This is a genomic window from Amycolatopsis coloradensis, assembly GCF_037997115.1.
In the GTDB taxonomy this organism is placed as follows: domain Bacteria; phylum Actinomycetota; class Actinomycetes; order Mycobacteriales; family Pseudonocardiaceae; genus Amycolatopsis; species Amycolatopsis coloradensis_A.
On record NZ_CP150484.1, the window covers coordinates 4,323,846 to 4,367,366 of the forward strand.

At 67.9% G+C, this 43,521-nt stretch carries 46 protein-coding genes and 1 pseudogene (1 of these 47 cut by a window edge); 19 read left to right on the top strand and 28 right to left on the bottom strand.

Going from position 1 to position 43,521, the window contains the following annotated elements:
* A protein-coding gene (locus tag LCL61_RS20300) for a TerC family protein (protein ID WP_340688300.1) crosses the window boundary here: on the top strand, nt 1-488 show its 3' portion. 487 nt of this gene lie to the left of the window's left edge; only the last 488 of its 975 coding nucleotides appear in the window; its start codon lies beyond the left edge, outside the window; the stop codon is at nt 486-488.
* Nucleotides 489-518: 30 nt separating this feature from the next.
* Nucleotides 519-2,480 (top strand): S9 family peptidase, encoded by a 1,962-nt coding sequence (locus LCL61_RS20305; RefSeq protein WP_340688301.1) that lies wholly within the window; start codon nt 519-521, stop codon nt 2,478-2,480.
* Nucleotides 2,481-2,613: 133 nt separating this feature from the next.
* Here LCL61_RS20305 and LCL61_RS20310 read toward each other — a convergent pair whose 3' ends face one another.
* The 3 genes from LCL61_RS20310 to LCL61_RS20320 form a co-directional block, all read right to left on the bottom strand.
* Complete coding sequence (locus LCL61_RS20310; protein WP_007028108.1) at nt 2,614-3,270, bottom strand: RES family NAD+ phosphorylase; 657 nt, start codon at nt 3,268-3,270, stop codon at nt 2,614-2,616.
* 97 nt (nt 3,271-3,367) lie between these two features.
* Nucleotides 3,368-3,949: a DNA-binding protein gene (locus LCL61_RS20315; protein ID WP_340688302.1), complete on the bottom strand. Its 582-nt coding sequence runs from the start codon at nt 3,947-3,949 to the stop codon at nt 3,368-3,370.
* 335 nt (nt 3,950-4,284) lie between these two features.
* A complete protein-coding gene (locus tag LCL61_RS20320) occupies nt 4,285-5,265 on the bottom strand; it encodes a LacI family DNA-binding transcriptional regulator (RefSeq protein WP_340688303.1) in 981 nt (326 codons plus the stop codon).
* A gap of 114 nt (nt 5,266-5,379) precedes the next feature.
* On the opposite strand from LCL61_RS20320, the gene LCL61_RS20325 reads away from it, so the two are divergent.
* Nucleotides 5,380-6,903 carry an FGGY-family carbohydrate kinase gene (locus tag LCL61_RS20325; RefSeq protein ID WP_340688304.1) on the top strand — a complete coding sequence of 508 codons (1,524 nt, stop codon included), beginning with the start codon at nt 5,380-5,382 and terminating at the stop codon, nt 6,901-6,903.
* On the opposite strand, the gene LCL61_RS20330 is transcribed toward LCL61_RS20325, so the two are convergent.
* On the bottom strand, nt 6,834-7,520 hold the full coding sequence (locus tag LCL61_RS20330; protein WP_340688305.1) for a helix-turn-helix domain-containing protein: 687 nt from the start codon (nt 7,518-7,520) through the stop codon (nt 6,834-6,836). The two genes, LCL61_RS20325 and LCL61_RS20330, sit on opposite strands and share 70 nt — an antisense overlap.
* Before the next feature lie 30 nt (nt 7,521-7,550).
* Here LCL61_RS20330 and LCL61_RS20335 point away from each other — a divergent pair, with 30 nt between their 5' ends.
* From LCL61_RS20335 to LCL61_RS20345, 3 genes are all read left to right on the top strand, one after another.
* Nucleotides 7,551-7,955 (top strand): NUDIX domain-containing protein, encoded by a 405-nt coding sequence (locus tag LCL61_RS20335; RefSeq protein ID WP_340688306.1) that lies wholly within the window; start codon nt 7,551-7,553, stop codon nt 7,953-7,955.
* Nucleotides 7,956-8,156: 201 nt separating this feature from the next.
* The gene (locus tag LCL61_RS20340) at nt 8,157-8,642 is read left to right on the top strand and encodes an MmpS family transport accessory protein (protein WP_340688307.1); all 486 of its coding nucleotides are present in this window, start codon (nt 8,157-8,159) and stop codon (nt 8,640-8,642) included.
* A gap of 21 nt (nt 8,643-8,663) precedes the next feature.
* On the top strand, nt 8,664-9,431 hold the full coding sequence (locus LCL61_RS20345; protein ID WP_340688308.1) for an ABC transporter permease: 768 nt from the start codon (nt 8,664-8,666) through the stop codon (nt 9,429-9,431).
* Here LCL61_RS20345 and LCL61_RS20350 read toward each other — a convergent pair.
* The 9 genes from LCL61_RS20350 to LCL61_RS20390 form a co-directional block, all read right to left on the bottom strand.
* Complete coding sequence (locus LCL61_RS20350; protein ID WP_340688309.1) at nt 9,394-10,080, bottom strand: histidine phosphatase family protein; 687 nt, start codon at nt 10,078-10,080, stop codon at nt 9,394-9,396. The two genes, LCL61_RS20345 and LCL61_RS20350, sit on opposite strands and share 38 nt — an antisense overlap.
* An 18-nt stretch (nt 10,081-10,098) precedes the next feature.
* Entirely contained in the window at nt 10,099-11,967 is a 1,869-nt protein-coding gene (locus tag LCL61_RS20355; protein WP_340688634.1) for a Na+/H+ antiporter, read from the bottom strand.
* A gap of 40 nt (nt 11,968-12,007) precedes the next feature.
* The gene (locus tag LCL61_RS20360; protein WP_340688310.1) at nt 12,008-12,403 is read right to left on the bottom strand and encodes a VOC family protein; all 396 of its coding nucleotides are present in this window, start codon (nt 12,401-12,403) and stop codon (nt 12,008-12,010) included.
* Between the two features lie 5 nt (nt 12,404-12,408).
* Nucleotides 12,409-12,813, bottom strand: coding sequence for a helix-turn-helix transcriptional regulator (locus LCL61_RS20365; protein ID WP_198941864.1), 405 nt, complete (start codon nt 12,811-12,813; stop codon nt 12,409-12,411).
* Nucleotides 12,814-12,927: 114 nt separating this feature from the next.
* Nucleotides 12,928-16,020, bottom strand: coding sequence for a glycosyl hydrolase 2 galactose-binding domain-containing protein (locus LCL61_RS20370; protein WP_340688311.1), 3,093 nt, complete (start codon nt 16,018-16,020; stop codon nt 12,928-12,930).
* A 123-nt stretch (nt 16,021-16,143) separates the two neighbouring features.
* Nucleotides 16,144-16,530: a YchJ family protein gene (locus LCL61_RS20375; protein WP_340688312.1), complete on the bottom strand. Its 387-nt coding sequence runs from the start codon at nt 16,528-16,530 to the stop codon at nt 16,144-16,146.
* Between the two features lie 13 nt (nt 16,531-16,543).
* Entirely contained in the window at nt 16,544-16,921 is a 378-nt protein-coding gene (locus tag LCL61_RS20380; RefSeq protein ID WP_340688313.1) for a DUF1801 domain-containing protein, read from the bottom strand.
* Nucleotides 16,922-16,991: 70 nt separating this feature from the next.
* On the bottom strand, nt 16,992-17,195 hold the full coding sequence (locus LCL61_RS20385) for a DNA-binding protein (RefSeq protein ID WP_340688314.1): 204 nt from the start codon (nt 17,193-17,195) through the stop codon (nt 16,992-16,994).
* Nucleotides 17,196-17,253: 58 nt separating this feature from the next.
* Nucleotides 17,254-17,490, bottom strand: a complete 237-nt coding sequence (locus LCL61_RS20390) for a hypothetical protein (RefSeq protein ID WP_340688315.1) — start codon at nt 17,488-17,490, stop codon at nt 17,254-17,256.
* A 142-nt stretch (nt 17,491-17,632) separates the two neighbouring features.
* Between LCL61_RS20390 and LCL61_RS20395 the strand changes: the two genes are divergently transcribed.
* Both LCL61_RS20395 and LCL61_RS20400 read left to right on the top strand, forming a co-directional pair.
* Complete coding sequence (locus LCL61_RS20395; protein ID WP_340688316.1) at nt 17,633-17,830, top strand: hypothetical protein; 198 nt, start codon at nt 17,633-17,635, stop codon at nt 17,828-17,830.
* Nucleotides 17,831-17,911: 81 nt separating this feature from the next.
* Nucleotides 17,912-18,709 (top strand): DUF1684 domain-containing protein, encoded by a 798-nt coding sequence (locus LCL61_RS20400; RefSeq protein ID WP_340688317.1) that lies wholly within the window; start codon nt 17,912-17,914, stop codon nt 18,707-18,709.
* On the opposite strand, the gene LCL61_RS20405 is transcribed toward LCL61_RS20400, so the two are convergent.
* The 7 genes from LCL61_RS20405 to LCL61_RS20435 form a co-directional block, all read right to left on the bottom strand.
* Nucleotides 18,691-19,686 carry a BtrH N-terminal domain-containing protein gene (locus LCL61_RS20405; protein WP_340688318.1) on the bottom strand — a complete coding sequence of 332 codons (996 nt, stop codon included), beginning with the start codon at nt 19,684-19,686 and terminating at the stop codon, nt 18,691-18,693. The two genes, LCL61_RS20400 and LCL61_RS20405, sit on opposite strands and share 19 nt — an antisense overlap.
* Complete coding sequence (locus tag LCL61_RS20410) at nt 19,683-20,486, bottom strand: MerR family transcriptional regulator (RefSeq protein ID WP_340688319.1); 804 nt, start codon at nt 20,484-20,486, stop codon at nt 19,683-19,685. Before LCL61_RS20410 ends, LCL61_RS20405 begins: the two co-directional genes overlap by 4 nt.
* A 45-nt stretch (nt 20,487-20,531) precedes the next feature.
* Nucleotides 20,532-23,438 (bottom strand): discoidin domain-containing protein, encoded by a 2,907-nt coding sequence (locus LCL61_RS20415; RefSeq protein WP_340688320.1) that lies wholly within the window; start codon nt 23,436-23,438, stop codon nt 20,532-20,534.
* Nucleotides 23,439-23,597: 159 nt separating this feature from the next.
* Nucleotides 23,598-24,284 carry a hypothetical protein gene (locus LCL61_RS20420; protein WP_007028085.1) on the bottom strand — a complete coding sequence of 229 codons (687 nt, stop codon included), beginning with the start codon at nt 24,282-24,284 and terminating at the stop codon, nt 23,598-23,600.
* A gap of 36 nt (nt 24,285-24,320) precedes the next feature.
* Complete coding sequence (locus LCL61_RS20425; protein WP_340688321.1) at nt 24,321-25,040, bottom strand: HEAT repeat domain-containing protein; 720 nt, start codon at nt 25,038-25,040, stop codon at nt 24,321-24,323.
* A gap of 189 nt (nt 25,041-25,229) precedes the next feature.
* Nucleotides 25,230-25,715 carry an AMIN-like domain-containing (lipo)protein gene (locus tag LCL61_RS20430; protein ID WP_340688322.1) on the bottom strand — a complete coding sequence of 162 codons (486 nt, stop codon included), beginning with the start codon at nt 25,713-25,715 and terminating at the stop codon, nt 25,230-25,232.
* A gap of 77 nt (nt 25,716-25,792) precedes the next feature.
* Entirely contained in the window at nt 25,793-26,857 is a 1,065-nt protein-coding gene (locus tag LCL61_RS20435) for a DUF6734 family protein (RefSeq protein ID WP_340688323.1), read from the bottom strand.
* A 229-nt stretch (nt 26,858-27,086) separates the two neighbouring features.
* Here LCL61_RS20435 and LCL61_RS20440 point away from each other — a divergent pair, with 229 nt between their 5' ends.
* Entirely contained in the window at nt 27,087-27,575 is a 489-nt protein-coding gene (locus LCL61_RS20440) for a hypothetical protein (RefSeq protein ID WP_340688324.1), read from the top strand.
* Nucleotides 27,576-27,593: 18 nt separating this feature from the next.
* Nucleotides 27,594-27,923 (top strand): hypothetical protein, encoded by a 330-nt coding sequence (locus LCL61_RS20445; protein WP_340688325.1) that lies wholly within the window; start codon nt 27,594-27,596, stop codon nt 27,921-27,923.
* Between the two features lie 16 nt (nt 27,924-27,939).
* Here LCL61_RS20445 and LCL61_RS20450 read toward each other — a convergent pair whose 3' ends face one another.
* Nucleotides 27,940-29,016: a beta family protein gene (locus LCL61_RS20450; RefSeq protein ID WP_340688326.1), complete on the bottom strand. Its 1,077-nt coding sequence runs from the start codon at nt 29,014-29,016 to the stop codon at nt 27,940-27,942.
* A 177-nt stretch (nt 29,017-29,193) separates the two neighbouring features.
* On the opposite strand from LCL61_RS20450, the gene LCL61_RS20455 reads away from it, so the two are divergent.
* Nucleotides 29,194-29,442, top strand: coding sequence for a type II toxin-antitoxin system prevent-host-death family antitoxin (locus tag LCL61_RS20455; protein WP_340688327.1), 249 nt, complete (start codon nt 29,194-29,196; stop codon nt 29,440-29,442).
* Between the two features lie 143 nt (nt 29,443-29,585).
* On the opposite strand, the gene LCL61_RS20460 is transcribed toward LCL61_RS20455, so the two are convergent.
* The gene (locus tag LCL61_RS20460) at nt 29,586-30,011 is read right to left on the bottom strand and encodes a hypothetical protein (RefSeq protein ID WP_340688328.1); all 426 of its coding nucleotides are present in this window, start codon (nt 30,009-30,011) and stop codon (nt 29,586-29,588) included.
* Between the two features lie 250 nt (nt 30,012-30,261).
* Here LCL61_RS20460 and LCL61_RS20465 point away from each other — a divergent pair, with 250 nt between their 5' ends.
* Complete coding sequence (locus tag LCL61_RS20465) at nt 30,262-31,482, top strand: hypothetical protein (protein WP_340688329.1); 1,221 nt, start codon at nt 30,262-30,264, stop codon at nt 31,480-31,482.
* Between the two features lie 19 nt (nt 31,483-31,501).
* On the opposite strand, the pseudogene LCL61_RS20470 reads toward LCL61_RS20465, so the two are convergent.
* The 3 genes and pseudogenes from LCL61_RS20470 to LCL61_RS20480 form a co-directional block, all read right to left on the bottom strand.
* Nucleotides 31,502-31,732 (bottom strand): annotated as a pseudogene (locus tag LCL61_RS20470) (hypothetical protein); the annotation flags it as partial.
* A gap of 294 nt (nt 31,733-32,026) precedes the next feature.
* Entirely contained in the window at nt 32,027-32,167 is a 141-nt protein-coding gene (locus LCL61_RS20475) for a hypothetical protein (RefSeq protein ID WP_340688330.1), read from the bottom strand.
* Nucleotides 32,168-32,280: 113 nt separating this feature from the next.
* Nucleotides 32,281-32,958, bottom strand: a complete 678-nt coding sequence (locus LCL61_RS20480; protein WP_340688331.1) for an MBL fold metallo-hydrolase — start codon at nt 32,956-32,958, stop codon at nt 32,281-32,283.
* Between the two features lie 107 nt (nt 32,959-33,065).
* On the opposite strand from LCL61_RS20480, the gene LCL61_RS20485 reads away from it, so the two are divergent.
* Together LCL61_RS20485 and uvrA are read left to right on the top strand one after the other, a co-directional pair.
* Complete coding sequence (locus LCL61_RS20485; RefSeq protein ID WP_340688332.1) at nt 33,066-34,289, top strand: acyltransferase; 1,224 nt, start codon at nt 33,066-33,068, stop codon at nt 34,287-34,289.
* A 77-nt stretch (nt 34,290-34,366) separates the two neighbouring features.
* Nucleotides 34,367-37,222, top strand: a complete 2,856-nt coding sequence (gene uvrA / locus LCL61_RS20490; protein WP_340688333.1) for an excinuclease ABC subunit UvrA — start codon at nt 34,367-34,369, stop codon at nt 37,220-37,222.
* A 25-nt stretch (nt 37,223-37,247) separates the two neighbouring features.
* Here uvrA and LCL61_RS20495 read toward each other — a convergent pair whose 3' ends face one another.
* On the bottom strand, nt 37,248-37,874 hold the full coding sequence (locus tag LCL61_RS20495; protein ID WP_340688334.1) for a fibronectin type III domain-containing protein: 627 nt from the start codon (nt 37,872-37,874) through the stop codon (nt 37,248-37,250).
* Between the two features lie 275 nt (nt 37,875-38,149).
* Here LCL61_RS20495 and LCL61_RS20500 point away from each other — a divergent pair, with 275 nt between their 5' ends.
* Genes LCL61_RS20500 through LCL61_RS20515 form a run of 4 tightly spaced genes read left to right on the top strand, consistent with a single transcriptional unit; the run spans nt 38,150 to nt 40,592 of the window.
* On the top strand, nt 38,150-38,701 hold the full coding sequence (locus LCL61_RS20500) for a sigma-70 family RNA polymerase sigma factor (RefSeq protein WP_340688635.1): 552 nt from the start codon (nt 38,150-38,152) through the stop codon (nt 38,699-38,701).
* The gene (locus LCL61_RS20505; RefSeq protein WP_340688335.1) at nt 38,698-39,408 is read left to right on the top strand and encodes a zf-HC2 domain-containing protein; all 711 of its coding nucleotides are present in this window, start codon (nt 38,698-38,700) and stop codon (nt 39,406-39,408) included. Before LCL61_RS20500 ends, LCL61_RS20505 begins: the two co-directional genes overlap by 4 nt.
* On the top strand, nt 39,405-39,878 hold the full coding sequence (locus LCL61_RS20510; RefSeq protein WP_340688336.1) for an SRPBCC family protein: 474 nt from the start codon (nt 39,405-39,407) through the stop codon (nt 39,876-39,878). The genes LCL61_RS20505 and LCL61_RS20510 overlap by 4 nt, the downstream gene beginning before the upstream one ends.
* 9 nt (nt 39,879-39,887) lie before the next feature.
* Nucleotides 39,888-40,592, top strand: a complete 705-nt coding sequence (locus tag LCL61_RS20515) for a carbon-nitrogen hydrolase family protein (protein ID WP_340688337.1) — start codon at nt 39,888-39,890, stop codon at nt 40,590-40,592.
* Here the strand turns inward: LCL61_RS20515 and LCL61_RS20520 are convergent.
* Complete coding sequence (locus LCL61_RS20520) at nt 40,571-41,980, bottom strand: MFS transporter (RefSeq protein WP_340688338.1); 1,410 nt, start codon at nt 41,978-41,980, stop codon at nt 40,571-40,573. The genes LCL61_RS20515 and LCL61_RS20520 overlap by 22 nt on opposite strands.
* A 104-nt stretch (nt 41,981-42,084) precedes the next feature.
* On the opposite strand from LCL61_RS20520, the gene LCL61_RS20525 reads away from it, so the two are divergent.
* The gene (locus LCL61_RS20525; protein ID WP_125682348.1) at nt 42,085-42,486 is read left to right on the top strand and encodes a winged helix-turn-helix transcriptional regulator; all 402 of its coding nucleotides are present in this window, start codon (nt 42,085-42,087) and stop codon (nt 42,484-42,486) included.
* Here the strand turns inward: LCL61_RS20525 and LCL61_RS20530 are convergent.
* Complete coding sequence (locus LCL61_RS20530; RefSeq protein ID WP_340688339.1) at nt 42,476-43,378, bottom strand: DUF6000 family protein; 903 nt, start codon at nt 43,376-43,378, stop codon at nt 42,476-42,478. The genes LCL61_RS20525 and LCL61_RS20530 overlap by 11 nt on opposite strands.
* Nucleotides 43,379-43,521 lie beyond the last annotated feature (143 nt).

Genomic DNA, 43,521 nt, shown 5'->3' on the forward strand with positions numbered 1-43,521 from the left:
CCCGCTGGGTGCGCAAGCTCTTCCCGGTCACCGAAGAGTGGCACGGCCACAAGTCCTTCGTGAAGAAGGACGGCAAGCGCTGGATCACCCCGATGTTCCTGGTGATCGTCGCGATCGGCAGCGCGGACCTGCTGTTCGCGGTCGACTCGATCCCCGCGATCTTCGGTATCACGCAGGAGGCCTTCCTGGTCTTCACCGCCAACGCGTTCGCGCTGATGGGCCTGCGCCAGCTGTACTTCCTGCTCGGTGGCCTGGTCACCAAGCTGGTGTACCTGTCCTACGGTCTCGCGGTGATCCTCGCCTTCATCGGCGCCAAGCTGTTCCTGCACGCGCTGCACGAGTACCACGTCGTCCCGGACTGGCTGGACATCAACAACTGGGTCTCCCTGGGTGTCATCGTCGTGGTCCTGACCGTGACGACGGTGGCCAGCCTCGCGAAGGCGAAAAAGCTGGAAGCCGCTGAGCAGGAGTCTTCAATCAGTAGTTAGAGCTGCTAAGGATCGGGTACCGTCGGGGCCGTGCGTCCCGTTGACATCGAAGCCCTGACGGTCCCCGGCATCCTCGCGCTGCACGGCGACCTGCTGCTCACCGCGGTGAGCAGGCCTGATCTGAAGACGAACAGCTACCGTGGAGCCCTGCGCAGAGTCGATCCGGGTGGCGGGGGAGAACGGGCCTGGACCCACGGGACCAAGGACTCCGCCCCCGCCATCTCGCCGGACGGCCGATGGGTCGCGTTCCTCCGGGCGGGAGAGGGCTCCGGGCGCGCGGCCAAGCCGCAGGTGCACGTGATGCCCGCGGCCGGTGGCGACGCGAAGCGGATCACCGGCCTGCCCCTCGGCGCGGGTGCCCCGGTCTGGGCACCCGATTCCCGCCGGATCGCCTTCGTCGCCCGTGTGCCCGAGCCGGGCCGCTACGGCACCGAGAACGCGGACGGCGAAACGCCGGAGCCGGGCGAAGAAGCGCCGCGGCACATCACGAACCTCTTCTACCGCGTCGACGACGTGGGTTTCCTCAACGACCGTCCACAGCGTCTGTTCATCGTGGACGCCGTCGCCGCGTTGGACGAGGAGCCGCCTGCCGGGCTCACGCCGCTGACCGACGACCGGGCCGACGTCGACCATCCCTCGTGGACGGTCGACGGCGAGCAGGTCCTGTTCACCGGCCCGCGTGACTGGGCCGCCGAGGACACCGTCCGTACGGATGTCTACGCCGTGCCCGCGGGCGGTGGCGAACCCCGGCTTCTGGTCCGGACCATGGGCACAGCGGACCGGCCGGTCGTCGCCCCGGACGGTTCGATCCTGTTCTACGGCAACGAATTCCCCGGTCTGGAGGACGTCGCCCGCAACACCGGGCTCTGGCGGGCGCCGTGGCCCTCCGGTGACGAGCCCTCGTCCCCGCGCCGGCTGACCGACGTCGAAACGGTGGATTGCGACAACGCCGCGGGGCCTCCGGTCGTCGTCGGCGACGAGGTCCTCGTCGTGGTCAGCACCCGAGGTGCCGCCGAGCTACGTGCCGTTCCGCTCGACGCCGAACTGGCCGAGCTGAAGTCTCTGCGCCACCTGGCGGGTGAGCGCACCGCGGTGAAGTCGTTCGCCGTCGACGGCGAACGGATCGTCGCGGTGATCGGGACGCCCGAGAGTTCCGGCGACGTCGTTCTGCTTTCGGACGGTGAACCGCGCGTGCTCACCGACTACTCGAAGGCGTTGCGGGACAACGGGATCCGGCCGCTGGAGGAACTGAACGCGACCGCCCCGGACGGCTACCCGGTCCACGGCTGGGTCGTCCGGCCCGAAGGAGACGGGCCGCATCCCGTGGTCCTGATGGTCCACGGTGGACCGTTCGCGGCGTACGAATGGAAGTTCTTCGACGAGGCGCAGGTGCTCGCCGCCGCGGGCTACGCCGTCGTTCTCGGCAACCCGCGCGGTTCCGCCGGCTACGGCGAAAGCCATGGCCGGAGCATCGTCCACGGCCTCGGCACCGTGGACGCGGACGATCTGCTGGCGCTGCTGGACGAAGCGCTCAAGCTGCCCGATCTGGACGGTGACCGGGTCGGCGTGATGGGCGGTTCGTACGGCGGTTTCATGACCAGCTGGCTCGCCGCGCACCACGGCGGCCGGTTCCGCGCCGCGTGGAGCGAGCGCGCGGTCAACGCCTGGGACTCGTTCGTCGGCAGTTCCGACATCGGCTGGTTCTTCGCCGGGGGCTACGCCGGCGACGACATCGAAGAGCAGCGCAAGCGGAGCCCGCTGACTTACGCGGGGAAGATCGACATCCCGTTCATGGTCGTGCACTCCGAGCAGGACTGGCGTTGCCCGCTGGAGCAGGCGCAGCGGATGTACGTGGCACTGCGGCAGAACGGCGTCGCGGCCGAATTCCTGCTGTTCCCCGGCGAGGGACACGAACTCACGCGTTCCGGGCTGCCGCGGCATCGGGTGCAGCGGTTCGACGCCGTGCTGGAGTGGTGGGGCCGTCACCTCTGATCTTCGGTCTCTGGACTGCAATGAAGGGGCCTTTCATAGCAAATTTTGCTATGAAAGGCCCCTTCATNNNTCTTCCGATCTGGGCCTTTCATAGCAAATTTTGCTATGAAAGGCCCCTTCATTGCACGAGAGGTCAGCTGAGAAGCGTGTAGTTCAGCTCTTCGCACACCCGGCCGAGCGGGACGTCGAGCCCCGGATGGTCCAGCGGGAGCAGGACGTCCGGCGCGACCGGCAGCGAGTTCCCGGCGGGCGGGTCCCACAGCGCGAGCGCGGGGCCGCCGGAGTCCATGGACGACCGGTACCAGACGCCGTCTAGGTCACCGAAGGCGGCGCGGATGGCGCGCGCCCAAGCCTGGGTGATCTTCTTCGGGCCGCTGGAGATCTCCTGCGAGGCGCCGACCCTGGTCGGCCACAGGCCGGCGAGGTCCAGCAGCCGTAACGTGCGGGTCGGCCGGACGACGACCAGGCGCGGGCCGCGGGACTTGCGGTCGACCGTCGACGTGGTCTGGAAGACCTCCGCGATGCTGGTGCGCACGGTGAGACCGAAGTACAGGACGCCGTTCCCGGGGTCGGTGACCGGGCGACCGCCGCGACCGGGGGTCTGCGGGTCGAACCGGCCGTGCGGGAGCGGGCCGCTGTAGCGGAACGAGTTCCACTGCTGGGGGTGGTTGCCGTGCGCGGTGAAGATCCTGACCAGCCTGGTGCCGGGGTGCACCGTCACCACGTCGTTGGTGCGGTGCAGCTCCTTGACCAGGACAGAGCGTGCGGGCGGCAGGGGGAGCCGGGCCATACCTCGGGAGTCGTCCGTCCTTGTCGGGTGATCTTGCTCGGTGGGGTCAGCCTACGGCCTACCCCCGACTGAAATTTTCCGTCGTCGGGCAAGGATCTCAGAACGGCGAGCCGAGGGTGGCCACCAGTCTTGCGACGTGCTCGGGATCGCCGCCGGAGAGGAGCCATTGGCGCGGGGTGGCGGGGTGCTCGTTGATCACCAGATCGGCCTGCGGGGTGCTCATGAACGCGGCGACGACGAGCGCGGGCTGGTCCTCGGGGACGGCGCGCAGCACGACCTCCAGGCCGGGCAGCACCCCGGAACCGGCGAACTGCCAGGCGGGCAGTCGCCAGCCCTGGTCCTTCCAGCCGGTGAGCCTGCCCTCTTTCAGGCGGTGCCGGATCCGGCTGTCGTCCACGCCCAGTGCCTTCGCCGCTTCCAGCACGCTCAGCGCGGAATCGGCGAGTACGGCGTGCGCGGCGACCGTGCGGGCGCGGAAGTCCGGCTCGTCCTCGCCCCGGGGGGAGAGGTCGAGGCCGACGTCGGTGAGCGCGGCCCGCTGGTCCGCCGAGAAATAATGCGACGGATCGGGGTTCGGTGGAGTCAGTCTCCGCGCCGCGTCCTCGACGAGGTTCAGGAACTCGTTGGCGTCGACCTTCAGGCCCGCCTTGGCGAGAACGTTCTCGAGCGCTATGGACATAGCGCCTAGGGTAACGCGTCTGTGCGGGTTCGTGCGGTCTCATCTCGGTTTCGTGGGGGAATTCACCAGAGATGCACACAGAGTGCACGGAATCAAACACGCGCAGTAGGCAATGTCGCCATAGTCTGCCCGGATCGGGCGAGCTTGTCCAGGAGTTCGGCTTGACAGGTGGTAAACGGGAACTTACCTTCCGAAAGGTAAACGATTTCTTCCCACCGCTTCGGAGAACCCGGCTGGTGTGGAGCCGGCTTGGGGGAACAAGGGGGTGGGGCGTTCCTGGGCGGCCGGTGCGAACCGGTCGCCCAGGCACGTCGTGCACCTGGGATCTCCGGGTGTCAGTCGCGCCGTGAACTCCGGCGCACGATCAGTTTCGCCTGCAGCGTGGTCGTGGTGGCCTTGCGCGTGCTGTCGCCGATCCGGGCGAGCAGCAGCTCGGCGGCGACTCTGCCCACCTCGTTCGCGGGCTGGGCGACCACCGTCAGCGGCGGGTCGATCAGCGTCGTCCACGGCGCGTCGTCGAATGACACGATCCCCACGTCCTGTCCCGATCGCAGACCGCGTGCGGCCAGTGCTTCCAGGACGCCGATCGTCATCGTGCTGTTGCCGACCAGCAGCGCGTCCGGCGGCTCGGGCTCGTCGAGCAGGCTGAGCGCGGCGAGCCTGCCGCCCTCGGCGCGGAACTCGGCCCGCCGGGCGAGCGCGTTCTCCTCTCCGACGGCATCGGTGTAACCGGCCAGCCGGTCTTCGGCCGTGCGCACCCCAGGCGGCCCGCTGACGCAGGCGACCCGCCGGTATCCACCGTCGAGCAGGTGCCGGGTGGCGTCGCGGGCGGCGAGCCGGGTGTCGACCAGCACCTGGTCGCCGGTGTTCTTCAGCAGTGGCCGGTCGACGGCGACCACGGGAGTGCCGCGTTCGGTCAGCCGGTCGACGTTGGTGGCCCGGCCGGTGGGGGAGAGCACCACGCCGGCGACCCGCTCCTGGAGGGCGACGTCTATATAGCGCCGCTCCTTCTCCTCGTTGTCGTCGGCGTTGCACAGCACCACCGAATAGCCCGCCGTCTGCGCGATGTCCTCCACGCCGCGGGCGATCGCGGTGAAGAACGGGTTCTCCACGTCGGAGATGATGAGCGCGAGTACCGCGGTCTCCTGACGGCGCAGATTCCTCGCGAGCCCGTTCGGGTGATATCCCAATTCGGCCGCGGCGGCCTGCACCCGTGCCGCGAGCACCGGGTCCACAGTGGACTTCCCGTTGAGCGTTCTCGACACGGTCGCCGTCGAAACCCCGGCCTTCGCCGCCACGTCATTGATGGTGGCCACCGTGACCTCCCCTTCCGCAGGTGTGTTGACACCCTCGCACGGGAAGAATAGCTTGACCGACAATCGTTACCATCCGCTGATCGCGCTACTCGCGCGGAGGAGTTCGGAGGCGTCGTGCGGGAACCGGGCCTGGTGCTCGGCATCGACATCGGCACCTCGAGTTCCAAAGCCGTCCTCGTCGATTCCCGGGGCACCGTGGTGGCCCGGGCGGCTCGGCCGCACGAAACATCCCGCCCGCATCCCGGCTGGTTCGAGCACGACGCGGAAGCCGTGTGGTGGCAGGACTTCGTGGCGCTGGCGAGGGAACTTTCGGCGGGCGCCGGGGATCATCCCATCATCGGAGTGTCGGTCAGCGGGATCGGGCCGGTGTTGTTGCCGGCCGACGCTTCCGGGAAGCCCTTGCGCTCGGCGATCCTTTACGGTGTCGACACCCGCGCCTATGACGAAATCCGGGAATTGAACCGCGAATTCGGCGAAGAATCCATTGTGGAACGCGGCGGGAGCGCACTCGGCTCACAGGCCGTCGGGCCGAAATGGCGCTGGCTGGCCAAAAACGAGCCGGACGTATTCGAGCGGGCGAAGCTCTTCTTGATGGCGAGTTCGTTCCTCGTGCTGCGCTTGACCGGTGAATACGTCCTCGACCATCATTCGGCGAGCCAATGCGATCCGATGTACGACCTGCGCGAGGCTCGTTGGGCGGCGGACCGGGCCGCCGCGATCGCCCCCGGCGTCGAGCTGCCGAGGCTCGCGTGGCCGACCGAGGTCGCCGGTTCGGTCACCGCCGAGGCGGCCGCGGAAACCGGCCTGCCGCAGGGGATCCCGGTCACAGCGGGGACGGTGGACGCCTGGGCCGAGGCGACCAGCGTCGGGGTCACCGCGCCCGGGGACACCATGCTCATGTACGGCACCACGATGTTCCTGATCCAGATGCTCGCCGATCCCCGCCCGGGGCAGGGGCTGTGGACGACGCGTGGTGCCTTCCCCGGCAGCTACTCGCTCGCCGCGGGGATGGCCACCTCCGGCGCGATCACCGATTGGCTGCGGGATCTCGTCGGCGGCGAGTTCGGGGAACTGGCCGCGGCGGCGGCCGGGGTCCCCGCCGGCAGCCGCGGTCTGCTGATGCTGCCGTACTTCGCGGGAGAACGGACACCTGTGCCGGACCCGGACGCGAGGGGGGTCATCGCCGGGCTCACCACGTCCCACGATCGTGCCGATCTGTACCGCGCGGCCCTGGAAGCCGCCGCGTACGGTGTTCGGCACAACCTCGAAGCCATGCGAGAGGCCGGTGGTGGCACCGGCCGGTTCGTCGCCGTCGGTGGCGGGACACAGGGCGGGGTGTGGACGCGGATCGTCAGCGACGTCGCGCGGATCGACCAGGAGATCCCCGCGGAAACCATCGGCGCCGCGTTCGGAGACGCCGTTCTCGCCTCGGTCGCGCTGGGCCGGGAACCGGATATCGAAGCCTGGAACCCCGTCGCCGAGATCGTCCGCCCCGGCGCGGACGCCGAGGTCTACGACGAGTTCTACCCGCGTTACCGTGACCTGTATCGATCCACTGTGGACATTGCTCACTTCCTTGCGCGGAAGAACTCACTCGCTTTCAGCCCGGAGAGCTCCCGGCAGTCCCGGCTCAGGTGAGCCTGATCGGCGTACCCTGCCGAAAACGCCAGCGAGGCGAGATCCGGCGCCGTTCCCGCGAGGCCGATGGCGCGCTGGAACCGGGTGACCCGCAGGTACGTGGCGGGGCCGTAGCCGACCGCGAGGGTGAACCGCCTCCGCAACTGCCGCTCGCCGGTGGTGAACCTCTCCAGCGCGGCCGAGACCCGGGGGACGCCGCCGTCCAGCCTGGCGATCAACGCCGAAATCTCCCGGTCGGCTCGTCCGGTTCCGCGCCGCACGGCGACGGCGGTCAGCGAAGCGGCACCGGAGAGCACTCGCTCGGCCAGCAGCTCGCCTTCCCTGCCCCACAGGTCGCGTAGGGAGACACGCTGGTCGCGTAGTTCGTCGGCGCCCAAGCCCAAAACGTCACCCGCTCTGCCGGGGGCGAACCGCACGCCCCGCGCCGGGCCGCTGGTCTCCCAGGTCCAGGCCGCGGTGTCCGGCCCGGCGACGAAGACCTCGCCGCCGCTCTCCACCAGATCCACGCAGCCGTCGGGCACGATCCGCTTCGGTGCCGTGCCCGTGTCCTCCCATAGGCAGCGCACCATGCCTGTCAGCTCGCCGGGCACCGTCGTCTCCCGATACACGGTTGCCATGATGCCCTTGGCCTACGACAGAATCAGGCCGTGTCCGAAGCAGAGATCGATTCACTGGCCTGGATCCACGTCCGCGACCGCCGTCTGCTGTCGGTGCGGACCGAGGGTAAGGCCAAGTTCTACCTTCCCGGGGGCAAACGTGAGCCGGGCGAGGGCGACGTCGCCGGACTGTGCCGGGAGATCAAGGAGGAGCTCGGCATCGAGCTCGCCCCGCAGAGCTTTCGCTTCTTCGCGGTGTTGAACGAGCAGGCCGACGGTTTCGCGGACGGCCGACGCGTCCGCATGACCTGTTACACCGCCGACCATCGCGGAGAGCCCGTGCCGGGCCGCGAGATCGCGGAGTCCGCCTGGCTGTCGTCGGCCGACGCGCATCTCTGCCCGCCGGCGGGGCGGCGGATGCTCGGGCTGCTCGCCGAGGCGGGTCTCGTCGATTAGGCCGAGATCACTCAACGTGAGCTGTTCGGCTCAGTGTGCTTACGCTGATCGCCTCATAACCAGGGATTCTCCACTCACTGGGACACCCAAAAGGGTGAATATCGGGTTTCTTCCCGATAACGGCTAACGCGGAGTCACCTTCGTGCGAGAAGTAGACGACGCGCTCGACGGAAGCGCGCTCGAACGAGAGAAGACCTCTCCATGGGTGTTCCCACCGCGACCCCTCCGGCATCGGCGCCGGGGCAGGGTGCCCCCGGCAGGCTGAAGCCGCTGGGGACCGTCGTGGTCGTGCTGGGTGTGATGGCCGTCGCCGTCACCCTGACCAGCTACGTGCTGCCGAAGGCGTCGAGGCCTGTGCAGAGCCCGCCCGTGCCACAGGTCGAACAGGCCGTGGCCGCCGTGCGCACCGTGATCCACTCCGTCGTCTACGAGCTTTCCGGCGCGGAGGGCGCCCAGAACGTCACCTACGTCGCGCAGGGTTCGGAACTCATGCAGAAGACCGAAGTGACGGCGCCGTGGAGCACCACCTTCGAGCGCAGGAGCGAGGAAGGCCGCGACGAGTTCTACAGCCTGTCCGCGCAGGGGTCGGGCAGCGGCGCGCTGCGGTGCCGGATCCTCGTCGACGGCGTGGTCGTCAGCGACCGCACCGCCCCCGCCGCGAGCGCGCCGGTCACCTGTACCTCCTGATCCTCCGGCAGGATCATCCGCGTGACGGATGGTGCGATCGCGTTCGGCCCGGTGCTCGCCGTGGTCCTGGCCGTGCTGGCGATCTTCGGCGCGGCGGTGGTGCAGTTCGGGCGGTTGGGGCAGGGCAAGGCGGTGCTGTTCGCGGCCGGACGCGCCGTCGTGCAACTCGCCGCCGTGTCGCTGGTCATCGTCGGGATCCTGAAATCGGGCTGGCTGACCGGCGGTTTCGTGCTGCTGATGTTCACGATCGCGGCGGTCACCTCCGCACGCCGGATCGGCGTGGCGAAGGATCTGGCGTGGGTCGCGCTCGCCATCGCCTCCGGCGTGGTGCCGGTGCTGACCCTGGTGCTCGTGACCGGGGTGGTCCCGTGGCGGCCCATCGCGATCGTGCCGATCGCCGGCATCGTCATCGGTGGCGCGATGTCCGCGACCTCTCAGGCGGCCAGGCGGGCCCTCGACGAACTCGTGTCACGGCACGGCGAGTACGAAGCCGCGTTGGCGCTGGGATTCCTGCGCCGCCCGGCCGCGCTGGAGATCTGCCGCCCCTCGGCGGGACACGCGCTGATCCCCGCCCTCGACCAGACCCGGACGGTCGGCCTGGTGACCTTGCCCGGCGCCTACGTCGGTGTCCTCCTCGGTGGCGCCGGGCCGGTGCAGGCCGGGGTGACCCAGGTGCTCGTGCTCATCGGGTTGCTGGCCGCCGAAGCGGTCGCGGTCCTGGTCGTCGTGCACCTGGTCGCGGCGGGCCGGATCAGCCGAAAGGCGACTGAAGATGCGACGTGTCGTTGAACCGCCGCACCATCCAGTCTTCGCCCGACACCACCAGATGCGAGATCGAGCCGTTGTCCGCGCCCAGGAACGCGAACCGGTTCTTCGCGCCGCTCGCCTGCGCGAAGACCTCTCCGATGACGCCGCCATGGGTGAACACGGCGATCCTCCGGTCCGGGTTGGCCGCCGCGAGCCTGCCGATGGCGGCCCTGATCCGCCCGCCGAACGACTCCATCGTCTCCGCGCCGGGAATGACGTCCCAGCGCTGTTCGCGCCACAGCTGCTCGACGATCGGGTGCCCTTCGTAGGTGTAACGCCGGAAGAGCCCGTTCTCCCAGTCGCCGAGGTGGATCTCCCTCAGGTCCGGCTCGACCCCCGGCGTGAGCCCGAGCTTCGCCGCCAAGGGCGCCGCGGTCTGCGGCGTCCGGCGCAGTGTCGTCACGTACAGCGCGGAGATCCGCTCGTCCGCGAGACGGCGTCCCACCCGCTCGGCGTGGTCCCTGCCCTCCGGCGCGAGATCCGGATCGGCCTGCCCGTCGACGAGGTCGAACGGCGCGCTGCCCTTCGCTGGCGCCGATTCACCGTGGCGGACAAGGAAGATCTCGGTCGCGCCCGGCGGAGGTGAGAACCGGTGCTGGCGGTATTCGACTTCCTGCTCAGGGGTGCTCATACCCCGGACCCTATCGAGCTAGCCCAGCTGTTTGTCCACGAAACACCAGCGCCAGGTCTCGCCGGGTTCGTGGCTGCGCATCACCGGGTGCAGGGTGTCGTGGAAGTGCTCGGTCGCGTGCTTGCCCGGTGAGGAGTCGCAACAGGCGACGTTCCCGCATTTGACGCATTCGCGCAGGTGCACCCAGGTCATCCCGTTCTCGACGCAGACGGCGCACACGTCCGGGGAGCTGGGTTCGATCGCGGGCCACTCCTTGGTCAGATGTTTGCAGGTTCCCGCCGTCGCGGCGGGGGTGCGCAGTTCCCGATCGGAGTCCGGCACGGTTTCCTCCTCCCTGTCCAGCATGGATTCCTCGATGTCGAGGCGTTCGAGGATCCGGCGCAGGACATCATCATCGGCCATTCCGGAGTCACGCGCCTCCAGGAACTTCTCCCGTTCGACTTCGAGCAGCCGCAGCCGCAGCCGCCGATACGCGTCGCTCGGGGTTTCGGACAGCGCGCTCTGCCTGCCGAGTTCCTCCCAAGCCGAGTCCGAGCGGTGCTGGAGCCGGCTGCGCAGACGTTCGACGATGTCGTCGGGGTCCTCGGGAGTCCGGATCTTCTCCAGCTCTTCGAGGGCGGCCCTGGTCATGTCGTGGAGCACGGCCGCTTCCTGCAGCGCGTCCTCGGCCGGATCGGGTGGCGGCAGTTTCAGGCGGCGCACCAGCACCGGCAGCGTCGTCCCGTGCAGCAGCAGCGTTCCCGCCACCACGACGAACGCGACCAGGACCAGCACGGCCCGCTGCGGGGTGTCCGCGGGCAGCACGAACGCGGCCGCGAGCGTGACGACACCGCGCATGCCCGCCCACGCGATCACGGCCGAGTACCGCCACGGCCAGGCGTGCCGGCGGAATACCCGCCGCGCCAGGCCGATACCCGCCATCCAGACGACCCGGGTGACGATGGTCGCGGCCAGGGTGGCGGCGCAGATCAGCACCAGTTCCAGCGCGGTCAGCCCGCTGTCGCCGACCTCGGTCATGATCCGGCGGACCTGGAGCCCGATCAGCAGGAAGACGATGTTCTCCAGCAGGAACTGGATGGTCTGCCAGTTCAGCCTGCTGGCCAGCCGGGAGCGGCCCGAAAGCATGCTCGGCGCCTTGTGCCCCAGGATCAGCCCAGCGACGACCACGGCGATCACGCCGGAACCGTGGATCGCCTCGGCGGCGAGATAGGCGACGAACGGGACCACCAGGGAGAGCGCGGTGTCGGTGACCGGATCTTCGAGGCGGGTGCGGATCAGCGCGGCGAGCGCGCCGACGGCGACCCCGATCACCAGCCCGCCGCCCGCGGCCAGCAGGAAATCCCCGCCGACCTGCAGCAGGCTCACCGAACCGGCGATGGCCGCGATGGCGGTCCGCAACGCGACCAGCGCGGCCGCGTCGTTGAACAGGCTTTCGCCCTCCAGCAGCCTGGTCAGCTTGCGCGGCATCCCGACCTTGCGGGCGACGGCGGTGGCCGCGACCGCGTCGGGCGGCGCGACCACCGCGCCGATGGCGAGCCCGGCGGCCAGCGGCAGACCGGGGATCACCAGCCACGCCACGACCCCGACCACGGCCGTGGTGAAGATGACGAGCCCCACCGACAGCAGCAGGATCGGCCCGCGGTTGCGGCGGAAGTCGATGAGCGACGTGCGGATCGCGGTGGCGTAAAGCAGCGGGGGCAGCAGCCCCAGCAATACGACCTCCGGGTCCAGTTCGTATTCCGGGACACCTGGCACGTACGAGGCGACGACCCCGACCGCGATCAGGCACAGCGGCGCCGACCAGTCGAGTTTCCGCGCCGCGGCGGTGACCAGGAGGACGGCCACCACCAGTGCCACTAGTTCTACCGCGATCTCCACGCCGCTCATCATCACCCGGGAGCCTCGGTGCGCGCGCACCGAGGCCGGGCTACCGCTCCTCGAACCGCACCAGATTGCCCGCCGGGTCGCGGAAAGAGCAGTCGAAGGCGCCGTAGGACTGCTTCATCGGTTCTTGGACGACGTCCACTCCCGCCGCCTGGATCCGGTCGAAGGTGGCGATCAGGTCCGGGGTGGACAGCACGATGATCCCGTGGACGCCCTTGGCCATCAGTTCGGCGATCGTGGCGCGTTCCTCGTCGGTGATCTCCGGATCGGCGGCGGGCGGGTGGAGCACGAGCGACGTCTCCGGCTGCCCCGGCGGGCCGACCGTGGCCTGGCGCGGGCCTTGGGCACGCACCTCGAAGCCCAGGATGTCGCGATAGAAGGAAAGTGAAGCCTCGAGATCGTCTGCCGGGAGGTAGGACGCCTGAATCGAGAGGGTCATACGACTCAAGGTAGGTCGGCGCGCGGAGGCGTCGCTTCTCGATTCCTGATCGGTCGCATGACCTGTTTGACGACGCAGCCGGGCATGCCCCGGCCGTCCTCCGCCGCCTGTTTGCGGTACGCGCTCGGCGAGATGCCGACCAGTTCGGAGAACCGCGTGCTGAACGTGCCCAGCGACGAGAAACCGACGTCGAAGCAGACCTCGGTGACCGACATGTCCCCGCGCCGCAGCAGCATCATGGCCCGCTCGATCCGGCGGGTCATCAGGTAGCTGTACGGCGATTCGCCGTACGCGGCGCGGAACTCGCGGCTGAGGTGCCCGGCGGAGACGTGCACGCCGCGGGCCAGCGCCTCGACGTCCAAGGGCTGCGCGTAGTCGCGATCGATCCGGTCGCGGACACGGCGCAGCATCGCCAGGTCCCGCAGGCGCGGGTCGGGTTTGCCGGTCACCCGGAAAGCGTAACCCACGCCCGACGGGAGAGGCCCCCTCGCCGGGTGGCGAAGGGGCCTCGGGCGACTCCCGGTCTAGAGGGTGATCTTGTCGATGTTGGGGCCGCCGTTCGTCGTGGTGGCGACCGCCTTGATCTTGTTCGCACCCGCCGCCAGTGTCACCTTGACGGCTCTGGTCGTCCAGTTCGGCCAGGCCCCGGTGCCGCCGAAGCCGACACCGGAAGCGCTGATCGAGCCGTTGACCGAGAAGTCCAGCGGCCGGTTCGCCGTCGTCCCGTTCGCGTAGCGGACGACCACGTCGTAGGTGCCCGCCGCCGGGACGTCGACCGTCCACTCGACCGAGCTGCCCGCGACGTTGTCGTAGTTGACGAAGCCGGTGCCGGTGAACCCGGCGTGGTTCGACTCCACCGCGCCCCGGTCGATCGTGGCGTCCTCGGCCTGGTAGTCGACCGGGGTGCCGGGGCCGGAGCCGTCGGCGGGGACGGTCTGCGTGCCGGTGTTCCAGCCCGAGACGCGGACCGAAGGCTTGGAGCCCTTGAGATCGGCGGTGCGGTACTTCGCGGTCAGCGTGGTCGTTTCACCCGGCCACAGGCTGACCGCGTTGTCGTTCCACTCCACCGGAAGTACCGGCTTGCCCGCGGCGTCCACGACCTTCGAGTCGACGTAGAACGCCGGGAGCTTGCCGCTCGAGGTGTTCTTCAGCGTCACGGTGGTCGTGGTGGTGCCGTCGGCGCCGGCGACCGACTTCGCCGTCGCGCTGACCGCGGACTGCCCGAGGTTCTTCAGGCCGGACAGGTCGGCGTAACCCGACTGAGGCGTGTAGTACCAGTCGCTGCCGCCCCAGTTCAGCGTGTCAGCTTTGGTGGAGAGCCAGTACACGTTCCGGCTGACCTCCTTGCCGGACGAGTCGGTGAGCACCAGCTTCGCCAGGTACGTCGTCGACAGTCCGGTCACCGCCGGGACGGTGACCGCGGTGGCCTTGGCACCCAGCGCGCCGACCGACAGCCCGGTCTTGGTGTTGCTGTACTTCTCCGTGCCGTCGAGGTTGTACAGCTTCGTGGTCGCCGTCAGCCCGGTCGCCGCGTTCGACGTCTGGTTGATCACCACGACCGACCGATTGTCGTGCGAGTACTGGATGTGCAGCGGCTCGTTGGCCTTCTTCGCCCCGTAGTAGGCGCCGTTCTGGTCCATGTAGGCGTCGAACAGCTGCCAGTGCAGCGAGGTCCACGGACTGTTGAGCATCCAGTAGATCAACCCGGTCGACGGGTTGGTCGAATCGGTGTAGTTGCGCGAGTGCGACTCGAACTCCGCGCGGACGTTCTCGTACTGCGCGAGCTGCGCCTTCCGTACGAAGTCGGTCAGATCCGCCGGCGCGCCGTAGCGCTTGGTGAGCGCGTTGGCGAACAGCTCCAGGTTCGCGAACGTCGTCGACGAAGAACGGTGGTACTGGGGTGCCGACGGGTCCTTCCACATCGTTTCCAGTTCACTGGCCGACATCATCCGCTTCAACGTGTCCATCGTCGGGATGTCGACGCCCGCGCTGGTCTCGGAGTTGAAACTCCACGCGCCGCCACGGTCCTTCTGCGACTTGTCGTACCAGTAGACGGGCGGGACGTAGTCGTACGGGCCGTTCATCTTCATGCCGGAAGCGCCCGTGATCGGGGACGGCCTCTTCGACGCCGACGGGATCACCGGGAGGGTGAAGTCGGCGGCCTTCATCGCGTCGAGGTAGCCCTGCTCGATCCGCCGGTCCGGCGCGAAGTCGCTGCCGATGTGGAAGGAGATGACGCTCGGGTGGTCACGCAGGCGCTCGGCCTCGGAGAACATCGACGCCTTGGCGATCGGGTAGTCCGACTCGACCCACGGCTCGCCCTTCTCCTCGCCGTTGACATGCCCCTCCCATTTGTCGCAGCATTCCCAGCCGGGCATGGTCAGCACGCCGAGATCGTCGGCGAGGTCGAAGAACTCGTCCGGCTCGATGTGGCCTTCCAGCCGGACCGTGTTGAGCCCGAGGTTCAGCACGTACTTGAGCTTGTCGGCCGCCGCGGTCTCGTTCCAGCGCAGGAACAGGTCCGGCGTGTAGCCGCCACCCCTGATCAGCAGCGGTTTGCCGTTGACGCTGTACTGCCGCCCGCCGCTGGAGTTCAGCGGCGCCTTGACGTCGCGGACACCGAACTTCGACTTGGAGGTGTCCGACGGCGTTCCGCCGACACTCGCGGTCAGGTCGAGTTCGTACCGGTGCTGGCCGCCCATCCCGGCGGGCCACCAGAGGTCGGGTTTGTCGAGGCCGACCACGCCGAAGGTGACCGTCTTGCGTTCCTTGGCGGCCAGCGAGACCGTCTGGGTGATCGGCTTGCCCGCGACGGTGCCGGCGACGGTGGCCTGCACCGCGTTCGCCGAGTCGTTGCGGACGTCGGCCTTCACCGTCAGGTCGGCGCGGTCCAGCGAGGAGTTCAGCTTCTGGACCACGTGGGCGCTGCGCAGCGCGACCGGGCCGCTGCGGCGGACGAGGACGTCGCGCACGATGCCCATGTTCTGGTCCGGCGGGGTCTGCGCCCAGTCGATCCAGCCCATCGAGAGGTCGTTGTTGGGGTCGTTGGGGTAGACCTTGAACGCGACGCTGTTGACGCCCTGGCGCACGTGCGCGGTGATGTCGAGGTCGTGGCGGGTGTAGGCGCCGTTGACCTGGTCCTTCGTCGCGATCCTGGTGCCGTTGACCCAGACGTCGGCCTTGGAGAGCACGCCGCTGAAGTCGAGGTACGTGCGCTTCGAGGTGTCGTCGACGTTCAGATCCGTGCGGTACCACCACGGCACCGAGAACTGCGCGGTCGGGACGTTCTTCATGTTCGTCGAGTAGAACGGGTCGGCGTACTTGCCGTTCTGCAGCAATCCGGCGTAGACCGTCGAGCGCGACGACACCGGGTACCAGCCGGCGGTGGGGAAGCCCGGCTTCGACACCGCCGAGTCGTCGCTGACCTGTGCCGAAGACTGGATCACGTAGCCGGGGATCGGGGTGGCGTTGCCCGCGGCGGCGCCGACGGACAGGGGGACGGCCACTTCCGCGCCGGTGGCGGCGGGGGCGGTGGTCACCCCGCAGACCGCGGCGGCCAGCGCGGTGACGGTCATGGCCAGTAACGGGATCCGGGTTCTCTTCTGCCGAAAACTCACGAGCGCGCCTCCTCGGGCACACGGCGGCGGACCTTGGCGAAATCGTTAAGAAAGTTCCCTAACAATATTGGAGGAGATAGTAGCCGCCACGTCACGCGGAGAACAGACCTTGCACCGGGTTCGTCAGTTGACGGGTGCCACGTAGCTCCACTGTCCGTCGGCGCGGACGAAGCGGCTTTTCTCGTGCATGCTGCCGGGGTGGCGATGCTGCCGGTAGTGGGCCCGGAACTCCACGGTGCCCTCGTTCTCCAGCAGTCCGCCGCCGGTCTTGCCGAGGATCTCCAGGAACGTCCAGCGTTGCCCGGGATCGAGCTCGAGATCGGCGGGCCTGGTCTTCGGGTGCCAGGTCTTCGTGAGGTATTCGGTGTCGCCGACGGCGAACGCGCTGAACCGCGACCGCATCAGGAGTTCGGCGGTCGGCGCGGTCGCGGCTCCCCGGTGGAAGCGGCCGCAGCACACGCCATAGGGCTCGCCAAGGCCGCAGGGGCAACGGGACTCGTCGGTGATCACGCCGCCGATTGTGTCACCGCGCCGCCGCGGTGGTTTCGAGGTCTCGCGCCTGCTTGAGCCAAGCGGTGAACAGGGCGGCGTCGATGTCTTCGACGGAGCGCAGCTTGACGTGCGCCATCTCCCGCGCGCTCGCCTCCAGCCTGCCGGACTCGTCGTCGACGAGCTGCCCCTTCCACAGGGCGAAGGTGACGTACGACGAGTAAGCCTTCATCAGGCAGATGAGGTTCTTCCCGACGGCTTCGCCGGCGCTCCACGTCGGGGAGGCGTGGTACATCGCCTCGATGGAACCCGGCAGGGCGGCGTTGACGATCGGGCGCAACGCGCTGGCGACTTCGCGCAGGTTCTCGGGCAGAGCGGCGATGTAGTCGTCGACGTTCGCGAACTTGGCCATGGCTCGTACTCCTTCGGTCGGTGTGGTGTACAGCCAACCCCCGAAGGTCGAAGTTGTCAAGACAAAAAAATTAGTCGGTGAGTTTGAATGTCTGACCTCGTGTTTCCAGCGCCTCGCGGATGATGCGGAGCGCTTTGGGGCCGACGCCGTGCAGGCTCGTGAGCTCGGCTTCGGTGGCGCGGGTGAAGTGCTCCAGCCGCGTGTAACCGGCCGCGGTGAAGGCGCGCGTCGCCGGGTTGCCGATGCCGGGCGGCAGGTCGGGCTGATCGTTCATGGGTCCTCTTCGGTCGTGTCCGGCCTGGTCGCCTCCATTGTGGACCGCTGGTGCGGGGTCAAGGTGCGGGGAACTCGACCGCGACGTCGGCGGCGGTCTCCAGTGTCGCGTCGCTCGGTCGTCCTGAAGCTGGGGCGGATTCGGCGATCACGACCAGCTTCTTGGCCAGGCGGGAGTCGTAGTTCTTGCCGGTGAAGCGGCTTCCGGGCGGTGCCTCGCCGAAGAGCGCGACGTTGCCGGTGCCGTCCTTGTCGACAAGCCGTTTCAGGTCGCTTGCCTCGCTCGACTTCGGCAAACTAACCGAACAAGTGTTCGTAATTTTACGCGACCGGCAAAAAGGCAACTAACACTTAAGTATGATGTTTGCTCGCGTCAAGACCACGCAAAGAAAGGGGTGACACAATTAGTCGACTAAATGCGTCCGGCATACGAAGTGAGTGGTCGCGCCCCTCGCGAAAGGCCGTCGTTTCCGGGTCGACCGGGAAAGGTTCCTCGACGCCGAGACGCGGCGAAGTCCTCCGAGGAGCGCCACCACGAGAGAAGGGGCGAACCTGTCGGGGATCAAGGCGTTCTTCGCGCCCATCACCGAGTTGATCTCCGCCGAGGAAGGCGCCACCGAGGATTGCCGGGCATAGCCCACATACCGGGACAGGAAATATCGTCGCCGCCGGCCCGTTGACCTGGGGGAACGAGCAAGGTCACGGAAGGGATCGGCGATGAGCACAAGCCTGGACACGTTCACGCGGGACTGGCAGAGCTGGAAGACCCAGCGCGAGCGCGATCTCGCCGATCCGCTCGGCTGGCTCGCCCTCGTGTCCCTCGATTGGCTCGAGGACAAGCCGCGCGCGTACGAGGGGCTGCCCGGCCTGTGGTGGCAGGACGCCGACGCGGCGTACCTCGACCCTCAGGGCGCGGATCTCTCGCACGACGGCGAGCGGATCACCGGTGTCCGCCGCTTCGAGCTGGCCAACAGCGGTGCGACCACCAGGGTCGTCGCCGGCGACATCGAGATCGAGGTGGCGCGCCGCGGCGGGTACCTGATCCGGACGCACGACCCGAAGGCGCCGGTGCTGAACGCTTTCCGCGGTGTCCCGGCGTACGAGCCCGACGCGGCCTGGGTGCTGTCCGGGACTTTCGAGCCCTTCGACGAGCCGCGGCCGACCACGGTCGGTGCGGTCGTCGAAGGGCTCAGCCACGTCTACGTCTCGCCGGGCATCGTGCGTTTCGAGTACGACGGCGTGGAGCACGCGCTGACCGCGTTCAACGGCAAGAAGGACGGCCTGCTCATCCTGTTCACCGATGCCACGAGCGGCGTCACCACCTACGCGGCGAACCGGTCGCTCGCGGTGCCGCCTCCCGCGGACGACGGGGCGGTAGTCCTCGATTTCACCCGCGCGACGAATCTGCCCTGCGCGTTCACCGACTTCGCCACGTGCCCGTTGCCGCCGGCGGGCAACGACCTGCCGTTCGCGGTGAAAGCGGGGGAGAAGCTGCCCTACGAGCGGCAGGGCTGAACGGTCGCGAGCGCCGTCATCGCCTCCTGTTCGCGCCGGGCCAGCTCGGTCAGGAGGGCCGACGCTTCGTTCAGCCTTCCGGCATCGCCGGTTTTTCCTGCCTGTGCGAACAAGCCCGCGACCTCTGTCCATAGTGGAGTGATTTCCCGGTATTTCTCATACGCGGTGAGGAGGCCGGCATCGTCGACGATGGCTACGCCTTCTGCGAGGAAGTCACGGTAGATCCGGCGGAAGAGCGCGCCGCCGGTCCCTGCCCGCTCCATCAGGACGGCGGCCTGCGGAAGGTCGCGCGCCGGATCAGTGCTGCGCTCCAGCCATTTCCGCACCTGGACGGCGGCCTTGCCGATCCCGCGATATCCGAGGTTCGCGATGGGCGGATTGAGGAACCCCGCCGCGTTGGCCCGGACGGCCGTGCGGATGGCGTCGGCGAGCGGAACCAGTGGCTCGTCCACACCGATGGTGAACGAGCGGTTCTTCGCCGTCATCGGGCCCTTCTCCCCGCGGGCGCGTTCGAGGCTCTCCAGTGATGTCGATACGGAGCCGCCCTGCTGTGCCGTGTCGACGAGGAAAGCGTGCTCGTCGTCATAGCCGTACAACGCGGCGAAGTGCCCTCCGAAGTGTACTTTCGACGTGAAGTACTCCAGGTGGTACGAGTCGAGTTGCAGGCCGACCGGCACACCGGCGTCGATCTCCCCGGCGACGTTCCGCCACGCTATGCGTGCCGACGTCGTTTCCTTGACCTGCAAGGACAGTCCGAGCCGGTCGGTGAGCGTCCGCGTGATCTCGGCGGGCTTGCTGCGGCCTCCGAGGAACGGGAACGGCAGGTTCTTCCCGTCCCAGTAGATGAAGCCCAGACCTTCGCCGAGTCCGAACAACATCGGTTCGGACAGCTCGACCCCGGCGTGTCGCAGGAGTACGTCGAGGGTGCTGGTCTCGCAGTGCTCCCCGCCCGCGGACGCGATTCCCTCGATGATCACGAGGTCACCGGCCAGGCGATTTCGGTGCGGTAGGCCTCGGGTGCGACTCCCGGCCCGGGCGCCACCAGGTACAACTCTTCGGCGGGACCTGCCGGGGCGCGGCCGCGTTCGGCGATCCAGCGGCCGAGTGATCGGTACGCGGCCTCGACGTCCTCGTAGCCACCTTCGTGGATCGTCGCCACCAGCAGCTCACCGGGAAGCTCGGCGGAGCGGATCTCCTCGTCTTCCCGCACCGGCCCGTCGACCGGGACGAACAGTTCGACGGTCAGCTCGTCGGGATCGCCGATGAGGTAACGGGCCCCGGGCGGTCCGGACGGCGCGACCCCTTGCACGCCGAGCGCCGCGAACAGCCGGGTGTACGCGGGGCCGATCAGCTCGGCCAGCCCGCTCAGCGGGGTCCGGATCGACAGACAGGCGATCGGCTGCGGTACGCGCACGCGTTCGTAGACATGCAGCCACCGCGTCGGTTCGGAGAGCACGGAGTCGAGTCCGTCGGTGATCGCCGCGAGTTCCGCGGCCCGCGCCGCCACCCGGTCGTGGTGTCGTTTGATCGCGGCCCTCACCTCGTGCGAGTCGCCCGCGTTCAGGATCGCGGCGATCTCCGCCAGCGGCACCTCCAGTTCCCGCAGCCGCCGGATCAGGCCGGCGCGCGCGAACTGTTCGAGCGAGTACCGGCGGTACCCGGTGCCGGGATCGACGCTGGCGGGTACCAGCAGCCCGATCCGGTCGTAGTTCCGCAGCGCGCGGACCGACAGCCTGGTGGCGTGCGCGAACACGCCGATCGGCATCAGGGTCGTCATGGGACCAGCCTGAACCCTCTCCCGGGGAGAGGGTCAAGCCGGTACTCACTCCAGCGACAGCCGATCGAGATCCGGGGCGGACGCGTGGTCGTTGTGGAGTTTGATCGTGTTCGCCCCCGCCTTCAGCTTGACCGGCAACGACGCCGTGAGCTGGGTGTTGTTGCCGGCGCCGTCGACCTTCACCTCGATCGGCGTGCCGCCGTTGACCGTGACGAAGTACGAGCGCGGCCCGTTGACGGTGAAGTCGATGTGGAGGGTGTAGCGCCTGGTCTCGGGCACGGTGACGTCGTCGAACCGCACGAACGAACTCGGGTCGCCACCGATGTTGCGGACCTTCTGCCCACCCGAGCACACCCCGCAGTTCGTGACGCCGGCGTCGCCGACGTCGTTCGCCGAGTCTTCGGCCTCCCGCATGAAGACCCGGTCCGCCGGCCGTGGGCTCACCCGCACCGGTTTGCTCACCGTTTTCGCCCGGCCGAGCAGGTCGAACGACGCGGTGACCGGGATGTCGGCCGCGGTGACACCTTCGGGGGAGACCAGGGTCCAGGAGGCTTCGAGCTCGTTCCCGACCCGCATCGACGTCGCCGTGGCCGGAGCGCCCTGCAAGGTCCAGCCCACCGGGACGACGGGTGCGAGGCTGACCTGCTTGATCGTGTCGTCGGCGTCGAGCCGCAGCTTCGCGGTCACCTGAAGGGACTGCCGTCCCGGCGCGAGCCACTGGATGCCGCCCGGTTCGACGGTCAGCGTCGTTTTCGGCGTGTAGGACGGCGGTGGCAGGAGGGCGATCGCGATGCGGTCAAGGCCCGGCCCCGAGGAGGCGTCGCTGAACACCTTGACGGTGTTGGCGCCGGCGTTCAGCTCGACGGGGATCGCCGTCGAAGTCACGACTCCCGGCGTTCCGGCGTCGATCACGGTCTCGATGGGGGTGCCGCCGTTGACACTCACCGCCACCGACGTCGCGGGACCGCCCACGGTGTCGAGCTGGAGCCGGTGGCTTCCGGCTTCGGCGGCCGTCACGTTCGGATAGGTGACCGAGTTGCGCGGGCCGCCACCAAGCCCGGTGACCTGGAACGATCCGGAGCAGGATGAGCAATGGCCGAGCCTGGCGCGGCCGTCGTGGTCGTTGCGGAAGGACTCCGCCTCCAGTGGGACCTGCGCGCCCAGTGCCGAACTCGGGTAGCCGTACGCCACCTTGATCTCGTCGATCGCCAACTGCTTGTAGAAGGGTTTGGCCTGCGGTCCGGACCAGGTGTTCAGCACCTCGAGTTTCACGAACCGGGTCTGCCGTTCGCCGAAATCGATGAACTGCACACCGCGGGCGCTCGGCATCGCGCCGGTGCGGACCGGTTCACCCCAGTTCCGCCCGTCGTCGCTGACGTAGACGCGATAGTCCTTGATCCGCGACGAGTCCTCCGGCCTGCCGAACGACTCGCGCGCGTGCGTCGGCGACATCTCACGCTGATTCACCGCGAGATAGGTGGCGGTCCGTCTCCTGCCGAGGTCCAAGGTCAGCGAGACCGGCTGCTTGCCGTCGGCGTCCCAATGGTTCTCGAAGTTCCCGTCGACCAGGTTCGACGCCGGATGCCCGGCGCGCGAGGACGAAGCGGTGGCCTTGATCGTGCGGGAGTCGTGGAAGTACCGCTGCCCGGCCGTTTCCACCTTGAACACCGTGTCGTAGGTATCCCAGGACTTGATGTCCACAATGGTCAGATAACCGCCGGATTGGCTGAAGCGCAGCGACTTCCCCGTGCGCAGTTCGGACACGCCGGTCACCTTGTATCCGTTGTCGCGTAGGCGGAGCAGGTCGGTGCGCGGCCGCGTCACCACGTGGAGGTACTGCGTTCCCGCGCCGGGCTCGACGGTGATGACGCCGTGCGCACCGTCGTTCCAGAACCCGGGCTGCATCCCGCCGTACATGTACCCGCCGCCCTCCTTGCCCTGCAAGGAGGACCTGATCGGGGGCACCCAGCTCGCCATGAAGTTGTTGTACGCCTCCTGCTGCGGCGGGAACTTCCCGTTCACCATCGGGGTTTCGGCCATCAACGACTTCATCGACGAACCCGCGTTGGTGATGTAGCGCCCGGTGGACAGCCGGAAGTCGACGGCCTGATCGGTGCCGTCATACCACCAGCCGCCGTTGGTCGGCAGCTTGTAGTCGGCCTCGGTGAGCCTCGGCATGGGGGTGAAGGCGGCCTGCGGATAGTCGTACGGCGGTGTGATGCCTGTCTTCTGCTCGTTGCTGACGGTGTCCATGATCGGGGTGTCCTCGTTGTTGTTGCTCAGCAACCAGGACGGCCGTTTCTCGCGGATCTGTTCGTAAAGCTTGTTCTTCTCCCAGTAGTCGTTGTCGTTGTCGATCCAGAACCCGGCGAGGTCCGCGTAGCGGTCCATGACCTCGTGGAAGAGGTCGTAGCTGTACTCGCCGAAGCCCGGGCGGGTCGTCAGGTCGACTTGCTTGCCCTTGTATGCGGAGTACGCGGCGGAATCCAGCGACTCGACACCGGTCTCCTTGTGCCACTGGGGATCGTCGGTCATGTAGAGGATCGTCCGGACGCCCTTCGCGTTGCCCGCCTTGACGAGCTCGCCGAGGAGGTCGCGGCGCGTGGAGCAGCTGCCCGGGATCGCCGACGGCCACGGGCGCGCGTAGCCCAGCCTGCTGTGGAAGGTGGCGAGCACGATGTAGGAGGCGCCCAGCTTGCGAGCCTCGTCCACCCAGTAGTCCGCGCTCCAGCCGCCGTCGGTGACGGCGCGTTCCCAAGCGGCGCAATCAGTGTGGCGCGGTGCGGTGAACATGCCCCAATGGAGGAAGAGTCCGGCGGTGGCTTCGCGGAGCCACTTCTGCCGGGGATGGTGCACCTCAGCGCTCGCGGTCGTCGTGGTGAGCAAGCTCGTCAGCAGGGCGAGAACTACGGCGAGCCAGGCGGTGCGATGCGCTCGAACTCTCATGACCATCCGCTCTCATCCAAGGCGTGGGGTTCCCGAGAGATCCGATGATTGTCGCAGAAATGTCGATGGTCAAGCCCCGATGAGCGGAACACTCATCAAGTCATCGGAGGTATTTCGCGACTAAGCCCTCTCGTCTGCAGTACGAGAGGGCCTGTCGGTCGTGACTCAGATGTTGAAGCCCGGATGAGTCGCGAAGGCGTTGTCGATCACGAGGTTCCCGCGCTGGCGGGCGCGTTCACGCAAGGCCGACGTCGTGCGGGCGCCCTGGGCGTAGAACCACCACAGGTAGAGCGCGCCGTACATCCAGGCGCCCTCGTAGCCCCAGGTGGAGTCGGCGCCGCTCTTGCCGGCGCCGAACACCGAACCCGCCGGGAAGTTCGCGTTGTGCGGCTTCCCGCCCTGGTGCCGCGATTCGTGGATCAACGTCTCGGCGCGTCCGGGAACGTCCTTGGAGTACCAGAAACCGAGGTACAACTCGATCCGGTCGTCGACGAACGCCCCTTTGAACGAGCGCGCGATGGCGCTGCCGTCGCCGCAGAGCGAGCGGAGGTCGTCGCAGTTGTCGCGGACGTACCGGCGCGCCCAGTTCAGCATCGCCCCGGAATAGGCGTCGTTCTGGTAGTCCTGTGCCGAATAGGTCAGCAGGTAGCACGCGTTGAACGTCCGGGCGAGCGGCTTGTCGGTGTTGCACGCGTCTTCCCAGCCGAAGCCGTCGTCCCAGTAGTCCTTGTTACCCGCGAAACCGTAGGTGTTCCAGAAATAGTCGATGTAGGTCTGGTTGCAGATCGAGGCTCCGTAGAAATTGTCCCCGGTCACGTTCTTGTCGGGCACGGTGTAGCTGCAAGTGGCCATCGGTGATCACCTGTCTGTAGAAGGAATGGATGGGGTTCAGGAGCGCGGGGGCTCCGGCGGTGGCACGTCGTCGGCCCGCGAGTCCTTCACGTACCGGCCGCCGACGGCCTGCGGGACACCGCGGACGTCGACCCGCCGGATGTTCAGCAGGCGCTCGTCCTCGGTGCCGCTGAGTTCCTCGCGCACCCGCGCGGTGAGCTCCGTGTCCCCGGTCTCGGCGACGGCCTGGACCGCCGCGCGCCGGACCGTGAACACCTCGTGCCGGACCTGCCGCAGCAGGAGCTCCTTTGCCGCGCTGTCCCCGGCGGATGCCAAACGCGCCAACGCCTCCACGGCGGTGGTGCGGATGATCACCTCTTCGCCGACGGTGCTGATCCCGTGTGCGGGATCGTCGGAACGCTCCGGCGGGATCGGCTGGCGCAGCACGTTCTCCAGTACCGAAACGGCGGCGGTGTGCCTCAGATCGGTGAGCAGTTGGATCAAGCCCCAACGCTCCAGGTACTGCTCCTCGGACAAGGCGTCGTACTGCGCTCCGAGTGCCGGGACGACGTCGTCCGCGCGTTCGCGAAGCCGGTCGAGGCTCCGCTGGTAATTGCGCTCGGCGTCCTCGCCGGACGCGGCCATGGTTTCGGCGGCCTGGGTGACCAGTTCGCCGATTTCGCTGTTCGAGAAGCTTCCGAGGCCCGAACTACCCGGGCCCGCTTCGAGATTGTCGCCACCCGGGCCCAAGGACGGGGTGTCGGGATTGCGTGGCATGAGGTTCTCCTTCGCAGCGGCGGTGATGCTGACGGAAGGAAGGAACGCGAGCCGGCACGGCAGATACCTGATTTTCCGAAAAATCGCCCGTTGGGGCAGAACGTGATTTTCACCGCGGGAATCCGAAAAGGATTTTGCTCACCGAAACGGGATGACTGTCGAAAAGCCTTCACGGATTCCCGCTCGTGCTCAATGGCGGACGTCGATGACGACGCGGTTCGGCGAAGTCAGGGTGAACACGGTGACCGGTGTCCTCGACCGGACGCCGAGACCGATGGACAAGGTGCCTTCGTAGTCGCCGGTGACCGCGACCGCCATGACGTTGCGCAGATTCCGGGTCCGGAATTTCTGCGGTCCGGGATAGGTGGGATTCCCGGCGTCGTCGTGCGCGGCCGCCGGGGTCGCGGTGACCGCGATGAAGAATTCCCCGGTCAGCCAGACGATCTCGCCGGAACCGTCGGCGATCAACTCGTCGACGAGGTCGTACCGGACGGCGGGAGCCGGGCCGGCGCTCAGGTCGAGCACGACCCGGTCGAAGCCGGGGTTCTGGCCGGTGCGGATCCCGGTCATGGCTGGGATCTGTTGCGCCGCCGCGGAAACCGGTGTGACCGCGGCGATGGCGCCGGTCACCATCAGGACGGTGGCGGCGAGTGCGCGTCGTAGGGTGATGGTCATGGCGATGACCTCCTGCCGGAGAGTTGGTTCAGGGAAGACGCCCCAGATCCCGATCGGTTGTATTCTTCGCACTATCGTTACTGATCGCCGAATACGCGTCGAACTATCTCGAAGTCGGCGGGAAAATGGTTTCTCACGCGCTCCGCGAGCCAGGCCAGGTAACGGAGATCGCTTTTCGCGGAAGCGATGAGATGGGTGAATTTCCGGTCGTCGTCCCGGTAGCTGTCGTGCTGCGAGCCGAAGACGCACTGCACGTCCGTGGTGCCGCCGCCCCAGCAGAGTGCGCCGAGAAGGTATTGCTCGACAACGAGGTTGTACTCCTCAAGCGGCGCGAGCCGTTGCCAGGCCGTCTGGTTCTCGGCCGACTCCACCATACGGATGGCGAGATCGGCGTAGCGGCGGAGGAAAGGAATCGCCGTGCCGCCGACGACTCCGGTGCACAGTGCGGCGTCCCCGGCGTAGCCGCTGAATTCCTTCGGCAGGAAACCGCCGGTGCTCCGGATCGCCGCGGCGACGGCCGATGGCCGGTAGTAGCCGGCATCGCGAACCGGTGCGTGCTCGGGATTCTGTGCGACGACCTCTCCGTCCAGCCCCTCCGCCGGGAATCCGGGCCAGAGGAACACGTCGTTGTCGATGTGCAGGAACGGCTCATGCTGCTCGCGGTACGCGTGCAACTTCCCGAACGCCCACCATGACGGGTCCTGCCCGGCGAGTCCGTTCAGCGTCAGGGAGATGTCGTCGAAAGGCAGCCGCAGCCGGTCGGCAAGCAGTTCGTGCCCCCAGTCGTCGGTCACCAACGCCGTCGTGGGGAAGAGGCGGGACGCGAGCCGGAACGACAGGATCCAGGACAACGCGTGGAAGAAGTCGCTGGGCCAATGCCTTCCGCGCCGGCGCCGGTACGGGACGCTCCAGAACGACCAGACCGCCCGGCGGATCGGTCGCGCGGTCCTGTCACCCGGACGGACCACGCGGACCGGCGGAGGACGCCAACCCGGCTCGCCGATCTCGCCGTATCCGCTGTGCCGGGGGATTCCGGGCGCGAGCAACCGGCCGCCGATGGCGACCGCGGTGCCGGGGTCGTATCCGTAGTGCGGCATCGCGCTGTGGTTCGGCTCCGGAAGATCGAACGTTACGACGGCCATTTGTCGAACCCGCCGGATGTGGTGTACTAGTACACCTTGGGTGCGACGACCGACGAAAGCCCTTCGCCGGTTCTGATCTTTCACGGTCAGGAGGGGTCTCTTGTCGTCAAGCGTGAGGGCGCCGAGCCGATTCTCGGAGCGTCAGGCGTTCGCCTGTCAGCCGGTGTTCCTGGAACGCCTGCTCGTGAACGTGGAAATGCGGCATGGAAGGGCATATCGCCGGTTGGCGGTGCGAACTGTCGTCGCCTGCGAGAATGGCGTCGACGGCTACGCGGCGCGGGCTCCGGCCGGGTGGACCGAGTCGGTTCCCGTCAAAGCGATCTTCGGTTGCCGCGTCGAGACGTCGGCGGATGCTGTGGACCTGCGCTTCCCGAAGCCGCTCCGCAAAGGAGAGCGGCACGAATTCGTCTCCCTCGAATGCGACGACGATCTGGACGGAGAGAGACGGTGGATCAACGTCGACGTCGACCATCACGGGATCGCGCCAGGTGTCGTCGACGGTGAAGGCAAGGTCAAGGGAGGGCTCAACGTCAGCATCACGTTCGACGACCACGTTCCCGAAGCCTGCTGGTGGTACGCGGAACAGACCGAGTGCGAGCGCGTGATCCGGCCGCCGGCCGGTGATCGGCGTCTGCTCGAAATCCGGCGTGGCGTCGTGGAGCACACGTTCGCGGGGCCTTGCCGGTCGCGTGAGCAGTACGGCATCGCTTTTCGCTGATGGGCCAGGGGAGTGAACATGGTCGATGACGTGGGCTTGGAGTCGCTGCTCGACTACGCGCGAGAGGACAGGGTCGGGCTCTCGGTCGTGGCCGCCGTGGCGGGAGCGAAGGTGGGCGAAGGCGCGACCTTCGCGGAGAGAACCGCGGCGTTGCTCTCGGTGGTGGGCGCCTTGATGGACCGAGGCGCGGTCCCCGGCGACCTGGTGGGCGCGGATCACGACTTCGTGGCGTGGCCAGGGTCGAAGGACGCCGTTCTGTCGCGGCTGGCGTGCGAGATCAAGGCGTTGGGGGAGCTTCCGGCGACAGGGGAGCTTTGCTGGATCCATGATCCGGCCACCACGGGGTAACGTTGCTCGAGTCGAGTCAGAGATCGGCGGCAGACCTTCGTGCCACATGTTCGATGTGGTGGGAGGTGGCCATGGCGACCCAGCGAGAGACTGAGCCGGCGGTTCTCCCACCGGTGCGCCGGCATCGTGTCAGTTCATCGTCTCCCCATGAGTAGCCCGGTCCGGCGAAGTCGCTTCTTTCGACCAGCTCCTCGACCAGATCTGTGAATCGCTCGGCGGGATCGTCGCCCTCTTCGACTTTGCGGCGCAGCAGTACGGACTTGCCCGGCACGGTGTAGTAGAGGTACGGATTAGGGGTTCTCGGGTTGCCGTCGGACCTCGGCGGCAGTGGATGCGTCACGCCATAGTCGCCGTAGTTGACCCCGTTCGCACTGGCGTGGTCTGCCTCGTTCCAGAAGGTGACTTCTGGGCGATCGCGTTCGGTCGTCACGTAGGTGGTTCGCTGGGCTGGGATGGATCCGGCCAGAAGCGTGGTCGTGGCAGGGCCGAGCAGATCTGACAACGCCGAGGCCGTTTCGGTTGCCGCGGTGGCTTGGCCTGGGCGGACGGTCTCGACGAAGCCAGCGTCGAGAATCGTATGGATGCTCCCCGGTTGCGTGCCCGTCGACCTCATGATCGAGTCGATCCGTCCGAGGACTTCGTGTAGCGGCCTGCCCGAGTGAGGAAGCCGGATGACGATGTCGCGATCCTGGTGTTCGAGCAGAAGACGTACTCTGCGTAACTCGTACTCCGAGGCGTCGAGAGAGACGACGGGAATCAAGTAGGCGAAGTCAGGTGCGAAGAGCCCGAGCTCGGCCTGTGCCGCGAACTCGATGGCATGGTCGAGGAACTCGAACACCCCGCCCGGCTGCTGTGCGAGCGGGCTGTCGGCTGCCAGCCAAGTGGTGTCGATCCACAAGGGGCGGCCGTAGGACGCGGCCCGTACGGCTGCTCGGACGAGCACTGGGAGGATCCTGCCTCCGGTCGGAGCCACGGAATCGAGCAGTTCGACCATCACACGTACCTGTGTGTCCTGAGGGGAGCGCAGGCTGCTCAGAGCGTTCAACTCTCCGATCTTGGCCTTGACCGCGACCAGCGGACGAACAGGATGCATCCGCCTTCCTCCCTGTGGGCGGCGACATTGTTCGAACTTTCTCAGTATCAAGCAATGTCGTGTTCGAGGCCGTCCTCCGAGTAGGTGGCAGATACTGCGCTCTGTGAGTGATCAGGTTCGTTACGTGAAGTAGTTCGGCGGTGTAGCTCATCGAGCTACGCTTGGCACACTGGTCTCGTGAAGGTGATCACCCAGCGCGAGTTCAGAATCAACCCCGCAGCTGTAGTGGATGCCGTCGAGGCCGGCGAGACCTACCACGTCACGCGTAACGGTGTTGAGGTAGCTGAACTGCGGCCAATATCGCGTAGGCGGCGCGTCCGAGCCGAAGAGTTGGTCGAACGTCACCGCGGGTTGCCCAAGGTCGAGGCAGCTCAGCTGCGGCGGGAAGCCGATGAGTTCTTCGGTACCGAGGATCGAGTGGACTAGGGCGACGCCTGGGATCGGTCTCGTGACTGATCGTCCTGAGACAGGCGTACTCGACACCTGTACCTACATCGACTTCGGTCTGCTCCTCCCCATAGCACTCGCAAGTTCCCGGAGCTGACTGCTGTCACCATGGCTGATTTGCATCAGGCGGTTGCGACGGGCGAAGGACGCCGCCCGACGGCATGTACGGAAATTCTCGGTGCCGCCATCGTCGATTCACCCCGTTGCCGCTCGATGGCGTCGCGGATCGGGCGCACGGCGTCGACGCCTTGCCCGGCCCGCTCGTTGAGTTTCCAGTCGCGGTAGCGCTTGCCGGGGAAGACCGGGCAGGTGTCGCCGCAGCCCATGGTGATCAGCACGTCCGAGGATTCGACGGCATCGGCGGTGAGCACCTTGGAATCTCGGCGGAGATGCCGGTGCCGACCTCGCACATGGCCTCCACAGCCGGGTTGATCTGGTCGGCGGGCAGAGCCGGCCGAGCGAGCCTGAACCCGGTCGCCCGCGAGGCGGGTGAGGAACGCGGCGGCCGGCTGGGAGCGGTCAGCGTTGTGGACGCAGGCAAACAGCACCGGCGGCGCTTGGCCACTTGGCGCCAGGTGACACTTTGTGCCTTTTGTGGCCCCTGTGCTCGTGTTCCGAGCGTGCTGCAGTAAGGGGTGGCCGTGTCACGCCTTTCCCGTGAGGAGGAGGAATACCGTGAGGAAACCTCAACGATGGAGAGCCGCGACGCTGTTTCCGCGACGTCGTGCATGGGGGCTGCGGGCCTTCGGTATCGGGGCCGCAGCGGTGGTGGCGGCAGGGTTGGTTGTCAGTGTTCCGGTGCGGGCTGTCGCTGCCACCACGGTCACCGACCTGGGCACCCTGCCCGGCGGCCGCTCCAGTGCCGCTGTCGGGAGCAATGCCGAGGGTGCGGTCAACGGCCAGCCACCCTCTGCGTCCTACCCCAGGCTCGCGGTGCGGTGGGATCCGGCGGGCCGGATCACCGAGCTGGGCACCCTCGGCGGCGGCGAGAGCCGTGCTCGTGCGATCAATGATGACGGCACGATCGTCGGCTGGGCGCGCACGGCCAGCGGCGACAACCACGCGGTGCGGTGGGACCCGGCGGGCAGGATCACCGACCTGGGCACCCTGCCCTGCGGTCGCTCCAGTGTCGCTGTTGGGATCAACGCCGACGGCACGATCATCGGCGAGGCGTCCGCGGGCGGCGGCCATTCTCACGCGGTGCGGTGGGACCCGGCGGGCCGGATCACCGAGCTGGGCACCTTGCCCGGCCGTCCCGAGGGCACTGCTGTCGCGGTCAACGCCGATGGCATGATCGTCGGCACGGCGACCGTGGCCAAGGGCGAGCCCCGTGCGGTGCGGTGGGACTCGGCGGGCCGGATCACCGAGCTGGGCACCCTGCCCGGTTACACCGGCAGCACACCTGTCGGGATCAACGCCGACGGCACCATCGTCGGCACGGCGACCGTGGCCAAACTCCAGCCCCGTGCGGTGCGCTGGGACCCGGCGGGCCGGATCACCGACCTGGGCAGCCTGCCCGGCGGCCGCTTCAGCCATGCCACCGGAATCAACGACGACGGCACGATCATCGGCCAGGCGTCCGCGGGCGGCGGCCATACCCACGCGGTGCGGTGGGACTCAGCGGGCCGGATCACCGACCTGGGTGCCTTGCCGCCTCGCCATCCCGAGAGCAGTGCTGTCGGGATCAACGCTGACGGCGTGATCATCGGCAGGACTTCAGAAGCCACTGGCGAGTCCCGCGCGGCGCGGTGGGACCAGATGGGCCGGATCACCGACCTGGGCACTCTCAGTGGCGGCGAGAGCACCGCTTACGCGATCAATGACGACGGCACGATCATCGGCCAGGCGGCGCTGCGGAGCGGCTATTCCCGCGCGGTGCGGTGGGACTCGGCGGGCCGGATCACCGACCTGGGCACCCTGCCCGGCCACAACGACAGCAGCACTGTCGGGATCAACGCCCACGGCACGATCATCGGATGGTCGGACAGGTTCAACAGCCGGCAGCACGCTGCGCGATAGCACAATTCGCCTACACCCGCTAGGTGCAACCCCTGGCCTCGCCGACATAACCTGTTGCCTCACCAGCTCGGGAGCGCCATTCCTCGATGTGCGGTTTCTGCTCGCCCACAGTCGAGTCGTCGCCATGGCCTGGGTAGAACCAGGTGTCGTCGGGCAGAACGTCGAACAAGCGGGACTTCACGTCATCGATCAAAGAGGTGAAGTCCTCCGGCGAGTTCGTCTTCCCGACGCCGCCTGGGAACAGCGAGTCGCATTACAGGTGAACACGTGGGTGTCGAGCCACGGAGCGAGACCGTTAGGACAGTCTTGTGAGGACCCCTTGCCCAACAAAGGATGTAACACCGAATTGCGGCTATTCGACTGACTTACGAGGTCAGGCGTTGCGACAAGAGGTGGTAAGCAGATGGAATGCACACGATGTGGTCTGACGGTCGGCCTTGGGTGTGCCTGTGCGACCGACCGTCGCTCTCGTTCGAGAGTGGCCATGCAGGCAAGTCCGCGGCGTAATGCGCGTTCTGCGACGTCTGCCCGCCCGTTCCGGGAGCTACGTAACCTGGTCCGCCAAGGCAGGCTCGCCTGCAGCGACCTCGATGCCGCCGAACGTGCTGCGCTGACCACGGAACAGCTTCGTCAACTGCTGGATCTCGAGAACGACGTTCTCTATCGCGGTGATCGAGATGTCCACGGTACTACCTCGGTGTCCACGCGATCCGGCGGTTTGCCGACCCTCGGTCGACGTCGCTGACGCATGAACGGGCCGCCTAGCAGGTAGGCAGCTCCGTTCGGAACGTCTTCGGCTCACCAGCCGCGTTCGCGCCACTCCGCCAGGTGCGCCCGCTGCTCACCGAGAGTCGAGTCGTCCCCGTGTCCCGGGTAGAACCACGTCTCATCCGGCAGTTCCCCGAAGATCCGCGTCTCGACATCGTCCAACAGCGACTTGAAATCCGAAGGCGAACCGGTCTTGCCGACACCGCCGGGGAACAGCGAGTCGCCGGTGAACAGGTGCGGGTGCCCGTTCGGGTCGCGGTACAGCAGCGCGATGGAGCCGGGGGTGTGGCCGCGCAGGTGGATCACCTCGAGGGTGATCTGCCCGACCTCGATCGTGTCGCCGTGTTCGACGAGGAAGTCCGGCGGGATCGGCAGCGGTCCGGCGTCCAGCGGGTGGGCGGCGGTGTTCGCGCCGTTCGCGCCGGCGACGGCGCCGAGGGCCTGCCAGTGATCCTGGTGCTGGTGGGTGGTCACGACGGTCTTCAGTGCGGGGCGGTCGGGGCCGTGGCCGATGAGGTCGGAGATCCGCTCCGGGTCGTTCGCGGCGTCGATCAGCAGCGCTTCGTTCTCGGCGCGGCAGACGAGCAGATACGCGTTGTTGTCCATCGGGCCGACCGACAGCTTGGTGATGGTGAGCGCGTCCAGGGTGCGACGGGCGGCGTCGCCGCCGGGGTCGACATGCCCGGTGTAGGTCTCGACGATGTTCACACCGCACACGGTAGTCGTTCGCCTGCAATCGGTTCCACCCGCACAGGCGGCGCACAGGTGCAGGACGTAGGCTCGCGTCGCCCCGCCAGCCGAACCACAGGACGCTCGTGCCCGACGCTTCGCCACGCGCCTCGCGCAAGATCAGTTGGGACGTCCTTCGCGTTGTCGCCGTCCTCGCGGTCATTCTCGGGCACGTCACCCATCAGGGGGCGCTTCTGCATCCCGAACTGGTGGGGTACCCCTTTCGGGTAACCGCTCAGTTCGGCGCGGCCATCCTCCTGGTGATTTCCGCCTTCTTCGTGTGCGCGAGCCTGCGCAAGGGGAGGCCAGGGCGATGGCTGTGGAACCGGGTCGCGCGGCTGGTGCCCGCGTACCTGGTCGCGGTGGTCGTCACCTATGTGGTCGCCCGGTACGCGACGATCCGGTTCAGCGGCTTGCCGTTCCCGCCGGGTCTGTCCGGATTCCTGTTCGGCGTCCCGCAGGGCCCGCCGTCCGATCCGTCGCCCTGGTACGTCCCCACCGGCGCCGATCTGCTCGCCAACCTGGGCATGGTCCAGGAATGGGGCTGGCGGTACGAGCTCTTCTACTATCTCGACGGCGCCTATTGGACGCTGCCGGTCCAGCTCGTCGCCTTCACCGCCGCCGCTCTTCTGTGGCCGCGCCGGTGGCGCACCCACCGGCTCACCGTGGGGCTGCTCTGGGCGCTGATCCTGGTTCCCCTGTTCCTCCGGTTCGTCGTGTTCGACCCGGTTTCCACGCCGAAGCTCGTGGAGACCTTCTACTATGGGCTCGGTCTGCACCGGGTGCACGTCTTCGCCATCGGGATCGCCATCTGGCTGTGGGCGAAACGGAGGCTGGCGCACTGGCATCTCGCGTTGTTCGTGCTCGCCGCCTGCGCCGCGCAGGATCTGCAGGTCTTCCCGTTCCACCAGGCCCTGCCGAACGATCCCGAGCGCTGGCCGTCGGCCATCGGGTTCGCGATCATGCTGCTGCTGGTGTGCCTGGCCGCGCGCGGACCGGACTGGAGGTTCCCCGGTCTCGCCAGGATCGCCCCGGCTGTCACCTGGCTCGCGGGCATCTCGTATGGTCTTTATCTGGTGCACCAGGAACTCGGTTACATCCTGGCCCGTGCCCTGCTGAACGCCGGTGTCCCCGGCTGGCTGCGGCTCCCCCTCGTGCTGGCCGCCGCCGTTTTCGGGGGCTGGGCGATCACCGCCGGTGTGGAACGGCCGGTCCACCGGTGGCTCACCGCTCGCCGGGACCGCCGCGAAAAGCCGGGAAAACCGCAGGTCAAAGACTCGGAACCGGTTTCTGTCGGTGGTGCCTCGTAGCATGGAAGCGGCCGCCCGTGCAGCTATCGACCGGGACGGCGACCGCAGCTGAGAATGAAACCTGAAGGGACCCTGGCGTGGCTGATCGCCTCGTTGTTCGCGGCGCCCGCGAGCACAACCTCCGCGGTGTGGATCTCGACCTGCCCCGCGACAGCCTGATCGTGTTCACCGGTCTGTCCGGGTCCGGGAAGTCGAGCCTCGCCTTCGACACCATCTTCGCCGAAGGGCAGCGCCGCTACGTCGAGTCGCTGTCGGCGTACGCGCGCCAGTTCCTCGGCCAGATGGACAAGCCGGACGTCGACTTCATCGAGGGCCTTTCGCCCGCGGTGTCGATCGACCAGAAGTCCACCTCGCGCAACCCGCGTTCGACCGTCGGCACCATCACCGAGGTCTACGACTACCTGCGCCTGCTCTACGCCCGCGCCGGCAAGGCGCACTGCCCGCAGTGCGGCGAGGCGATCAGCAAGCAGACCCCGCAGCAGATCGTCGACCAGGTGCTCGCGATGGAGGAGGGCACCCGCTTCCAGGTGCTCGCGCCGGTCGTGCGCGGCCGCAAGGGCGAGTACCTCGACCTCTTCGAGAACCTGCAGCAGCAGGGCTACGCACGGGTCGTGGTCGACGGGACGATCCACCCGCTCACCGACCCGCCGAAGCTGAAGAAGCAGGAAAAGCACCAGATCGCCGTCATCATCGACAGGCTCTCGGTGAAGACCAGCTCGCGGCAGCGGCTCACCGACTCCGTCGAGACGGCGCTCCGGCTGGCCGACGGCCTGATCGAGCTCGAGTTCGTCGACCTGCCGGAGAACGACCCGCATCGCGTGCGCGGCTTCTCCGAGAACCTGGCCTGCCCCAACGGCCACCCGCTGGCGATCGAGGACCTCGAGCCGCGGTCGTTCTCGTTCAACGCCCCGTACGGCGCCTGCCCCGACTGCACCGGTATCGGCGTCCGCAAGGAGGTCGACCCGGAGCTCGTGGTCCCGGACGACGAGCTGTCACTCGGCGAGGGCGCCATCGCGCCGTGGGCGGGCGGCCAGAGCGCGGACTACTTCATCCGCCTGCTCGAATCGCTGTCGGAGACCATCGGCTTCCGCATGGACACGCCGTGGCGCAAGCTTCCGGCGAAGGTGCAGAAGGCCGTCCTGCACGGCGTCGACGAGCAGGTCCACGTTCGCTACAAGAACCGCTACGGTCGTCAGCGTTCGTACTACGCGAGCTTCGAGGGTGTCATCCCGTTCCTCGAGCGGCGCCAGGAGCAGACCGAGTCCGAGTACATGCGCGAGCGGTACGAGGGCTACATGCGCGAGGTGCCGTGCCCGGCCTGTCAGGGCACGCGGCTCAAGCCGGAGATCCTCGCCGTCACCCTGGAGCACAAGACCCAGGGCGACCGGTCGATCGCCGAGGTCTGCGCCCTTTCGATCGCCGAGGCGTCGCAGTTCCTCGACGAGCTGGAGCTCGGCAAGCGCGAGCAGGTGATCGCCGGCGCGGTGCTCAAGGAGATCCAGGCGCGGCTGCGCTTCCTCCTGGACGTCGGTCTCAACTACCTCTCGCTCGACCGCGCCTCCGGGACGCTGTCCGGCGGCGAGGCGCAGCGCATCCGGCTCGCCACGCAGATCGGTTCCGGTCTGGTCGGCGTGTTGTACGTGCTGGACGAGCCGTCGATCGGGCTGCACCAGCGAGACAACCACCGGCTGATCGAGACGCTGGTCCGGCTGCGAGACCTGGGCAACACGCTGATCGTCGTCGAGCACGACGAGGACACCATCCGCTCCAGCGACTGGGTGGTCGACATCGGCCCGGGCGCCGGTGAGCACGGTGGCCACATCGTCCACAGTGGACCGTACAAGAAGATCCTGCGGAACAAGGAATCGATCACCGGCGCGTACCTGTCGGGCCGCACCAAGATCGAGGTGCCGGCGATCCGGCGCCCGATCGACAAGAAGCGGCAGCTGACCGTCGTCGGCGCGCGCGAGCACAACCTGCGCGGTCTCGACGTGTCGTTCCCGCTCGGCTGCCTCGTGTCGGTCACCGGTGTCTCGGGTTCCGGGAAGTCCACGCTGGTCAACGACATCCTCGCGACCGTGCTGGCGAACAAGCTCAACGGTGCCCGCCAGGTCCCCGGCCGCCACACCCGCGTGAACGGGCTGGGAGGCGTGGACAAGCTGGTCCGCGTCGACCAGTCGCCGATCGGCCGCACCCCGCGGTCCAACCCGGCGACGTACACCGGCGTGTGGGACCACGTGCGCAAGCTGTTCGCCGCGACCACCGAGGCGAAGGTGCGGGGTTACCAGCAGGGCCGGTTCTCGTTCAACGTCAAGGGCGGCCGGTGCGAGGCCTGCGCCGGTGACGGCACGATCAAGATCGAGATGAACTTCCTGCCGGACGTCTACGTCCCGTGTGAGGTCTGCAAGGGCGATCGGTACAACCGCGAGACGCTCGAAGTGCACTACAAGGGCAAGACCGTCTCCGACGTGCTGAACATGCCGATCGAGGAGGCGGCCGAGTTCTTCGAGCCGATCAAGGCGATCCACCGGCATCTGGCGACCCTCGTCGACGTCGGCCTCGGCTACGTCCGGCTCGGGCAGCCCGCGCCGACGCTGTCGGGCGGTGAGGCGCAGCGCGTCAAGCTCGCCAGCGAACTGCAGAAGCGGTCCACCGGCAAGACGGTCTACATCCTCGACGAGCCGACCACGGGTCTGCACTTCGAGGACATCAGCAAGCTGATCGGCGTGATCAACGGGCTGGTGGACAAGGGCAACACGGTGATCGTCATCGAGCACAACCTCGACGTCATCAAGACCTCGGACTGGATCATCGACATGGGTCCCGAGGGTGGTTCCGGCGGTGGCACCGTGATCGCGGAGGGCACGCCGGAGCACGTCGCTTCGGTGGAGGAGAGTTACACCGGACAGTTCCTCAAGACCGTTCTTGCGTGAGGGCTCGTGAGTGGTAAGGACGGTTCTAACCGTCCTTACCACTCACGAGGTCCAGCACCGGCGAAGCGGGCCCGTAGTAGAAGGCGCGCAGCCGGTACGAGGCGCCCTCTTCGCCCGGCATCGTGGCGAGCCCGGCCGACGTCGTCCCCGGATCGGAGACCTCGATCGGCACGAAGTCGGCGGCGTCGGGTTTCTTGATCTCCACAAGGAAGCCGTCTTCGTCGCTGGAGCGATCGGCCCAGCTGAACCGCACCATCTCCTCTGGCGCGGGCTCGGCCCGGAACGAGGCCGGAGCGGCAGAGCGGTCGCCTGCCCGCAGGGACACGGTGGGTCCGGCCGCGGCCGGAGTGGCAGGCCCGGAAACCGTGACGGCGTCCGAAACGGCGCCGTAGAACGGCCGGATCCGGTAGTAGAACCGCGTCTCCGGCATCAGGTCCGGATGCCGGTAGGACGTCCGCCTCGGCGGCACGAACTGCAGGATCGTGTATTCGCCGTGCGGATCGGTGGTGTATTCGACGATCCGCCCCGCGGCGGCCGGATCGTCGTCGGGCCAGCTCAGGTCCACGTTCACCGGATCGCTCAGTGTCGCGGTGAAACGGGGCTCCTCTCCGCATCCCGACACGAAAGCGAACACCAGCAGCAGAACGGCCACGAGTTTCCTTGGCACGCCCAGACCCTCCCGGGAATCAGGCGGCGGCGGAATCCGGAGGCGTCAGCATACGAGCGCGTCCGGTGATCGACAAGACCCCGGTTGAACCGCATCCCCGTGCCGTCCGTGTGGGAGGCAAGAGGAGGCGGCCATGGAGAACCGAGGAGAGGCCGGTGCCGATGCACAGTTCGATCGCGGCGCGCGCCGAACGATCCACTCTGCCCCTGCGGGTTGCAGTACTGTCCTCGCCGACCCAGAAGACCGTCGGGAGGACGCGAGTGGCGATCGGAGGCCGGCGGCCCAAAAAGGCCAAAGGCGAGGACTTGGTCCGGCACTTGTACGCCGAACACGGGCGAAGCCTGCTGGCGTACGCGACGAGGCTGACCGGGGACCGCGCGGCCGCGGAGGACGTCGTGCAGGAGACCCTGGTCCGGGCCTGGAAGCACGCCGAAGACCTGGAGAACGACGCGAAGGGATCGGTGCGGGGCTGGCTGCTCACGGTGGCCCGCAACATCATCACCGACCGCGCGCGGGCAAGGGCGGCGCGGCCGCCGGAGGTGGCGGAGCCGGAGGAAGGCGTGCCCACCCCGGCGGTGGAGCGGGATCACGCGCAGAGCGTCGTGGACTCCATGGCCGTGCTCGGGGCGATGGACGGCCTTTCCACGGAACATCGTGAGGTACTGGTGGAGATCTACTACCGGGGCCGGACGGTGGCCGAAGCGGCGAGATCCCTGGGCGTGGCCCCGGGTACCGTTAAGTCGAGATCTTATTACGCGTTACGGGCGCTCAGAGCCGTGATGGCGGGACCCGGGAAGGAGGTGGCGCGATGAGCGCGGTCGGACACGACCAGGGCCAGCTCGCCGCCTACGTCCTCGGCGGGCTCACCCCGGCGGAAGCGGCGACGTTCGAGACGCATCTGGCGAACTGCCCCACGTGCCGTCGTGAGGTGCGCGAGCTGTCGGAACTGCGGTATCACCTCGACGAGGTGCCGCCGGAGGCGTTCCTCGAAGGACCTCCTGACGGGGGAGATCTGCTGCTGCAGCGCACGCTGCGTCAGGTTCGCGAAGAAGAAGGCACCCACGAGCGCAAGCCGCGGCGGCTCCTCGCCGTGGCCGGTGCGGCCGTACTGGTCGTCGTGGCGCTGGGCGCGGGCGTGCTGGTCGGACGGCAGACGTCGCCCGAACCGTCGACCGTGGCGCTGCCGGTGCCGACGGCGGCGGCCCCGGTGCCCGGCACCCGCGATCTCGCGGCCACCGACCGGGAAACGGGCACCCGGCTGGCGGTCCGGGTCGTCCCGGCGGCGGGTTGGGTCCGGCTCCACGCGAAGGCGACCGGTGTCCGCGAAGGCGAGAAGTGCACGCTCGTCGTGGTGACCAAGAGCGGAGAGCGGGTCACCGCGGGCAGCTGGCTCGTTTCGGAGAAGGGGCAGCGCGAGGGCACCGGGATCGACGGTTCGGCACTGGTGGCACCGGACGACGTGGCCTCGGTCGACGTCGTGACCATGGACGGCCGGAACCTGGTGTCGGCGCGGGTATGACCGATTCGCTCGCGGGTCGCGGAGGCGGTTGGTACCGCTTCCGCGACACGTGGGTGCTCCCTGCCTCGCCCAAGACGGTTTTCGACGCCGTCGTCGACCTGGCCGCGTATCCGCTGTGGTGGCGCGATGTCCGGTCGGTCAGCCAGGTCGACGAGGACACCGCCGAACTCGTCTGCCGGTCCAGGCTGCCGTACGCGTTGACCGTCCGGATGCGCCGGGACCGGCAGGACGAGCGCGAGGGCCGGGTGCGGGTCCTGCTCAGCGGCGATCTCGAAGGGATGCTGGCCGGCGCGCTGATGGCGGTGGGCAGCGGCACCAGACTGGAGATCACGCAGGAGGTCGAGGCGCGGAAGCCGTTGCTGCGCAAGCTCGATCGGATCGCGCGGCCGGTGTTCCGGATCAACCACGCGCTCATGATGCGACGGGGGCAAAACGGATTGCGGGGGTATCTGCGGGCTTCGGCGGGTTAGAGTCCCGCCATGCGTGTCGCCACCGTGCAGCCGTACACCGTCCCCGCGGATCTTTCCGCGAACATCGCCGAACACGCGAGACTTCTCCGGATCGCGGACGCCGATCTCTGCGTCTTCCCCGAACTTTCCTTGACCGGCTTGGAGTTCGAGGCGCTCGCCGCCGATCCGGGACTCTGGTTGTCCCCGGACGACCCCCGCCTCGATCCGCTTCGGGAAGCGTGCCGGGCCAGCGGTGTCCACGCCGTCGTCGGGCTCCCGCTCGCGGAGGACGGACGGCGGTTCATCGGATCGCTCGTCCTCGGTCCGGCCGGGGAAACTGTTGCCACTTATGCGAAACGGAACCTGCACGACAGCGAGGAAGAGCTGTTCGAACCGGGCACGAGGCAGGTGATCATCGAGGTCGGAGGCAGGCGTCTCGGCCTCGCGATCTGCCTCGACGCCGCGAACCCGGACCACGCGCGGGAGCTCGCCGAGGCGGGCGCCGAGGTCTACGTCCTCAGCGCGCTCTTCGGCGAGGGCCAGGAACAGCGGCTGCTCGACCAGGTCGGCGTCGCGGCCGGGTGTGGGATGTGGGTCGTGCTTTCCCAGTATTCCGGCAAGACCGGCGGGATGGCCGCGTTCGGTGGCAGCGGGGTCTGGAAACCCGGAGGCGCCGCCGAGGTACGCCTCGGCGGCGAGGTCTCCGAGTGGGCCTACGCGACGGTTGCTTCCTGAACTTTCCGGGTGCGAAGTAACACCGTCGCGGAGAAGACGGCGAGAGCGAGCAGTCCGGCGCTCAACGCGTACGCCGTCCGGTAGCCACTGGTGAGCGCCTCGGGAATCGCGGTGCCCCCGGCCAGGAGCGAGCCGGTACGGGACGCGGCGGCGGTGGCGAGCACGGCGGTCCCGATGGCCGCGCCGATCTGCTGCGTGGTGTTGATCAGCCCTGAAGCGACCCCGGTGTCTGCGGGTGCGACGCCGGACATCGCCTGTCCCATCAGCGCCGGCATCGCCGCGCCGAACCCGACTCCCATCAGCACGAGCGCGGGCAGGACGTCCCTCGCGTAGTCGCCGTCCGCCTCGACGGTGGCGAGGAAGCCGAGCGCCAGCGTGACCAGGGAAAGCCCGGTGACGAGTACCGTTCGTGCCCCGAAGCGGTGGTTCAGCCGCTCGGCGAAGACCAGGGACATCACCGCGATCGAGAGCGGGGCGGGCAGGAAGGCGAACCCGGTGCTCAACGCGTCGAGTTCGAGCACGCGCTGAAGATAGAGCGCGGTGATGAACTGGAAGCCGAACAGCCCGGCGACCATCAGGACCATCACCGTGTTCGCCCCGGACACCGCGCGGAGGCGGAAGATCCGCAGCGGCAGCAGCGGTTGATGGGCCTTCGCCTGCCGGAGGACGAACCCGGCGAGAAGCAGCAGCGACACCGCGAGCAACCCGAGCGTGCGGGCGTCGGACCAGGTGTACTCCTCGGCCTTGACGATCGTGTAGACCAGCAGCATCAGCCCGCCGGTGACCAGTCCGGCACCGGTGACGTCGGTGCCGCCGCGTAGCCCGGGGCCCCGGTCGTCGGCTAGCAGCCGGACGGCCAGCGCCAGCGCGATCGCGCCGATCGGCAGGTTGACGAAGAACGTCCAGTGCCAATCGAGCAGCTGGGTGAGCGTTCCGCCCGCGATGAGCCCGATCGACGATCCGGCGGCCTGGGTGAAGCTGTAGACGCCGATGGCCTTCGCCCGTGCCCGCGGTTCCGGGTAGAGCGTGGTGATCATGCCGAGCACGACGGCCGACGCCAGCGCGCCGCCCGCGCCCTGCAGAAAACGGAACACGATGAGCTGCGCCTGGTCCTGCGCGATTCCGCACAGCAGGGAGGCGAGCGTGAACAGGCCGAGCCCGGCGAGGAAGACCCGTTTCCGGCCGATCAGGTCGCCCAGTCTGCCGGACAACAGGAGCAGCCCGGCGAACGCGATCAGGTAGGCGTTGACCACCCAGGCGAGGGTGGACGGCGTGAAGCCGAGGTCGTTCTGGATCGCGGGCAGCGCGACGGCGACGATCGAGCCGTCGAGGACGACCATCAGCGAGACGGCGCAAAGGACGGCGAGGGCGAGAGCGCGCTGTGGCATGAAGAATCCTATTCGGAAGAGTTCCCCAGGTGATGCTTTGGTGCATCACTTGTAACAGCGCCCATCTTGTGTGACTCTGTTCCTCGCCGGAAGGAGGCACTTTCATGTCCCAGGGGAACACCGATGTGACCGCGCAGGCCAGGGTCGTCGATCCGGAAAAACTCGAGGTGTGCACCGTGCTCGAGGTGATCAACCGGATCAGCGGCAAGTGGGCGATCGGCATCCTGCTGGAGGCCACGCGCGGTCCCGTGCGGTTCACCGAACTCGAGCGGTCGGTGGAGGGGATCAGCAGGCGGATGCTCACGCTGACGTTGCGGAACCTCGAACGTGACGGCCTGCTCGTGCGCACCGTGTACCCGACGGTGCCGCCGAAGGTGGAGTACGAGGCCACGCCCATGGCGAAGGAGCTGTACGCGTCGCTGAGCGGCCTGCTGAGCTGGGCCGAGCGTCATCGTGACTCGATCGCCGAGTCCCGTGTCGTCTACGACGAGAAGGTCAGCGCCTGACGTCCGCCGCGTGCACGGCACGTTGGACGTGCGAGCACAGCATGGCGAAGTACATCTTGTGGAACGGCAGGTCGGTGCTGTTCTTCGCGGACCAGCTTCCCCAGAGGCCGCCCGGACGCAGATAGCGTGACGTGTACGCGGTCGTGAGGTCGGCGTCGATGTGGTGCAGGGCCGCGAGTGCCCATTCCTGGTCGTAGCGCAGATCGGGCCGCGCGAGGTAACGGTCCAGATAGGACACGAGGATTTCGGCGTCGGCGATGGTGCCGAACCGGGCGAGCGCGAAACAGTAGCCTTGCCCGGCGAAGACCAGGTCGCTTTCCAGGAACAGTTCCCGGATGCGCCCGCGCCACGCGGTGCGCCGGTCGACGCCGATGAGCCAGGCCGCCGTGATCCGCGGCCGCCAGTCCGCCGCGAGCAGATCGCCGAGTTCGTCGTCGGTGATGTTTCGCGAGTCCTCGACGAGGTCGCGCAGGAAGGCCTCGCGTTCGGGGTCGCTCATCATCCCGGCGAAGTTGCCGTGCAGCAGCTTGGAGTACCGCGCGATCACATAGCGGTCGATGGCGTCCGGCATGCCGCTCAGTTTGCCGGAAAAGACGAAGCCGCGGTGCGAGGACGGGGGACCCCCCATCGCCACCAACCTGCCGGCGTCGGCCCCGATCATGGTCTCGCGAAGCGGCAGCCGGTCGACCCACACCCCCGCCAGGGTGCCGATCAGCACGAACGGCAGAAATCTCAGCGCGGCCAGCAGTCCGACGTCCCATGCGGTCCCGCCGAGCCCGAGCAAGGCGGCGGTCGGCAACGCGATCCGCGAAACCTTGTCGCCGAACGCGCTGATCGTCTGGCCGATCCACAGGCGCCGGAAGTCGCCGGGGAACGAGAAAGAGGAAGGCATCGAAATCCGATCACTGGAAGGAAAATCGAGCCTAAGATCCAATAGACGTCAAAGCCGGGTCGGTTATTCGAAGTCGAGGAGAGCGGGAAATGCCCCAGCGGCCGGTCGGTTCCGGGGGAATCGCGGGAATGATCCAGCTGCAC

Bases quoted from the DNA above. Each gene is read 5' to 3' on its own strand.
- LCL61_RS20310 (WP_007028108.1), bottom strand. From the start codon at position 3,270: ATGGCCCGGCTCCCCCTGCCGCCCGCACGCTCTGTCCTGGTCAAGGAG.
- LCL61_RS20315 (WP_340688302.1), bottom strand. From the start codon at position 3,949: ATGTCCATAGCGCTCGAGAACGTTCTCGCCAAGGCGGGCCTGAAGGTC.
- LCL61_RS20330 (WP_340688305.1), bottom strand. From the start codon at position 7,520: ATGGCAACCGTGTATCGGGAGACGACGGTGCCCGGCGAGCTGACAGGC.
- LCL61_RS20340 (WP_340688307.1), top strand. From the start codon at position 8,157: ATGGGTGTTCCCACCGCGACCCCTCCGGCATCGGCGCCGGGGCAGGGT.
- LCL61_RS20350 (WP_340688309.1), bottom strand. From the start codon at position 10,080: ATGAGCACCCCTGAGCAGGAAGTCGAATACCGCCAGCACCGGTTCTCA.
- LCL61_RS20355 (WP_340688634.1), bottom strand. From the start codon at position 11,967: ATGAGCGGCGTGGAGATCGCGGTAGAACTAGTGGCACTGGTGGTGGCC.
- LCL61_RS20360 (WP_340688310.1), bottom strand. From the start codon at position 12,403: ATGACCCTCTCGATTCAGGCGTCCTACCTCCCGGCAGACGATCTCGAG.
- LCL61_RS20365 (WP_198941864.1), bottom strand. From the start codon at position 12,813: ATGCTGCGCCGTGTCCGCGACCGGATCGATCGCGACTACGCGCAGCCC.
- LCL61_RS20380 (WP_340688313.1), bottom strand. From the start codon at position 16,921: ATGGCCAAGTTCGCGAACGTCGACGACTACATCGCCGCTCTGCCCGAG.
- LCL61_RS20385 (WP_340688314.1), bottom strand. From the start codon at position 17,195: ATGAACGATCAGCCCGACCTGCCGCCCGGCATCGGCAACCCGGCGACG.
- LCL61_RS20400 (WP_340688317.1), top strand. From the start codon at position 17,912: ATGAGCACAAGCCTGGACACGTTCACGCGGGACTGGCAGAGCTGGAAG.
- LCL61_RS20410 (WP_340688319.1), bottom strand. From the start codon at position 20,486: ATGACGACCCTGATGCCGATCGGCGTGTTCGCGCACGCCACCAGGCTG.
- LCL61_RS20415 (WP_340688320.1), bottom strand. From the start codon at position 23,438: ATGGTCATGAGAGTTCGAGCGCATCGCACCGCCTGGCTCGCCGTAGTT.
- LCL61_RS20420 (WP_007028085.1), bottom strand. From the start codon at position 24,284: ATGGCCACTTGCAGCTACACCGTGCCCGACAAGAACGTGACCGGGGAC.
- LCL61_RS20425 (WP_340688321.1), bottom strand. From the start codon at position 25,040: ATGCCACGCAATCCCGACACCCCGTCCTTGGGCCCGGGTGGCGACAAT.
- LCL61_RS20430 (WP_340688322.1), bottom strand. From the start codon at position 25,715: ATGACCATCACCCTACGACGCGCACTCGCCGCCACCGTCCTGATGGTG.
- LCL61_RS20435 (WP_340688323.1), bottom strand. From the start codon at position 26,857: ATGGCCGTCGTAACGTTCGATCTTCCGGAGCCGAACCACAGCGCGATG.
- LCL61_RS20445 (WP_340688325.1), top strand. From the start codon at position 27,594: ATGGTCGATGACGTGGGCTTGGAGTCGCTGCTCGACTACGCGCGAGAG.
- LCL61_RS20450 (WP_340688326.1), bottom strand. From the start codon at position 29,016: ATGCATCCTGTTCGTCCGCTGGTCGCGGTCAAGGCCAAGATCGGAGAG.
- LCL61_RS20505 (WP_340688335.1), top strand. From the start codon at position 38,698: ATGAGCGCGGTCGGACACGACCAGGGCCAGCTCGCCGCCTACGTCCTC.
- LCL61_RS20510 (WP_340688336.1), top strand. From the start codon at position 39,405: ATGACCGATTCGCTCGCGGGTCGCGGAGGCGGTTGGTACCGCTTCCGC.
- LCL61_RS20515 (WP_340688337.1), top strand. From the start codon at position 39,888: ATGCGTGTCGCCACCGTGCAGCCGTACACCGTCCCCGCGGATCTTTCC.
- LCL61_RS20520 (WP_340688338.1), bottom strand. From the start codon at position 41,980: ATGCCACAGCGCGCTCTCGCCCTCGCCGTCCTTTGCGCCGTCTCGCTG.
- LCL61_RS20525 (WP_125682348.1), top strand. From the start codon at position 42,085: ATGTCCCAGGGGAACACCGATGTGACCGCGCAGGCCAGGGTCGTCGAT.
- LCL61_RS20530 (WP_340688339.1), bottom strand. From the start codon at position 43,378: ATGCCTTCCTCTTTCTCGTTCCCCGGCGACTTCCGGCGCCTGTGGATC.